Origin of the sequence: Succinivibrio dextrinosolvens (assembly GCF_900116345.1) — a bacterium.
In the GTDB taxonomy this organism is placed as follows: domain Bacteria; phylum Pseudomonadota; class Gammaproteobacteria; order Enterobacterales; family Succinivibrionaceae; genus Succinivibrio; species Succinivibrio dextrinosolvens_B.
Genome location: NZ_FPAH01000001.1, coordinates 57,203 through 114,873, shown reverse-complemented (window position 1 = coordinate 114,873; position 57,671 = coordinate 57,203). Strand labels below are relative to the sequence as shown.

General features: G+C 38.1%; 56 protein-coding genes (1 of these 56 cut by a window edge). 38 read left to right on the top strand and 18 right to left on the bottom strand.

What is annotated here, in order from left to right; translation table 11 throughout:
* Both traN and BM308_RS00600 read left to right on the top strand, forming a co-directional pair.
* On the top strand, positions 1–495 hold the 3' end of the coding sequence (traN, locus tag BM308_RS00605) for a conjugal transfer protein TraN (protein WP_074942367.1). The gene continues 2,517 nt to the left of window position 1, outside the view; only the last 495 of its 3,012 coding nucleotides appear in the window; its start codon lies off the left edge, out of view; the stop codon is at positions 493–495.
* Positions 496–634: 139 nt separating this feature from the next.
* The gene (locus BM308_RS00600) at positions 635–2,134 is read left to right on the top strand and encodes a tetratricopeptide repeat protein (RefSeq protein WP_074942366.1); all 1,500 of its coding nucleotides are present in this window, start codon (positions 635–637) and stop codon (positions 2,132–2,134) included.
* Between the two features lie 130 nt (positions 2,135–2,264).
* Here the strand turns inward: BM308_RS00600 and BM308_RS13160 are convergent, their stop codons facing one another.
* Complete coding sequence (locus BM308_RS13160; protein WP_083425375.1) at positions 2,265–3,980, bottom strand: tetratricopeptide repeat protein; 1,716 nt, start codon at positions 3,978–3,980, stop codon at positions 2,265–2,267.
* Positions 3,981–4,216: 236 nt separating this feature from the next.
* On the opposite strand from BM308_RS13160, the gene BM308_RS00585 reads away from it, so the two are divergent.
* From BM308_RS00585 to BM308_RS00575, 3 genes are all read left to right on the top strand, one after another.
* Positions 4,217–5,584, top strand: a complete 1,368-nt coding sequence (locus tag BM308_RS00585) for a hypothetical protein (RefSeq protein ID WP_074942365.1) — start codon at positions 4,217–4,219, stop codon at positions 5,582–5,584.
* 74 nt (positions 5,585–5,658) lie between these two features.
* The gene (locus tag BM308_RS00580) at positions 5,659–6,948 is read left to right on the top strand and encodes an FAD-dependent oxidoreductase (protein ID WP_074942364.1); all 1,290 of its coding nucleotides are present in this window, start codon (positions 5,659–5,661) and stop codon (positions 6,946–6,948) included.
* Positions 6,948–8,942 carry a hypothetical protein gene (locus BM308_RS00575; RefSeq protein ID WP_074942363.1) on the top strand — a complete coding sequence of 665 codons (1,995 nt, stop codon included), beginning with the start codon at positions 6,948–6,950 and terminating at the stop codon, positions 8,940–8,942. Before BM308_RS00580 ends, BM308_RS00575 begins: the two co-directional genes overlap by 1 nt.
* Positions 8,943–8,972: 30 nt before the next feature.
* Here BM308_RS00575 and BM308_RS00570 read toward each other — a convergent pair whose 3' ends face one another.
* On the bottom strand, positions 8,973–9,845 hold the full coding sequence (locus BM308_RS00570; protein ID WP_074942362.1) for a UbiA family prenyltransferase: 873 nt from the start codon (positions 9,843–9,845) through the stop codon (positions 8,973–8,975).
* A 150-nt stretch (positions 9,846–9,995) separates the two neighbouring features.
* On the opposite strand from BM308_RS00570, the gene BM308_RS00565 reads away from it, so the two are divergent.
* The 4 genes from BM308_RS00565 to BM308_RS00550 all read left to right on the top strand — a co-directional run bounded on the left by BM308_RS00565 (position 9,996) and on the right by BM308_RS00550 (position 14,112).
* Positions 9,996–10,340, top strand: a complete 345-nt coding sequence (locus BM308_RS00565; RefSeq protein WP_074942361.1) for an H-NS family histone-like protein — start codon at positions 9,996–9,998, stop codon at positions 10,338–10,340.
* Between the two features lie 381 nt (positions 10,341–10,721).
* A complete protein-coding gene (locus BM308_RS00560; protein WP_074942360.1) occupies positions 10,722–12,173 on the top strand; it encodes a hypothetical protein in 1,452 nt (483 codons plus the stop codon).
* 189 nt (positions 12,174–12,362) lie between these two features.
* On the top strand, positions 12,363–13,184 hold the full coding sequence (locus BM308_RS00555; RefSeq protein WP_074942359.1) for a hypothetical protein: 822 nt from the start codon (positions 12,363–12,365) through the stop codon (positions 13,182–13,184).
* A gap of 184 nt (positions 13,185–13,368) precedes the next feature.
* Positions 13,369–14,112 carry an SHOCT domain-containing protein gene (locus BM308_RS00550; RefSeq protein WP_074942358.1) on the top strand — a complete coding sequence of 248 codons (744 nt, stop codon included), beginning with the start codon at positions 13,369–13,371 and terminating at the stop codon, positions 14,110–14,112.
* Positions 14,113–14,271: 159 nt separating this feature from the next.
* Here the strand turns inward: BM308_RS00550 and BM308_RS13280 are convergent, their stop codons facing one another.
* Entirely contained in the window at positions 14,272–14,427 is a 156-nt protein-coding gene (locus BM308_RS13280) for a hypothetical protein (protein ID WP_177214390.1), read from the bottom strand.
* A gap of 671 nt (positions 14,428–15,098) precedes the next feature.
* Here BM308_RS13280 and BM308_RS00545 point away from each other — a divergent pair.
* The 8 genes from BM308_RS00545 (at position 15,099) to BM308_RS00510 (ending at position 24,135) form a co-directional block, all read left to right on the top strand.
* On the top strand, positions 15,099–15,374 hold the full coding sequence (locus BM308_RS00545; RefSeq protein WP_074942357.1) for a hypothetical protein: 276 nt from the start codon (positions 15,099–15,101) through the stop codon (positions 15,372–15,374).
* Between the two features lie 308 nt (positions 15,375–15,682).
* Positions 15,683–16,888, top strand: a complete 1,206-nt coding sequence (locus tag BM308_RS00540) for an AAA family ATPase (RefSeq protein ID WP_074942356.1) — start codon at positions 15,683–15,685, stop codon at positions 16,886–16,888.
* Positions 16,869–17,147 carry a hypothetical protein gene (locus BM308_RS00535; RefSeq protein ID WP_074942355.1) on the top strand — a complete coding sequence of 93 codons (279 nt, stop codon included), beginning with the start codon at positions 16,869–16,871 and terminating at the stop codon, positions 17,145–17,147. The genes BM308_RS00540 and BM308_RS00535 overlap by 20 nt, the downstream gene beginning before the upstream one ends.
* A 76-nt stretch (positions 17,148–17,223) precedes the next feature.
* Positions 17,224–18,717: a DUF3150 domain-containing protein gene (locus BM308_RS00530; protein WP_074942354.1), complete on the top strand. Its 1,494-nt coding sequence runs from the start codon at positions 17,224–17,226 to the stop codon at positions 18,715–18,717.
* A 426-nt stretch (positions 18,718–19,143) separates the two neighbouring features.
* On the top strand, positions 19,144–21,162 hold the full coding sequence (locus tag BM308_RS00525) for a vWA domain-containing protein (RefSeq protein ID WP_074942353.1): 2,019 nt from the start codon (positions 19,144–19,146) through the stop codon (positions 21,160–21,162).
* Positions 21,163–21,223: 61 nt separating this feature from the next.
* Positions 21,224–22,420 (top strand): toprim domain-containing protein, encoded by a 1,197-nt coding sequence (locus tag BM308_RS00520; protein WP_074942352.1) that lies wholly within the window; start codon positions 21,224–21,226, stop codon positions 22,418–22,420.
* A gap of 296 nt (positions 22,421–22,716) precedes the next feature.
* Entirely contained in the window at positions 22,717–23,583 is an 867-nt protein-coding gene (locus BM308_RS00515; protein ID WP_074942351.1) for a hypothetical protein, read from the top strand.
* Between the two features lie 9 nt (positions 23,584–23,592).
* Positions 23,593–24,135, top strand: coding sequence for a hypothetical protein (locus BM308_RS00510; RefSeq protein ID WP_074942350.1), 543 nt, complete (start codon positions 23,593–23,595; stop codon positions 24,133–24,135).
* Between the two features lie 54 nt (positions 24,136–24,189).
* Here BM308_RS00510 and BM308_RS00505 read toward each other — a convergent pair whose 3' ends face one another.
* Genes BM308_RS00505 through traF form a run of 3 tightly spaced genes read right to left on the bottom strand, consistent with a single transcriptional unit; the run spans position 24,190 to position 30,022 of the window.
* The gene (locus BM308_RS00505) at positions 24,190–27,348 is read right to left on the bottom strand and encodes a conjugal transfer protein TraG N-terminal domain-containing protein (protein ID WP_074942349.1); all 3,159 of its coding nucleotides are present in this window, start codon (positions 27,346–27,348) and stop codon (positions 24,190–24,192) included.
* A 13-nt stretch (positions 27,349–27,361) separates the two neighbouring features.
* Entirely contained in the window at positions 27,362–28,930 is a 1,569-nt protein-coding gene (locus tag BM308_RS00500) for a conjugal transfer protein TraH (protein WP_074942348.1), read from the bottom strand.
* Between the two features lie 12 nt (positions 28,931–28,942).
* Positions 28,943–30,022: a conjugal transfer protein TraF gene (gene traF, locus BM308_RS00495; RefSeq protein ID WP_074942347.1), complete on the bottom strand. Its 1,080-nt coding sequence runs from the start codon at positions 30,020–30,022 to the stop codon at positions 28,943–28,945.
* Positions 30,023–30,323: 301 nt separating this feature from the next.
* Between traF and BM308_RS00490 the strand changes: the two genes are divergently transcribed.
* The 9 genes from BM308_RS00490 to BM308_RS00450 all read left to right on the top strand — a co-directional run bounded on the left by BM308_RS00490 (position 30,324) and on the right by BM308_RS00450 (position 37,555).
* Positions 30,324–30,887: a lytic transglycosylase domain-containing protein gene (locus BM308_RS00490; protein WP_083425373.1), complete on the top strand. Its 564-nt coding sequence runs from the start codon at positions 30,324–30,326 to the stop codon at positions 30,885–30,887.
* Between the two features lie 17 nt (positions 30,888–30,904).
* Positions 30,905–31,648, top strand: a complete 744-nt coding sequence (locus BM308_RS00485; RefSeq protein WP_074942346.1) for a hypothetical protein — start codon at positions 30,905–30,907, stop codon at positions 31,646–31,648.
* Positions 31,649–31,688: 40 nt separating this feature from the next.
* Positions 31,689–32,324 carry a hypothetical protein gene (locus tag BM308_RS00480; RefSeq protein WP_074942345.1) on the top strand — a complete coding sequence of 212 codons (636 nt, stop codon included), beginning with the start codon at positions 31,689–31,691 and terminating at the stop codon, positions 32,322–32,324.
* A gap of 24 nt (positions 32,325–32,348) precedes the next feature.
* Complete coding sequence (locus tag BM308_RS00475) at positions 32,349–32,609, top strand: hypothetical protein (protein WP_074942344.1); 261 nt, start codon at positions 32,349–32,351, stop codon at positions 32,607–32,609.
* A gap of 430 nt (positions 32,610–33,039) precedes the next feature.
* Entirely contained in the window at positions 33,040–34,452 is a 1,413-nt protein-coding gene (locus BM308_RS00470) for a hypothetical protein (protein WP_074942343.1), read from the top strand.
* A 71-nt stretch (positions 34,453–34,523) separates the two neighbouring features.
* Positions 34,524–35,081, top strand: coding sequence for a hypothetical protein (locus BM308_RS00465; RefSeq protein ID WP_074942342.1), 558 nt, complete (start codon positions 34,524–34,526; stop codon positions 35,079–35,081).
* 381 nt (positions 35,082–35,462) lie between these two features.
* Positions 35,463–36,161, top strand: coding sequence for a conjugative transfer protein MobI(A/C) (gene mobI / locus BM308_RS00460; protein WP_074942341.1), 699 nt, complete (start codon positions 35,463–35,465; stop codon positions 36,159–36,161).
* Positions 36,154–37,212 carry a hypothetical protein gene (locus tag BM308_RS00455; protein ID WP_074942340.1) on the top strand — a complete coding sequence of 353 codons (1,059 nt, stop codon included), beginning with the start codon at positions 36,154–36,156 and terminating at the stop codon, positions 37,210–37,212. The genes mobI and BM308_RS00455 overlap by 8 nt, the downstream gene beginning before the upstream one ends.
* 64 nt (positions 37,213–37,276) lie before the next feature.
* Positions 37,277–37,555 (top strand): hypothetical protein, encoded by a 279-nt coding sequence (locus BM308_RS00450; protein ID WP_074942339.1) that lies wholly within the window; start codon positions 37,277–37,279, stop codon positions 37,553–37,555.
* A gap of 49 nt (positions 37,556–37,604) precedes the next feature.
* On the opposite strand, the gene BM308_RS00445 is transcribed toward BM308_RS00450, so the two are convergent.
* The 6 genes from BM308_RS00445 to BM308_RS00420 all read right to left on the bottom strand — a co-directional run bounded on the left by BM308_RS00445 (position 37,605) and on the right by BM308_RS00420 (position 41,229).
* A complete protein-coding gene (locus BM308_RS00445; RefSeq protein WP_074942338.1) occupies positions 37,605–37,883 on the bottom strand; it encodes a hypothetical protein in 279 nt (92 codons plus the stop codon).
* Complete coding sequence (locus tag BM308_RS00440) at positions 37,880–38,263, bottom strand: glycosyltransferase family protein (protein ID WP_074942337.1); 384 nt, start codon at positions 38,261–38,263, stop codon at positions 37,880–37,882. The genes BM308_RS00445 and BM308_RS00440 overlap by 4 nt, the downstream gene beginning before the upstream one ends.
* Positions 38,263–38,898 carry a DUF4417 domain-containing protein gene (locus tag BM308_RS00435; protein ID WP_074942336.1) on the bottom strand — a complete coding sequence of 212 codons (636 nt, stop codon included), beginning with the start codon at positions 38,896–38,898 and terminating at the stop codon, positions 38,263–38,265. Before BM308_RS00435 ends, BM308_RS00440 begins: the two co-directional genes overlap by 1 nt.
* Before the next feature lie 127 nt (positions 38,899–39,025).
* Entirely contained in the window at positions 39,026–40,066 is a 1,041-nt protein-coding gene (locus BM308_RS00430; RefSeq protein WP_074942335.1) for a hypothetical protein, read from the bottom strand.
* A 370-nt stretch (positions 40,067–40,436) separates the two neighbouring features.
* Entirely contained in the window at positions 40,437–40,655 is a 219-nt protein-coding gene (locus tag BM308_RS00425) for a hypothetical protein (protein ID WP_074942334.1), read from the bottom strand.
* 28 nt (positions 40,656–40,683) lie between these two features.
* On the bottom strand, positions 40,684–41,229 hold the full coding sequence (locus tag BM308_RS00420) for a hypothetical protein (RefSeq protein WP_074942333.1): 546 nt from the start codon (positions 41,227–41,229) through the stop codon (positions 40,684–40,686).
* Between the two features lie 300 nt (positions 41,230–41,529).
* On the opposite strand from BM308_RS00420, the gene BM308_RS13565 reads away from it, so the two are divergent.
* Positions 41,530–41,652, top strand: coding sequence for a hypothetical protein (locus tag BM308_RS13565; protein ID WP_306704485.1), 123 nt, complete (start codon positions 41,530–41,532; stop codon positions 41,650–41,652).
* A 159-nt stretch (positions 41,653–41,811) separates the two neighbouring features.
* The gene (locus tag BM308_RS00415) at positions 41,812–43,254 is read left to right on the top strand and encodes a BspA family leucine-rich repeat surface protein (protein ID WP_074942332.1); all 1,443 of its coding nucleotides are present in this window, start codon (positions 41,812–41,814) and stop codon (positions 43,252–43,254) included.
* A 196-nt stretch (positions 43,255–43,450) separates the two neighbouring features.
* On the opposite strand, the gene BM308_RS00410 is transcribed toward BM308_RS00415, so the two are convergent.
* From BM308_RS00410 to BM308_RS00390, 5 genes are read right to left on the bottom strand one after another with little or no spacing between them, the layout of a single operon-like run.
* Positions 43,451–45,061: a hypothetical protein gene (locus tag BM308_RS00410; RefSeq protein WP_074942331.1), complete on the bottom strand. Its 1,611-nt coding sequence runs from the start codon at positions 45,059–45,061 to the stop codon at positions 43,451–43,453.
* An 11-nt stretch (positions 45,062–45,072) separates the two neighbouring features.
* Positions 45,073–45,657: a hypothetical protein gene (locus BM308_RS00405; RefSeq protein WP_074942330.1), complete on the bottom strand. Its 585-nt coding sequence runs from the start codon at positions 45,655–45,657 to the stop codon at positions 45,073–45,075.
* Positions 45,658–45,660: 3 nt separating this feature from the next.
* A complete protein-coding gene (locus tag BM308_RS00400; RefSeq protein ID WP_074942329.1) occupies positions 45,661–45,882 on the bottom strand; it encodes a hypothetical protein in 222 nt (73 codons plus the stop codon).
* A 3-nt stretch (positions 45,883–45,885) separates the two neighbouring features.
* Positions 45,886–46,929, bottom strand: coding sequence for a hypothetical protein (locus BM308_RS00395; RefSeq protein WP_074942328.1), 1,044 nt, complete (start codon positions 46,927–46,929; stop codon positions 45,886–45,888).
* Between the two features lie 17 nt (positions 46,930–46,946).
* A complete protein-coding gene (locus BM308_RS00390; RefSeq protein WP_074942327.1) occupies positions 46,947–48,092 on the bottom strand; it encodes a DsbA family protein in 1,146 nt (381 codons plus the stop codon).
* 88 nt (positions 48,093–48,180) lie between these two features.
* Between BM308_RS00390 and BM308_RS00385 the strand changes: the two genes are divergently transcribed.
* The 6 genes from BM308_RS00385 (at position 48,181) to BM308_RS00360 (ending at position 53,445) form a co-directional block, all read left to right on the top strand.
* On the top strand, positions 48,181–48,948 hold the full coding sequence (locus BM308_RS00385; RefSeq protein WP_306704478.1) for an endonuclease: 768 nt from the start codon (positions 48,181–48,183) through the stop codon (positions 48,946–48,948).
* A 443-nt stretch (positions 48,949–49,391) separates the two neighbouring features.
* A complete protein-coding gene (locus tag BM308_RS00380) occupies positions 49,392–49,661 on the top strand; it encodes a hypothetical protein (protein WP_074942325.1) in 270 nt (89 codons plus the stop codon).
* Positions 49,662–49,813: 152 nt separating this feature from the next.
* Positions 49,814–50,905, top strand: a complete 1,092-nt coding sequence (locus tag BM308_RS00375) for a recombinase RecT (protein ID WP_074942324.1) — start codon at positions 49,814–49,816, stop codon at positions 50,903–50,905.
* 312 nt (positions 50,906–51,217) lie between these two features.
* Entirely contained in the window at positions 51,218–51,817 is a 600-nt protein-coding gene (locus tag BM308_RS00370) for a hypothetical protein (protein ID WP_074942323.1), read from the top strand.
* A 37-nt stretch (positions 51,818–51,854) separates the two neighbouring features.
* Positions 51,855–52,829 carry a ParB/RepB/Spo0J family partition protein gene (locus BM308_RS00365; RefSeq protein ID WP_074942322.1) on the top strand — a complete coding sequence of 325 codons (975 nt, stop codon included), beginning with the start codon at positions 51,855–51,857 and terminating at the stop codon, positions 52,827–52,829.
* 40 nt (positions 52,830–52,869) lie between these two features.
* Positions 52,870–53,445 carry a hypothetical protein gene (locus tag BM308_RS00360; protein ID WP_074942321.1) on the top strand — a complete coding sequence of 192 codons (576 nt, stop codon included), beginning with the start codon at positions 52,870–52,872 and terminating at the stop codon, positions 53,443–53,445.
* 115 nt (positions 53,446–53,560) lie between these two features.
* Here BM308_RS00360 and BM308_RS00355 read toward each other — a convergent pair whose 3' ends face one another.
* Entirely contained in the window at positions 53,561–54,613 is a 1,053-nt protein-coding gene (locus BM308_RS00355) for a hypothetical protein (protein WP_074942320.1), read from the bottom strand.
* 337 nt (positions 54,614–54,950) lie between these two features.
* Here BM308_RS00355 and BM308_RS00350 point away from each other — a divergent pair, with 337 nt between their 5' ends.
* The 4 genes from BM308_RS00350 to BM308_RS00335 all read left to right on the top strand — a co-directional run bounded on the left by BM308_RS00350 (position 54,951) and on the right by BM308_RS00335 (position 57,605).
* Positions 54,951–55,535, top strand: coding sequence for a single-stranded DNA-binding protein (locus BM308_RS00350; RefSeq protein ID WP_074942319.1), 585 nt, complete (start codon positions 54,951–54,953; stop codon positions 55,533–55,535).
* Positions 55,536–55,618: 83 nt separating this feature from the next.
* Positions 55,619–56,971: an ATP-dependent DNA helicase gene (locus tag BM308_RS00345; RefSeq protein ID WP_074942318.1), complete on the top strand. Its 1,353-nt coding sequence runs from the start codon at positions 55,619–55,621 to the stop codon at positions 56,969–56,971.
* 13 nt (positions 56,972–56,984) lie between these two features.
* Positions 56,985–57,311 (top strand): hypothetical protein, encoded by a 327-nt coding sequence (locus BM308_RS00340; RefSeq protein WP_074942317.1) that lies wholly within the window; start codon positions 56,985–56,987, stop codon positions 57,309–57,311.
* Positions 57,312–57,605, top strand: a complete 294-nt coding sequence (locus BM308_RS00335) for a hypothetical protein (RefSeq protein WP_074942316.1) — start codon at positions 57,312–57,314, stop codon at positions 57,603–57,605.
* Positions 57,606–57,671: the final 66 nt, after the last annotated feature.

Sequence of the window (57,671 nt, the reverse complement as noted above, 5' to 3'; positions counted from 1 at the left end):
TATGCGGTTTACTGTATTGCTAAACTCGTCATTACAATCATGATTCAGTGTGATGAGGACGAGTATACGGTGGCATCCAACATTCAGCAGAAACTCTGTGATCCGGTAGGTGGCTACTGTGCCCACAAGTTCTTAGGCTCATGCAAGGAATATAGAAATGTCTACTGCTGTTTCAAATCACAGCTTTCACGTATCCTCAACAAGCAGATAAGGTATTCTCTCAACGGTTTACACATGATTTATCCTAACGATGCACCGGCTCTGGCTTGGGGCGGTGGCAAGTATGCAGTTTGTAACGGACTTACTCTATCAGAGATGCAGAATGCAAATTGGAAACTTGTTGATCTGACTGAGTGGCTGACTTTGCTCAAGGCATCCGGCAAGCTGTCCTCGGATAATATTAACCTTGATTCGTTAAGAGATAATTATCTTCCTACAGGAAAGTACAACTCTGCGGGTGGTATCAATTCAAGCAATATCCAGCCGGTGAAGTAACAGAGTAGGGCAAATCAATAAAGAGAGTCACAATAAACAAAATGGAGAGAGGAAATATCTCGAAAGAATGAAAGCTATAATTTCGTAAATTATAATTGAGTATATATAACTTTTTTTACACATTGTCTTGAGAGGCTTTATGAGAGTATTTTCTTTATTTTTTTCTTTCATCTTTATTCTGACTCCTTTTCAAGGCAATGCCAGTATTCTTGACAGTTTTAGAGGTTTATTTTTATCTAATTATTCAGAAGAAGAACTTAGCAAATTACCTTTAGAAAAATTAGATTCAATGTGCATAAAAGATAACATTGCTGAAGCTTGTAATTTTTCTGGTTCAAAACGTGCTGTGGTTAGTTCTAGCGATAAAAATTGGGATAAAGCAGAGCAATTATTTAGTAAAGGGTGTGAATTAAACAACCCAACGAGTTGTTATAAATTAGCAAGACTATACAAGCTAGGAGTAATAAAGGATAGGGATGAAAAAGATTCGACTTCATATTATGAAAAAGCCTGTGAATTGAAAGATCTCAGGTCTTGTCTAGACATAGCTAGATATTATTCTCGTGAAAAGAATAGCACCTTAGCGGAAAAATATATTGATATAGGAAAGAGTCTTTCATCAGAGGATTGTAAAAAAAACAATAGGACAGCATGTACTCTTTACGCCTTATTCCTTATAGAAGATAAATCGGATTTAAACGATACGGATCTAACTGACAAAATGTTAGAGACTGAGTGTTTAAATAATGATGCCACAGCTTGTTTTGAAAGAAGTATGTCTCTTAGTTGCAAAAATAATATGAGGAATTGTTCTAAATTTGGTGAAAAAGCTTGTGAATTAAACAGTCCAGAGGGGTGTTATTTTGAGGCTGTAGTTGGTTATGTGGCTTTGGAAATGGGATATAAAAATGACATTAGTCAAGAGACGCTAGATAAATATACAAGAGAAAGTAAAATTGCATGTGAAAGTAATCTGCCTCAAGGCTGTGATCTTTTGGGAGGAATATATTCGCATGAAGAAAACAAAAACAAAAGTTCTTCACTTGCAAGCAAATATTATTCATATGGTTGTGAGTTGAAAGTCGATAATTCTTGTTTAAGATTAGGTCATTTCTATTATCAAGGAATAGGTGTTGATAAAAACATTCCTCTTGGACTTGATTTTCTGGAAAAATCCCTTGAATTAGGTAATGCAAAGGCTGGTTTCTATTTGGGAGAACATTATCGTAAAGTAGAAGGAAACACATACAAATCTATTGATTATTTTAAGACTTCTTGTGATAAGAAATTTTCTCCATCATGCGACACTCTTGGAAATATTTATTTATTTTCTGATGGTAATCAAAAAAACATTCAGTTGGGGCGGAGTTTTATGGAGAAATCCTGTGAGTTGAAGAACGGAAGATCATGTGGAGTTCTTGGTCTAATGTACTATCTAGGAGATAGCTTTCGTCAAGATTATTCTAAGTCCTTAAATTTTGCTGATAAAGCTTGTGAATTAAATGACGAAGTTGGTTGCTTTATAATGGGAAATTTGGCTCTTAAAGCAAACAAAAATGTTAAAGCAAAAGATTATTATGGAAAAGCTTGTGATTTAGGTTTAGAAGAAAGTTGCAAAATGTATAAAGACATGAAATAGCAGAGGGATCGTTAAATACCATCAAATTGGAGAGTTAAGGAAAAATGCGGCTGATACTTTTTAGTCAGCCTCCAATCTCTCTAAATCAAAAAAAAGAAAGCTAATTAGCTCCGAGATAGAGAATTGGAGATCATTTACCTACTTTAGAAATACTATAACAACTTGTCTTATCTCCGAGCTTACATCCCTTTTCGTAATATTCTTTTGCCAATGCTAGATTTATAGGGACTCTTTTTCCGACTTCGTACATTACCCCTAGGCGATAGCAACCAACACTAACTTTTAAGTCACACCCTTTTTCGTAGTAACTTTTCGCATATTTACTATCGTTAGCTACGATTGTTCCTGAATGATATTGATTAGCTGCTTCGACACATCCTTCACCGATATTAAGGTCACACGCTTTTTCAAATAAATGGAGTGCTTTTAGTTTTTCTTTTAAATCTGGTTTGTTATAAAAATGTCTTCCTGCTCCATAACAACCAATACCATCGTTTAAATTGCAAGCCTTCTCATAGTAATTTATAGCAAGATCTAGATTTGTCTGAACTCCCTTTCCGGTTTCGTAAAGAATTCCTAGATATACGCAGCTATAACTGTTCTTTAATTCGCAAGATTGCTCATAGAATGACTTTTCATCGGTAATTTTCTGATTGGATAGATACTCTCTATCAATAATAGATTCATCCTGTTTGATGATTTTTATCTCATCTTCAATGAAGGACATTGTCTTGTTTAATGCTATTTGCTCCATGTTTGATTTTACAAACATAAGTCTTTTTTCTTTTATGTCTCTTTTGCTGTTGAATGTGTATTTATCAAAAAACACGCTGCTAAATTTGCATAGTGATTGTGCATCAGCTTGATTTCCTTTGTTTGCCATTTCTACGAACGAAGCGGCTTCTAGCTTTGATAAAGTGTGCAAGTAGTCCTTAATACTTTTTTCGACTAATTTTCTATAAAGAACATCTGATTCTGGTTTTTCTAAATAGGCGTATTTATTTTTTAGGTTATATAATTCATTTTCATTTTTATAGAGAACTGACTTTATTAGATTTGACTCTGCTCGGAGTTTCTTTTTCAATAATTCAGTAGAGGCTTCTTTAACTATTTCAATAGATTCCTCTTGTGTTACATAGCCTCCGAATATGATTTTTTTACACGTGTTGTATTGTTTATTCTTGTATAGAGCATTAAAAACTTGTTTGTTGTATGAAATGAAAGCCTCTAATTCGTCATCGCTTAGTACATAGTGGTATTTAGCTAATAGGTATTCTGCAATTTGATTTGCTCTTTGTGCGAAGATTAACCAGAACTCTTCAAGAGATGTTCCGGCTTTTATAATATTGTTCTTTTTGAGATCTTGATAAACAACCCAGGCAAAACGTTTATCAGCAAATAACAGAGAAGCTGCAGTACTCATTAAATCAATTTTTTCTTTTGGAATATTTGAGTATTTTTGAGTAAAGATTTCTCTGAACTTGTCAGAATTGATGTTACTAATTTCTGTCCTAGCGTATTCAAAATACTGTGGGTTTAATAAATTAGATTCTGTTGGGGGATCAATAGGTGACTCCTTATTCAGCAAAGGAGTCATGTAAGTTAATGCAGAACAACTGATTAGATGATCTAAAGAACAGGCTTTCTCAAAATACTCATTGGCTTTTTTGTAATCTTGCTTAGTTCCGTCTCCCCAGAAATAGGCGTCCCCGACAATGTAGCAAGCTTCATTATTTTTGTTATTGCATAATTCGATATTCTTTTTTATTAAAGAATCATCTGCAGCTACGCTCTGTACCAACATAGCCACAATAAAAGCACTTATATGTATTTTCAGTTTACTCATATATTTCAAAGAAATTGGAGAATATAGAAAAAGAGTTGTTCAATTTATCTTCACGAAATCCATATTTGAGTTATAGGAAGAATTTGTCCTTTTTACTGTGACGAAATGAGAAAAGCTGAATTTTGCATTTTATATATAGAGCGATAATCGATTTTAATTCCCCTTAAGCAGTCCTATCAGAGCCTTTATTTATGCAAGAATGAGTTGCAACTAACTATAGATACAAGGTTCTGTAAATGAGGAAAATCACACAAGTCGTAATTTCAATCTGCCTTCTTACAATATTGATGATAGAACAGACAGCAAATGCTGTTGAGGTTCTTACTGATACCGGTCAACGCCAGACCGTTGTTGAACGTACAAAGCAGTATGCAGGATCAGTCGATGCAATCCGTGTTCGTAATGAAATGTCTGCTGTTTTCAAGAAAGATTTAAAGAAAGGCAATGGTTCTTCTTTCACCGGAGCAAATGCAAAATGTGGCGGTTTTACTACTTCTGTTTGTGGCGTTCCTTGTTGCGGAAAGACCGAGTGTGAGTCTGTCTGCCGTGCTAATACCACTCTTGCCCATGGCAATACCTGTACCTCGCCTTACAGGACTTCAAGATGCGGAATGTCATGCTGTGGAAAGCAGGATTGCGATACTGTCTGTGACAACTACAGAACAAGCACAGTATCCAAAAAGAACTGCGGTGGGTACGTTAAGACTGCAACCGGTCAGGACTGCTGTGGTTTTGATGACTGTCGTAATCGTAGTTGTGGCGGACAGACTTCTGTTATCAGTGCAGACTTTGGAAAGGAGCTTGAATGCTGCGGTGCTGAGAATTGCAAGGATGTTAAATGCGATTATCAGCACTCAACAGAAGTGGTTTCTGGCGGCACTGTTAAATGCTGTGGTACGAAAGACTGTTACAGTAAATACTGCGAAGGTCAGACTTCTGTCGACAGCAAGGTTGATCCCAACAAGAAGAATCTGCAGTGCTGCGGTAAGGTCAACTGTCACAATGTTGAATGCAATGGCTATGTAACCACCAAAACACCTCACGGACAGGAGGAATGCTGTGGTTATGACGATTGCAGAAACAAAGAGTGTGAGTATGAATTAAGCACTGTGAACTATGAGGGCAAGACCGTTGCCTGCTGTGGTAAGCAGGACTGTAAGACAAAAGCTCTGCCTAAAAAATATGAGCAGCCGGTACAGGCCTGTAAAACTATCAAACAGACTTGTTCACACACTACTACAAGACGTGAGTTCAGTGGTTGTGGTACCGCTGGCTGCCTTGTTTCACACACTGAATATTACGACTGCAGTTATAGCTCTTGCTGTAATACAACTCAGGAAACCTATTTTAGTTATTATGTCGGTGGCAGCCCATATCCGCCTTCGTCCAATTGCTCTGTAGAAGGTTTTTGTTCTACTTCATCAAGTACGTACCACTGTACTTTAAGATGTAAAGGCGCGATAAGATCTTGTCCTACTAAAACTAAAACCTGTCTGGAAAGGTCTTATTCTTATTCCAACGGAAGTTATCCGGTTCAAACTACATACTGTACCCGCTGGAGCGATGGTTCTTCCGGAGGAATTATTGGAGTTGGCTATCGCTAAAATAAGCCCCTTCCAATAGCCTTTTTCATGTTCAGTTCTGAATAATGATCCCATAAAAACGACAAGGACTGAACATGAAGAAAATCTGCATAATTGGCGGTGGAATTATGGGTATGACCACCGCATTAAAACTCTCCTTAAACAAAGACGTTAAAGTAACCCTTATAGAAAAGGAAAACGAGCTTGGCGGCATGGCAAGATCATTCCGACTCAAGAATGGTCAGACTGCAGATTGTTTTTATCATTATTTCTGTCAGAGCGATAAGCGACTGTATAAGCTTATTGATGAGCTCGGTTTAAGGGGTGATCTATCCTTTACTAAGCTTAAAACTGGGCTACTCTCCCAAAGAGAAGGCAATCTTGAAATCCAACCCATGGATTCCTGTATTAATCTTCTAACCCTAAAACATATTCCGCTTATCGACAGACTGCGTTTTATGCTCCATGTCTTTTACATCTCCCGCTTATCCTCAGACCATGTCGATGATCTTGTGACCGCTGAAAGTCATTATCTGAAATGGGAAGGGGAGAGAGCTTATAAATTCTTCTGGAAGTATCTTCTGGATAAGAAATTCCATAAATACGCTGCTGAAATCTCCTATGCCTGGCTCAATAACAGAATCATGCGTGCCTTAACCAACAAAACTTTTATGGGAAACACCTATTACGGACGACTCAACGGCGGTATACATACTCTAATCAGTAAACTTGAGAAAAGACTGATTGACCATGGGGTAGAGATCATTAAGGGAAATCCTGTTTCAGTAATCAGTTTTTTAGAAAAATCTTTTACCGTGACGGTAAATAATTTTTCAGCAACTTTTGATAAAGTTGTGACCACTATACCCCTTCCTTATCTTAGAAATATCATCCCCGATATTCGTGTTCAGAGCGCTGAACAGTACCGAATAAACAACATTGGCTGTGTCTGTCTTTGCTTTGTCCTGAACAAACCGCTTACAGAATATTTCTGGCTTAACACTGACGTTAACGCATGGGCTATTCCTGGGATAGTAGATTTCTCTAATTTTAAGAACACTGACAGCAACCTTATCTATATGCCTTTATATCTTCCTCATGACCATGGATTATGGCAAAAGCCCGATAGCGAGCTTATAGCCATGGGGCGGGAATATATCGCTAAGATAAGCGACTGCGTGATTACTGAAAGCTACGCTCACCGTTACGAATACGCACAGCCTATCTTTACCACCAAAACCTTTTCAAAGATTAAATCTGTCAGATCACCTGTTCCGGGGCTGTACTGTGCCGACACTACCTTTTCCTATCCAAATGACAGGTGTCTTGATGAGAGCATAAAGATTGCCGAACGTATCTTAAGAGAGCTTGAAGGAGAAATCTAATGAACAGAATTCAACGTCTTACCATATACATTTGCGGTGCGCTGTTAATCTTCTTCGCCTTTCCGTATGTAAGCTACATCATGTCCTCCGGACAGGAGGAATCCTGGCAATTTATGATGAATTTTGCTGCAGAGCGGGGATGGAAGTTCGGACGTGATCTGTTCTTTCCTTACGGTAATCTTAACTATCTGATTTTCCCTTATCACATCGGTCATCAGCTTGAATACTCTATAGCCATATTCACAGCGTTATACGCCGTATACATCACCCTTATAGTTGCCTTGATCAGACAGACCATAAAGAACACCGTTAACGCTTTTCTATTTGCCATAGCCTGTGTCGTCATTGAGCCTTTCTACATTACGACAGAAATCTTCATGGTGCAGATCATGATGCTGCTGATGTATTTCGTTACGACACGAAAGAGTGTGTTAAGCGCAGTCGTTTATGTGGTGCTTTATGTAATGCTGTTGCAGACAAAGTATCTGGAGTTCTTCGCTGCGACAGGTATGCTGCTTGTGTATTATGTGGTAACGCTATGGCATAAACGCTTTGGTTTAGAAACTCTGATTATGTCTTTAGCTATAGCCATGGCTTTAGTCGGGTATCTTATCTACAATCCAAGCCTTTACGATATGGTTGAGTTCTTTAAGGGAATGTATTTCATCTCAAAGGGACAGACTATTGATCATAACTTTTCTTATGAAAGTGCTCGTGAATGGACGGTCTGTTTTGTTCCTTTATTTATCCTCTGCTGGGGCTTGTTCGCATACTTTATTTTAAAGCATAGACGTGATTATCTTGGCTATTACCTTATTATCTCTGCGGTAATATATTTCTACTTTAAAGAAGGCTTTGTCCGCCATGGAGGGTATCAGTGCTTTATGGGCTTTGGTCTTCTGATATCTTCAGTATGCCTTACCATAAATCTTGAGGAGTATAACTTTAAACGCTGTGTTAGAAGTACAAGATTATGTATGAGCGTAGGCTTATTTGGAATGACGCTAATCACTTCTGGTTACAGTTATCTAACCCAGGGCATTAAGAATTTTTACGACCCACATTCTAACTTTATTAACCTTGAGTTAATGAGTCAGTTAAAAAGACTAACTCCGGATAATGAAGTCCATAATTATCTGGTAGATAAGGTAATGAGCTCTCTAGAGGATAAGAACTTACGACAGCCCAACCGAGTTGTTAAACTTCTCTCAACTATTGATGAGTACAAGAAAGCGTTTAATGACCATGGCGAACAGTGCTCACGTCTATCTCCAGAAACAGCAAAGATTATCGGAGATAAGCGTTTTACTTCTTTCCCTTCAGAGCTGACTTACGCTTATCATTATCCAAACTATAAAGTAATGCCGGGACTGCAGGGGCATAATTCCTATCATCCTTTCTTAGAGCAGAAGAATGTTGAGTTCCTACAGGGAAGTGCTGCGCCTGAGTACATTATCTATCAGATCGGCTATCTGACTGATCACCGTTATCCATTGATTGAAAATCCTGGAACTCTTGAGGCGATTCATCGCAACTACATCAAAATCGGACAGTCTAAGACCATTGAATACGGTGGAATTACAAACTATCAGACGCTGCTTAAACGCAGAGTTATTCCTCTCTCTGAGCCAAAGTTTCTGTTAATGGCGGTTACAGAGGTTGAGGGAAATGAAGGAATTGCTATCCCAAAAGATGCAACTTACATGGAGTTTGAATATGAGCTTGGAGTATTAGGTCATCTTGCAACACTATTCTGGAAAGTACCGGAGATAACTCTTTCTTCCTATAAAGGGGAGAACATGATTTATAAGGGCGATATTGTCATCGACAATCTGACACAGAAGACTCCGCTGCGTTTCTTTATGGAATATCCTTTAAGTGATCCTTTTGACAGTTACAGTTCGCAGCAAAGTGAAATTGATACCTTTAACCTTACAGGAAAAGGTCTTAAGTACATCAAGAGCATTAAAATAAAGTGGTACAGAGCCGTTTAATGCGGAAATTCCACATTGTGGAATTGTTAATCAGAAATACAGTGCATATGTTACTATTCCTGTCCATACAAGAGAAAGAGGCATCAGAGCCCAATCCTTCAGAAACAGATTTGTAATGTTGTAACAAAGCCTTTCCTGCTTTGCCAAGGATACAAAGCGAAGACTTGCAAGCATTACAATTCCACAGGATAGGTACATATACCCATGGTGACGTACATGAGGTATAGACTCTCCATAAAAACAGTAAAGTACATAAATAATATTAGATGTTACCGCCATGGTTATGATGTTTCTAAGGCATAAATCCTTGGTGTAGCGTTTAACTGTTGGTCTTGCGGAATCTTTAATTGTTAGGTTTTCATATAGTCGTTTAGCCATAACCAGCATTGAACAGACAACAAAAATCTCCAGAGTTAAGAAAGCAGTCATCTCGTGTCCGATAGCTGCACATCCCGCCATTACCCTCAACTCAAATCCCGCCACGATGACAAGAAGATCAACCATGAAAAACTTCTTTAAGAGCAGTGTATAAAGTACGTTCAGTAGGGTATAGGCAAGAATAATCCTGAATGCCTCAATGTTTACGTTGAGTCCTGCTATGAGGTAGGCAAGTGAGATTGTAACCTTAAACCAATAGTCAGCCTGTTGATCGCTTACTAGCCCAGACTGTATCGGTCTTGAATTTACTAGAGGATTATTTCTTTCTGTTGATGGATCAGAGTAAAGATCGTTGGCTATATATACAGCGGATGAAGCCAGACAGAACGCTAAAAAGACATTAAACAGTTTGTCTAACAATTCAAAATCTGTCAGCTCCAGACCAAAGAATGCTGGTGCGAGTACAAACAGATTCTTGGTGTACTGATGTACTCTGAATAATCTTAATAGCGTCCTTATTTTCATTGGCTTGTCCTTTATTTACTGTTTGGGCTAAATCTAGCAGACGCACCTTATATCGCAGTGAATACAAAGGGTGAAGATCGTCCCTGGGAGGGAATAGAAGCTCAAAACTGCTTTGTTACAATCAGTTCAGTTTTTAAAAGGAGACTTTATATGGAAATGACAGAGAACGACAAGTTATTTGATTTGGTTTTAAAGCTAGATAAAAGGCCTGCATTTAACGAGTTCTTTTCTGAGCTTGATTATGATCTTGCTGCTCTTAGGAAAATAGAAACAAACATCAAAGCCTTCATCAGCAGGGAAGAGGACAAAATCAAAAAGGAACAGGAAAAACAAGTTGAGAAACAAAAGAAAATGCAGGCACTTTTGAAAAGCCTTAAAGCTCAAGGACTGACCTTAGATGATCTGAATAAGTATTCGGATAAGAAGGCAAAACAGGTTAAGAATACCGGTAATTCAGAAATGATAGAGAATTCTTTGTTACACAAGGTTATATAGTCATTTTATATTCGATATGTAAAAAATACATAAAACATAAATAAATATATAAGAAATACCAAAGATATTCTAAATATAAAAACATTAAAAAAAATATCTTAGATATTATAAATATATAAAATACATATAAATATATTAAATGTATTTTATATATAAAGAATGCAATTTAAGTATCTAATTCAACATTTATTAGTTGATGTCAGAAATAAATACCGTATTTCTCACTAATAGTTTAGAAGTTGAAATCGCACATGAAATAATTTAGAGCGGACATAGTGCGTTATATTTCCTTTATTTCTATGTTGTTATATGATGTTACGATTTTTCGCTACGTATTGATTATTCACGATTTAATTCATTTACATATAGGTACATAAATATATGAAGCATTTTTCAAAAAAAGCCTTTCTAATAGGATTAGTCCTAACCTTTCTTAATGCATGTGATTCGGATTCTGTTAAGTTGGTGAAGAATTCTCCTGTATTTGGAAATAATGGAATATCTATCGATAAGCTATTTAGTACCTATTCATTTTGTAAGAATGGAGAATGGGAAGAATTCGTCTCCGACAGAGGTGTAAACTACGTAACATTTAAATGTGACTATACAGGTAATCAGCCATATAAGTTTATAAATGACGATGGAAGTGATAACTTATTAAAATACCTTGAAGACTTATATAACAAAAATCCACAGAAGCTTTATCTTATTTCTCAATTCATAATCAGCACAGATAAAAAATCATTCGATAATAACTATGTAAATCTAGATACATCTTATAAAGCAAAGCAAATCTACCCTGAGAATACAACGTATAGAGGTAGAGCGACAGCAATGATTATTAACTCTTTACTGAACAATGAATCCATTGGTTTTGGTATTTATCCAGAAGAATGTTTTAAAGATGTATATCGTAATATGAATGATTATTATCAAACAATTTGTTTAAATAATCTTCAAGATTTCAGTATTACTCATCAGGAAAGCGCCGGCATTCAATCAATTAAGAAAGAAATAACAGATTTTTATCAAAACAATGTTCAACCACAGAAGTCAATTAATCTAAACAACTTTAAATATGATTCATCAACAAATGAAATTTCTTGTCATTATGAATTAAAGTTTGTTGATGGTGATACTGAGATTGTTTCTCGTGAAGGATCATTAAAAGGAAAACTAGCAAAACCAGAAGATGCTATAACTTATGAAACTCTAAAACTTTCTGATAATGATGTTGAGGTTGAATTAAAGCCATCTGTAAAGGATAAAACCCCTTTTGTAATTAATAATCACTCTATTATCATAAAAGATGACAAAATATTAAGTTCTTTATCGGACTATGTCGAACAAAAGTATAAGAGCGATGTAAAGTCTCTTTTAGCAAAACTGTCTCCTGGAAAATACATTTATAACGCAGACAAATCTAATTACGTTTCAAGAACAGGAGCTAAATTAAATGAAGGTTCTTCTGGATTTATTGAGATAAAAAAATTTAATGAAGATAATTTAACTTCAAATATTTATCTTGAAATGACAACAAAATTCACAAATGAGGACTTTTTCACTCATAAGTTAAAAACTTATTCTTTTACCAATAATGGAAAAATGAATTGTAAGATTGCTAATTATTCGAATGAAGATGAAGGAATTAATCTTAAATGCGAATATAGAAGCACTTATGAAATATTAACTCTTAATATTAAAGCATATAAAGATCATCTTGAAATCTTAGAAAGGAAATATCCTTTTATTTCAACCGGTACAGAAGAAAAACTGTCCAATGTGCTTAAAGCTCTGGAGAATGGGTATTTGGAGTTAAATACAGGCAAATAATTTCAGTATCAGCTTGAGTTTAAAAAAGGGGGAGCAATGCCCCCTTATCATCATAGATGCTAGTGTTACACAGAGTTTTGTCCTTTTAGTCTGAGCGTTTTATCCTCTAAAATCCCCCCTTTATCAAATCTTGCCATAGATTCTGAACTGCTAATATCCAACTATTCGATGAATTAAAGGAGAAACACTATGGCAAACGAGTTACAGACAACTCATCAAAAGGTTCAGAATATAATCGAGAAAGACAGAGAACGAGCTGAAAGACGCAAAGAAGCAGCGATTAGACGTGAGGAGAGAATTTCCCGTGAGTATGAGTCTATCCCTACACAGGTGAATGCTCGTAACTCAACATTAATCTCTAAAAAGATTAAGTTCCTTCCACAGGATATGATCATAAAAATTCCGTTAGACAATCCACGTATCAAGATTGTTGCCTTTGATAACTGCGAACACGTGGGCAATGCTACATTTGCTATTACTGCAGTTCTTCCTATTACTTCAAAGAAACAGGAGATTGTTGAGTACCAGCGAGCATTAGCGGTTGAGTTTAAGAAAGATGTTATTGACGTTGTGCAGAAAATGAATTCCTATGCTCAGAAGATTCTGAAAAGTACTCCTTCTATTGATCTTGATAACGTCATCGTCAGAACAAACGAGCCTATTAAATACGTTTTCCGCTCAAGAACCCCAACCTGTTCTCAGTTCTTGAATTGGTGTGGTCAAGCTGACGTTGTGGGTATTATCCTTCTTAAACTTGCTCACATGGGCTTTATTTCTGAGACTGAATACATGAACAGGATCTTGGAGATGGCAAATGGACTGCAGAAGTTCTGTAACTTCGTCTATGACGCACGTAAAAAGGCATTTGAGAAGATGGCTAAGATTACATCTGCAAACGACGATGCAAAGCAGGAACTTGCTCAGATAAAAGAAGATTTAAAGACAAACAGCAATCTTGAGTTGAAGGATAACGGAGAGATAACCGAGAAAGCAGATGATAAGACCGCTTAACGGGAGAAACTATCTTGTGTTTAAGATCTGTTTGAAAACGCAGATCTTAAACTATTTTGGAAAGAACAAAACTCTTTGATCTTTTTCATAATTTCTTCAGCAAATTCAGAATAATTGAATAGTGTTATCTACCATCTTGTATTATCCTAATCCAAAGTAATCTCAATAAAAGCAGAATAATAAGATGAACGATAGCTCTAACAACCTCGAAAAAGACATTGATAAACTAATTGCAACTCTAAAAGACCACAGTTCTCAAGCTCCTTCTGAGCCAAATCAAGTTGAATATACACCGCCACAAAAAGTAGTTATTCCTCAAGGTTTCCATGAGGTAACCTCTTTTGCTTCTAATAAGATTTCGACTGCTCCTAAAAAACAATCTAACAGCAGTAGTTCTTCATATTCTAATGATGCATTAAGTCGACCAAAGAATCTCGAGGGGGATATTGATGGGTTAATTTCATCATTAAAAGGTCACGTTGAAAGGTCATCTGTGGTGACTTATTCTGACTCAGATAGAGAAGAAGATCGAATTCGAAATAATTATTCATATTCTTCAAATCTTGAAAGTAATAAGAATGCGAAACCAAACGAGATTGTTGTAAAACCAAAGGTTAAAGAATATAAAGAATCAACTGCAATTAAGATTATTGGCAAATCCATTGATATGGTTTCATCTGTAAAGGAGTCTGTAAACAATATTGTTGATAGAGCCAAAACTAAAAGCCTTGTACGGGATTTAGAAACTGCTGCGAGGGCAAAGATTGCAATTGAGGAACTGACGGATTCCAGAAAACCATTAAAAATTGAGTCTAATTCTACACTTTCTCTAGCTGATGAAATAAGGAAACTTGCTTCTCTGAGAGATGAAGGAATAATTTCTGAGCGGGAATTCCAAGACTTAAAAGATAAGCTAATTAACCGGTAACTTGATTGCCTAATGATCTGCCAGAGAGGAGCAGATCTTAATGAAAGGGTGAGGATGTTGTTTCAGAAACTATGGTGAGGAAGGTGAATTGAAATTGCCTAAAGGAGTAAAACTATGAAATTAGTACACCATGGCCGGAAACAACACCTCGGAAAACGATTAGATTTTAACGATATTGCCGTTCTTGTGAACGACTACATATGACTGCAGTAGCTCTCTGTTCTTCTTAAGGAATGTCTTAACATCATCAATTGAGCCAAACTCGTAGCTAACTTCTGCTGGATTGGTTAATGTGGTGAATTCAACTAAGTACATATTTATGTCCTCCATAATGTCATCAAAAACGTTTGATTGATATTACGGTTTGAATTGTGACACAAAACACAAAAAATAAAATCCTTGATATAAATCCACAATATTCAACCAAAATGAATAATAAATTATGCGGATTGCTGTGATCATGAGGAACTGTGTTCACATAATTACAGACAAATATTTTTTGTTAAGAAAAAACATTTTTCTAAAAACTGTCTGCTTACCCCCTCATAGGACTAATCCTCAATAAACCTTGCTATAATGGACTCAATCTTTTTTAGTTCCCTCTGGGAATAAGTTCACCACAACGTTATGTGGATTTACTAACCGAACAGCATCTGCTGTTTGTGAAGAAGTCCTTTCGGACAGGTAAGCCTGAATTGGCTTATCTCAATTCAGCATTCATTGAATAGCTGTCACGCCATGCAGGGCGAGAAATTTGCCCCCATCGGTACTTTGAAATCATCATAAGGTTTTCAGAGCTTGCTTATTGTCTGCAGTAAGCAATGTCTGACAACCTCTGTTTTTTGTCACGGATTTCCTAATATCTTTTTTAGGATGAGGTAAACAAGGCGACCTTTAACTGTCTATAACGAATGTTTTTTACAATGCACCTAAGGGTCGTTATTTCGCCCTTAGGTGAAGTGACTCCTTAGGATAAGGAGTCAAAAATGGTTTTCATTGTTATTTGTTTAATCGTTGCTTTATTCAACGTTGCTAAACTTGCTGCTAAAGCAATGGCAAAGAAACAGGAAACAGTTGTCCTCTCTTCAAAGGGGACTATTCATGTCATTGACGGTAAACCTTACCGTTTAAGATATGTTGGTAAACATCTAAAGACTGAATCTGAGGAAAAGCCTCAGCCTAAGACTTCAGATGTTACCGCCCACACACTAGATTTGCGTTCACCTTTTGAACGCTGGGAGCAGGATCATCAGATCTTCTAATCCCAATCTAGGTTCTGAATAGAGAGTTTTATTACTCTCTATTCTCCCTTTCTGTATTTCATATCAGCTTTCCACATTGTGGAAGTTAGGTTTTCAGACATTGCTTATTCAAGCAGTAATCAATTTCTGACAACTTTCTTTTAGTGTCATAAAGGTTTCCTAATTCTTTTTTAGGAAAAGAGCATACCGGAGCTTAATCCGGATAATTCATTCTTAATTTTTCCCCGTGAGGAGAAGTCGAAATAACTCTCCTCACGGAGAGTTGTTCGTCTCAACCTTGCAGGGCTTACATGCCTTAGGAGGCTTTTATGAACAACTTAGAGAAAAAAATCCTTTCATCAGTTAACGGTTGGGTAACTTCAGCAGAAATGCCGGAGAATCCAAAAGAGAACGATGGTTGGATTGTGATTTCACCTTTGAATGGAGAGGTGGAATGTTCAAGAATCTATTTACCGCTTAAAAAGATTATATCTTTGCGTGGATATTCTGTAAGAAAGATAGATTTTGTTCCGGAGAAGTGTATGTGGTACACCATCGGTTTTACTGATAAGACCGATTACCGTGAATACATACCGGCTCTGGATATGGAGTTCATACCGAAAGGTATGCATCTTAATGCTCTGATTGACGTTCTTAATCGCAGAACATTACCTGGCTATGGTAAAGGGTATTACGGTTTCGGTGAAGCTGGTGTAGGTAAAACCTCCACTGCTCATTGGCTGTTTGCCTTAACTCAGACTGCAGTGGTTCACTTCAACTGTAAGCCAAACATGGAAGTTGAGGAAATGTTCGTTTCCCATACTGCTGTGAATGGTGTCTGGGGAACTGTAGACGGAGCAATTATTACTGCGCTAAAGCGTAATTATCCGCTCATCATTGATGAGATGGATCTTGCGCCTGCAGAGTTCGTCCCTGCACTGAACAACCTCATCGAGGGTAGAAAGTTCACTGTTCCTTATCATCAGGGAGCATTGCAGGCGGGAACGCAGTTTAAGGTGATTGGCTTTGGTAACACCGGACCATGTGGCGAGGAGATTGGAAACTATAACGGTAGAAATGCCATTGATGCTTCCTCTTTAGACCGCATGATCAAGGATTACTATGAGCCACTGACAACGGGCGAGTTCCTAAAGGTTCTAAACCGTTATTCAGGTGATCCGATTGAAGGGATGAAGAAGGGATTGGCTAAATTCTGCTGTGAGGTTAATTCTTCATGCAGAAACGGCGAGTTTCCGGAAATGATCTCTCCAAGAGGACTTCTAGCAGTCTGCGAGAACATCATCAGTAACTGCTGGATGCAGTCACCGATTCTCTATAGCCTTGGTTTAACTCTGAGCTCTGCTCTTGAGTCAAATGCGGCCAGAGAAAAACTGCTGCAGTTAGTATCTGCCTATATCTGTGAAGATTCTGCAAAGGTCAACGATTTAACCAAACTCTGGGATACTCGTTATAAGCCTATGAAGAAATCTGCGGATACAGACAAGGAGGCTGAAAATGAGACAGTTTCAGCTTAATAAGAATCAGCGACATGATGTTTTAGTAACTCTCTCAAGATTACTAGGCTCAAGTCATCTGAATGTTTCTGATCTTAAGATTACCTGTACCGTCAAAGGTACAGGTCATGATTATGATCGGGTAATCAGAAATATCTACCATTCTCTTGAGGATTACGGTGATCGCAGGATCACTCAGTTAAACCGTCTGGAGAAAGGCGTTAGTACGTTCTTTACAACCAATAACAATATCTCGTTAGAAGTTTTAAAGAGCATTTAATCAACAGCATCCCATGTGGGAAGGACATCACTTCCCGCATGGGGGGAGTGGTGTCCATTTTTTTGGAGACAATAAAATGGAAAACACAACTGTAAATACCTCTGTTAACAACGATGTTAATGCTACTGTTAGGGAGGCTTTTAATGAACTTCAGGCTCGTTCACAGAGTCAGGAAATCGTGATCTTCGAGATGCCGATTATGGAATCTCAGACCATCTTGCCTAGCTCTGATATGAAAGGCTATCTATCCGAGGACTTCCTAAATGAAAAGGAAATTGAAACCAGATTCTCTGGCGAGATTTTCAATTCACAGGAGCTCAAGGATCTGAGCAGGATACAACGTCAAAGCGTTGATACCTTGCGTCGCTATGGAGTTCTCATCGGTAAATCCGGTGTCTATCAGACCGCTACAAAAGATCATGATGCAATTGCAGATTATCTTAACGGCCAGATCACTATCTACAACGATCGTGTCGCTAAGATGCTGCAGAACTATGACAAGCTTGTAGCCGAGCAGCAGAAAAAAATCAATGAGGAGGTAATTTCCGATGCCGCTAAGAAAACGTTACTTTCACGTATTCCTAGCAGACAGGAAATTCTAAGTAAACATCAGGCTAATTTCCGTTTCTTTAAGGCATCCGCCCCAAAGGAAGAGGATATTGCCAGATGTTCCTCAGAAATACTTGCTGCAGCCAAACAGGAAGAGCTGAAAGATCAGAGGGCGATTAGAAAGATAGCAGACTTATTCAAGGATTTTCTGAACATCAATGTTCATGAGCCTATGAAGAAGACTCACTGCACTTTCTTTTCTCAGTGTGCAAAAGCTTTTGCTTTTGAGCTGTCCAACCTAATGATCCTTGCCGGATCTAAGTATGAGTCCATTGTAAAAACTCAGTATGAGATTCTGCATGATGCTGAAAAGGTGATAGCTCCACTGCTGAAAGACAGACGACTAAGAGAAAACAACCAGGTTAAATTTCTCAAGAAGTTTAAACAGATTGCTTATGTTATCTGTTCTTTCTCGCAGATTGAGGCGTATCAGCAAGGTCAGATAGATTTATTTGAAGGCTTTGCACAGTCACTTGATCAGCTAGTGGCTGCTCCTGCAACAGCAGTAAATCCTGAAAATGCTGCAGTAACAGATGCGGCACCAGCAGCAGTTACTGAAACTGAAACATTAAACGAAGTTCCACAGACAGAGATTAAGGCTGAGAGTTTAGATACTTTCAATCTTGATGAGCTCATCGGTGGAGAGGATGAATCTAAGAGCGCAACCACAGAGGTTTCTACAGAGACTAATGAGGATACTCAAGAGTCTGAGAGCTCACAGGAGGCTGCATCTGCAGAGATTATCCATGAAGTTAATGAGTCAGTTGTCCCTGAAACAGCAAATGACGTGGTTCAGGAGTCTGTTAAGGAAGATGTAAGTGAAGTTGAGGGTGAAACTGCTGCTTCTGTGAAGACTGATGGCAAGTCATTAGATGAAGTCCTGAAGGAAATCACAGACAGCACACCTCCACAGGTTAAGGGAGATTCCTTCTCCATTGGTGGGTTGGAGTTTTCATTCTAAATAATAAGTTCATGCCACAGGGCGTTATCTGCGCCTTGTGGCCGGATGACTCTGTGGCTGATAAGGAGTTATCTATGGGCTATTACTTTGTTCACATTGTGTTCGTGCTGGGGCTTGCCGCAGTACTTTACTTCAATGTATTTCAATACCTGTGGTAATAACCACAGTTCTCGATTTGCCATAAGTTCGCTTATGGCAAATCCTCTACGAGATTTCACAGACTGTTCGCTTTATTTAAGGCTAATACTCTGTGACATTTTGATTGTCGAAAGATTTCCTAAATCCTTTTTTTTAGGAAAAAGCAGACCGGAGCTTTGTCCGGATAATTTTTTAATTTTTCCCCGTGAGGAGAAGTCGAAACAGCTCTCCTCTGGGGGAGTTGTTCGTCTGTTCTTCATTGGGCTTTTTATGCCTGGGAGGGCTTATATGAACAACATAACTAAAACAGTAATTAAAGACCGTTTACAGGGACTAATTACATTAGCCGGCTCAATTAAGGATTTCTGTTATAGAAGGAATACACCTAGGATTGTGTTATCACAGTCTGAGGCCTGCACTGATGGAAAATCAATATGGCTGCCGGTTCAGATAGTAGCTCAGGACTACTACAACAGAGCAAAGATTAACGCTCTTTTACTTCATGAAAGAGGTCATAACCTTTATACACCTGACTATAACTCCTTGCAGGAGCGTGAACAGCACGAGCTTGCGAATGTAGTAGAGGATATAAAAGTGGACTTTCTGACAAGAAGTTTAATCCGCTCTGGAAACTCCCTCTGGGTTAATCTCGTTATGGAATATACCGAGCTATATCTTAAGCGTGGAGTTATGGACTTTAGCTTAACCAACACTTTCAATCTGCTGATCCTCACCGAAGGTTATCGTCGTATTGCGATACATTCGGGAAATGAAAGGCTGGTTGAGATGATAACCAGGTTAAGAGATCAGCTTGATGCTCATCTTGCCACAAAGACTACTGTGTCCTCACAGATCTATATGGGTAAGGTTAAAGCACAGGTTGATGAGATCTTCATAATGCTTAGCCACTCTATGCCTAATCTTTCTTTGGTTCAGGTTATAGATGCGTTATGGAAACTTTATAAAGATCTTCTGAAAAACCAAACACCAATACCTAGCGGTGATGGCTTAGTCGGAAATAAAGTTCTTAAGTCAAATTCATCACGTGTTAGACGTTCTGATGATCCTCAGAAAACCACTGAGAATGCCGAGGAGGAAACTCAGCAGTCTGATGAGTCATCAACTGATGCTTGTGATGAGGATACTTCATTGTCTGAAACTGCTGATAAAGATAATGAGCCTGATGTGTCTGAAAAGGACGATACAAGCTCTTTATCTAAAGAATCTAATGCTGAAAGTCAGACTGACTCTTCTTTGGATTCTGCAGATGATAGTGAAACTGATGAAGGCTTATTTTTCTTTGATGATTTCAAAGATGATTTAAAGACACAGCCAGTTTCTAAAAACATTGATGATGATGCAAAGGACTTTCTTGAACAATCTCATACCTATGAAATTCGTGAGTATGAGAGCGGTCAGTATGACGGAGTGGATTTCTGTAAAAGAATTCCATGTCTACCTTCAAAGTCTGAAATGGAAAGCTTTTTGGGACAGATTAAATATCTCTCACCAATAAGCGCTCCTACTAAAAGAACTTTGGCTAGGACATACAAAAAAGATGGCTGGAACTATCTGCTCAAAGTAACTGATGTAAGAAAGGAAACGTTAAAACTTAAGAATGCGCTTAAAGCGTATAAGCCTAAGTTTCATACATTGCCTAACGCTTCGGGGTCAGTTCTTCGACAGAATGCTCTGCATCGCCTGGCAACAGGTAAGTATGAGCCTAAACCTTTTGTAAAAAAGGGAAAGGGTAGGGATTTATCAACAGAAGTCTGTTTCCTGCTTGATGTATCTGGCTCAATGAATGGCTCTAGCATTATCTCATTGGTGAAAACCATGAGTTATCTGCAGCACGCCATAAGTGAGATCAAGACCAACAGTCTGTCCACAAGCATTTACGCTTTTGAGGATTACTGTTATCTGGTCAAGAAACCAGGTACACCATTTAAACAGGAAGACTTAACGAATATTCCAAAACCACATAATTCCACCTTCGGATACACAGCTATGAAACAGGTTACTCGTGAGCTGATGAAACGAAAAGCTAATCGAAAGATTATCATCTGTCTTACTGATGGAGATTGGACCGATAGTAATGCTCGTTTTAATCTGGATGTATATCAGAGTTTAGGAATTGAGGTTTATGGAGTCTATTTAAGTAACAATACTTCTCGTGACGTGAACTCATTAAGAGATTTTAGTGGTTCTTATCCTAATTTCCCTTATTGGTTTGTGGTTGATATTTATAACATCAGAAATTTTTACATCACCTTATTGGAGGAACTGTTGAGAGTAAGCAAAGACTGATGTTTTCAAAGGTGCCCCTGCCTTACAGGGGTAACGATTTAATCATTAAGGAGACTGAAAAATGCAGTCATTTACAAAAGAGGTTGTGATGGCTGCTGCAAGCGGTCACTACAATGAGATTGCAATGAGGTTTACACCTCAGTTGCATAAGGCAATTGCCAAACCCGGACGTCATGTGCCTGATCCCTTCAGAGCGGGCTCAAAAGACGGATTCAGAGTATTTCGTGACTTCAATGAAAAAGGTCGCATGATCTTTAACAACAACTTTGGAGAAACGAATAAGACTCTGGATTTATTTGAACTTATGCGACTTCTAGGCGTTGCTAAGTCATTTCCAGAGGTTCTGGAATTGGTTGGTGATTTCTTAGGTTGTCCGAGGACAGGCTACCACATTAAGGGTACTTCCTTTGACAAGCTGAGTAATCAAGAGAAAACTGCACAGCAGAAGCTGATTGAAGAAGCCCGCAAGGCTGCTTTGATCGCAGAAGAAAAAGCTAAGAAAGAAGAACAGGAACGCTACAAAAAAGGCGATCTTGCGATTCAGAAACAGCTTAAAAACTGTATTCCGCTGTCGTTTGAAGATAAAAGATGCAAACCGGTATGGGACTATTTCGAGAATCGTGGGCTGGGGATGCTGAAATATGCACCCGCAGACACTTTCAGAGATATGTTCTATGCTCCTCATGTACCTTATTACGAGGATGGAAAGATCCATGGGTATTACGATACTCTTGTTTCAATCATACGCAGTAATTCAAAGGTATGGAGTCTGCACCGTATCTTTTTATTACATGGTGCTAAAGCTCCTGTAAGTAACGCTAAAAAAGTAATGTGTCCTAATTCCTCTGGAGTTGATACTAGCAAGTTTATTAGGCTTGGTAATGTTCCGGAGCATGGAATTATCGGTATCGCAGAAGGTATAGAAACAGCATTGGCTTGTTTCTGCGGCATTCGTATTCCTACATGGAGTGCAATCTCAGCGGCATTTTTAGAGGAGTTTACCCCTCCAAAGAATGTCAAAGCCGTGATTATCTTTGCTGATAAGGATAAGTCTGAAGTAGGACTTCGTTCAGCCAGAGTTCTTAAAGAGCGATTGCTTGCTTTAGGAATTAAGGCTTTTATCTGTTTACCTAAATCTGAAATTCCAACAGGTTCAAAGGGCATTGATTGGCTTGATGAACTGCAGCGAAAAGGAGTCTTTGGATTTCCTGATCCTGTAAAAGTTCTGGAGTTTATTCAGGAACAGTTAAGCAGTTAGATTTAGCGGTTGTGAGCTTAAAACTCACATTGATTTCAAAACCACAATGGGGATTATATCCTCATTGTGGTTGTTTTCTCTGGAAACTATATTTTCCACATTGTGGAACTCTCATCTACATTAACTCTTTCTTGTAACAATCCTTTTCCTGTTTAGCATTCCTTATCTCATTATGGGAAGAATAAAGTTGTATTTTTAAAATATTGAATGTAATATGTAATTACAAATTACATAATAAGCATGAGGCGGTAATATTAAGATACAGTCATAAAACTGTTTTTTTACCGGTAGAAATTATGAGTTGCAGTGTTATTGAAAGCTTTCTAAATGGACAGGACGTTAATCTTGATAACTATTTCACCAGCATTAGAAACTGTTGGTTTCTTAACTCAAATCCAAGTGAGCTCTACAACATAAAATGTCTGCAGCAGAAGTTCTATCAGCATTATTTCGTGTGTGTATGTGACGAGCAGGAGCGTCTTGTTCCTGCGTACAATATCAGCAGTGAGACTTCTCTGTTTGGAACATGGTCAGCTCTGCTAATTAAGATCTTCGATGTTCGTTACGTGGTTAAACGTACCGATAATGGATTTCTCATCATGTTTGGCAATGAAGATCAGTCCAACATCTTCATCAATGTTAAGCACATCAGCTCTGTCCATGCAGATTATGAAAGTCTAAGACTTAAAGACTATGCTGTTATTTCAAGAACTGCAGCGAATAGGCTGACCATAGGTTCTTATTCAAAAATCGGTGAGGTTGTTGCCGGTAGGGTGATCATGACTCTGCTGCTTGCTTATTCCTTTTCAGATAAGTTTAATGGTGACTACAAGATCATTTCTTCTTTAAAAAAAGATGAATCTAAGTTAAATTTATTCTTTAAAAACAATAAGATTAAGAAGACAATTTCTCAAAGCCAAAACTTTAAGAATGACATGATTTCTTACTCACCTTTTAAAGAAAACCAGGTGCATGATTTAGAGCAGATCTGGCTATATCTGAATCATATCTACCACCTTAATCAGAAAACTAACGTAGCATACGATAGAATTCAATCTCTCTGTGTGGGACAGGACAGAATGTATGACCGTAGGGGCGTGTTCTATGCAGTTCTTGCAGTGATTATTGGATTTGCGGGATTGGTACAGAATTATTTTAGTTAGGGACGTTATATGAAGAAAACTTTATTAGCTATTACTATTGGTCTATTTTCCTTGAATGGATGTGTTTCTAATACTGAAAATGTAAATAAGTCGTTTCAAAAGATTTCTTCATATAACTATCCTAAATCCGAATTCTATTATGATGACGAACTGTATCAGCAATTACTTTCTTCTGAGGCAAAAAGTAATAGAGAGTTTGCAAAGTCAAAGTGTAACTCTGATATAGTCGAATGTTTCAATGATGATAGTTCACGTTTAAACAATGATAGTCCAGCTCATTTTATTCTTGAATGGGAGCCAGATTATCAAGAATGGGCAAGATACTTCAGAAAGTTTAATGATGAATGCAATAAAGGTAGCATAAATTCATGTTTAATCTTGAAGGATTATGTATGGTTCTATAATCAGCATGGTTCTTGGACTAAAGATTTTCTAAATTATTTCTTTAATGAAGACCTATCTGATGAAAAAAATAGAAGCTCAAGAGTGGAGACTTATGTAACTAAAGCTTGTTCTCTTGATCCTAATGTCATAGCGAGATGTAAAAATTAACGAAAACAAATAAGTAGCCTCCGAGAGAGAGAGGAGGCTATATTCATATACGATCTAATCAGATAATTTCTTCACTTCATTTATTATCTTAATAACACCTTGCTCATTTCCATGTTTCATGTCATTCCTTAGATTTGCGACAAGGGCTGTAGCTTTTTCTTTAGCTTCAGTTGAAGATAAGTCAGATTTTGCTTCGATATGCTGAGATAAGTACTCAGTAAGATTAGCAGCGGCTGTGTTAAGTTGCGTTTTTGCAGCATTTCTAGCGTCACCAGAAAATCCTGTTTCAGATCTAAATGCAGAATCCCCTCCGATTAAGTCTGCTAGACTTTGCTGTGTTTTGGAATTATTTAAATCATAATCTGAGGAAATTTTCTTTGAAGCGTATTCTGATGCGCCTTTGAAGTCTCCTGTTTTAAGGGCATTTTTAACAGCACCACTTGTCGAATCAAGAAACTTCTTTGAAAGATTATATGCTTCACGTGTAACAAGACCATCTCTTTCGTAATCAAATTTATTTTTTCTGAATAAACTTGAGTTATTCAAATGATCAGTCATCTCTTTTCTTTCTTCTTTATTGTATCTTTGTTCCTTATCTCCAACGGCGTTAATAGCAGCAGTAAGGTTTTCTCCTTTCTGTTCATCTTGTCTGGAGTTCATATTTGGAATGTTAGCCTGTGAAGATTTTTCTTCAACACTTTCTTTTGTATTATCCCATTTATCCTTTTCGTATCCTACGCTCTGGGCTCCAACTTCATTTTCGTTAACAATGCCGCTATATCTGTTTTCTTTCCCCGCCATTGCATTAACGTCTTGTAGTCCGTCATAACCACCATATTTGAGGAGCTCTAGGTACATTTTTCCTGCTAATTCTTTGTTATTCTGTGCTACAGCCTCGAATTTGGCTAAAGATTCACCTTCGACTCCGTGACTACCAAAAGCTATATTTTTTTGTCTTGCCTCCTCATGTAAATTTCCTTGATTTATAAGGCTATCTAACAATTTTAATGTTTTATCACGGTTAAGTCTTATAGCATTTCCAATAAGGTCAGTATTTTTAACTGTAAAACCATTTCCAAATGATTTTGTTGCACTATCAACCTCACTGAATTGTTTAGAAAGATTTTTTAGATCAGTTCCTTTTTGTAGCATGGAAGAGGTCAATGATGCGGATTTTTCGCTTGAGTCCATATTCGTTAGGGCATTACTTAAAATCGCAGACTTCGCATCTGAAAAGGCTGCTTTATCTTCTTTACTGAAAGAGAAACCTTTCTCTCGAAGTTTATCAAGTGCTTCCTGTGCTTTAGCACTGAGACCTCCTTTAAAACCAGAATTAGCGCTAACGCCATTTCCGAATAATTCAAGCGATGCTCCTGTTGCAAAATCTGTATAATCCTCTTTTCCCCAACCTTCTGTAAGGTTATTACTTTCTGCTATTCGTTTTGCTCTACTCTGAATGTCTGTACCACCCATTGATTTCATAAAACTGTTAGCTGATGATTTTATCTGATTGGTGGCATTTGTCTGTCCATGCTTGTATAACTCGTTATATGCCTGTCCCCAATCGTGTTCTAGGCTGCTAGAATACGATTGCATCTGTGAATCTAGTGAAGATCTTACTGAGTTCAATCCCTCACTTACGTTAATTTGACGTGATATTCCGTCCCTCCATGCTCCTGTAGTTGGATTACCGTTAAATGTCGATTTCATTCCCATTGCTGCCGCCGGAGAAGCAATATCCGGACTAACCATTTTCTCATTCACAAAATCTCCACCAGACATACGACCGGTTAATGAGGTCATCGCATAGGCTGAGCCGGAAATGATTATGAAGGTTAAGAGCGGAGTCGCGGCCATGAACATTGCTCCAGATGCTATGTATTCGCTTACCCCGTCTATGGCTGTTTCGTAAACGTATAGTGAAACCGTTGATGACGAGCCGTCTTTTGGAATAGGGAGATTACTTAAGAATGCATTTGCTCTTACAGAGATGAACATATTGGCAATAGACATTACCGGTAGCCATAACTGTACCCATACCAGCAGAATTAAGTATTTGAAGAAAATATTTAAACCCAGCAATCCCAACATGAGGATGATGGATGCAAAGGGAGCAATAGCGTAGAAGAAACCTTCAACGAAACTCATCATTGGACGCATCGATTTTAGGAACATATTCTGTTCTGCAGCCCATTGTGTCTGTCTCTGGTTAATTGCCTGCAGCATCATGGCTGCTGAATTGGCATTACCCATAAAGGTAAAACCGTCAGCAAGACCTGTCTTTATCAGATTATCCGCATACCCGGCTAAAACAAAGTCCTGAGCTTTTGTCTGAGCATTAAACAATGTTTTTAAGGCATCAGAATCTGTTTTTATAAGGAAATCTGATTGGTTTGAACACTCTCCTTTTGAATTACATTGACCTAACCTCATTGCTATATTTTTTACTTCGTCACTTGCTTTACCTGACTGCAGTTCAACTATGGCGTTATCCCATTGTTTTTTCAGTTTCCCATGTGCGTCAGTGCAGTTAAGAACTTCTGAAACACCATGGTTTCTGAACTCAGTGGTGTACCAATCAGAGTCAAAGAAAATAGCATCCCAAACACCTTTGGTTTGGAGAATCTGCCAATCCATTCCTCCTCTTGATGAGCCGTAATACATTCCCTTCAATGTACATTCTGAGGTATAGCGAAGGAAATTAGACTGAAAATCCGGATCAACGGCATTGATAGCACGGGCAATTGTTCCGTCTTCAGCAATTCGTCCCAGGTTCTCTATAAGGTAAAGTGCATTAAGATAACCACCGGCGCCTTGATTGGTCATCTTCTGGTTGTCATCAATGTCCTGGAAAGCTTGCTCCATTTTTCTTGTCAGCTTATATCCTAGCTGTGATACCACGTATCCCATGACCGCCGGACCATAGGGCACGTTATCTTTCTGAATTACCTGCTTGTCTGAGTAGGCGCTTTCTATGGCAACGCTTGTGGTAAAACCAAAACACATCATGTAGATGATGTAACACACTACCATGTGCTGAATGTTGATTCCTTGGTTTCTGATTACAGACTGAAAACAGATTATGATTACACCGAGCAAGGCGGCCACAGCACTAGCTTGTTTTAAGCCTCCGTCTGAACCTGTAACCATCGCAATTGCATCTAGGACTTTGCCCAGATACCAGACATCTCCTACTGAATATATAGTCATCATAACGGTCGAGCTCCTACTTCTCCATTAGTCCAGATGCAGAATTGGTTGGGGTATAAACTCCGGCTGCGGTTGGGATCTTTTCATAGAATTCCATGTGCTCTTTTACTGCACGTACAAGATCACCGTAAGGCGGGATTTTGGTTTTGGTTAGACTCTGAATTGATCTATGCATGTCCTCTTCTGCTCTATCTATCTTCTTTTCGAGAGCTTCACGAACAGTCGCATTCTTCATGGAGGAAACCTGTATTCTGATTTCCTTTAGGATTTCTGTCATCATGGAGTGAGCACTGTGCAGAGCAATAGTGCCGATATATTTCTGAACAAGGTTTGCACCCAGGGACTGAGCATAATCCGACTGTGATGCGCCTGCAGATAAGCTCTGCAGTTTGGCAAGTGATTGGGCGATATGCGGATCAATAAACAGTACTGCAGCCTTCTGAGCATTAGTTCCTTTCTCGTTCTGTACCATTTTCTCAAGAGCACTTCCCGGCAAACAAGGAGAGTCTATATCTGTTGTTCCGCAGAGCTGATTGTAGAGTACACGTGCAAAGCCTTTTTTGGAGGTATCTTCATCTGTGTGGGGATAACCGTCCTTCTTGCATTCGTTATCACCGGAGCAGTTATATAGTTTGAAAGAGTTACCTAGAACAAAAGTCTCAAAATCTAGTATCGAAGGAATATCATCGATTGTGTTACCCGCCTCCATGTTATTTGCTGCAGTCGCATCTGCCTTGGATTCAGATACCTTTATCGATCCCACCATGGAAAGTACGATTTCCTCTAGTCCTTCTTTATAACCGATGTTTTTCAAACGGGCGTTAAACGGTCTTTCTATACCTCTGTCATAGTTAGCTTTCATGGCGTTCCAGAGCATATTGCCGTTAACATTCATTTTTTTTGCTGCTACCGGATCAGTCTTTTCTGCTGTGGTTTTAGGATCTTCAAAGGATAAGGCTGCTTTTGCCTGGTTAAAACCGGACTCGAAGTTATCTCCCACGTTCTTGACGCTGTTGATAAGTCCTGTGGTTGCCTGCCCGATATTCTGAATTGAATCTTTTACATTCCTGATGGTTGTGCCCATATCGGCATTACAAGTATCAGATACAAGCTTGTTAATCTCTCTTACAATGTCTGAGAACTTCTGCATAATCTCGGAAATAGCAGGGGAGACAACCATTAGCGCAACCTTGAAAAGAAAGCCCAGAGCGTTGGATGCGATTGAACGGAATAGCATGATAAGCTCGTCTGCATTGATGAATGAGAATGAGCCCATGAACATATCAATGCCACGACAGGATGCTTTAAAGCTTGGAGGTGAAAAGCTGACAAGATTTCCATTAAAGACACGGTTCTTTACTGTAAAGCTGCCGCCGGAAAAAACACTTCTGGTATTGGTCTGAAATGCCTTGGCACTTGTTGAATTGCTCATCGAGCCTAAATACTCATCCATGGCTGCTGCAATAAAGTTCTTGGCATAAACCGGCTGTGATACCGCAAGCATTGCTGTCATACAGGTAATAACTACAGAAATCTTTGAGACTTTCAGCACTTTTCTCTTGATATATAAGCAATTTTTTGACATGACTTTTGACTCCTAATAGCCACGTGGGATATAATCTTCGGTGAAATATTGATCTTTTGCTTTGGTGATCTCTTTGACTAGCAGAGCGGGATTGATATAGTTGGTATCCTCGCCATAAGGGTTTTTATCTGTCTTAAGCCCCTCTAACCTGCGTGAAAGAGCAGAGTCATGTGTAAGGACAGAGGCCAAAGAGGTTGAATCATCTATCGGTTTGATAGCGTTGAAATCGTCACGATCAAGCCAATTGTTTCTCTGAGCACTAACCAGAACTCTCCGGTTCAGATCAGTTAAAGTCACCATACCCTGTACTAAAGGGGTTATCTCTTTATTTTCTGCGTTATAGAAAAAGGTTGCGGGCAAAGCTCTTACTTTGTTCTCGTAAGCTACTTTTGGATTAACAGAATAGTCAGGATAAATCTTAATTACTTCATTATCCTTGTCGGGCTCGTCTACGGACACAGCCTTAACGGTTACACCGTATAATCTTTGTGCCACTTCAAGAACTCTGGCCTGGGCTATACACAGCTCGCAGTCGTTCTTAAAGACAAAGAACACGCCAACTTTCTCTTTGAAAAGTTTGTTAATGACACGTGATTGTTCTCGATTAACAATCTGAGTCTGATCTCGTGTTACTCCTCTAGGTGAACGTGCCACCTCATCAAGGTACGGATCACCCATAACAGCCATCTGACCGGCATAGGCAAACTGCTCTGAACGGTCAATTGCAAAACGCTGCAGATACATATAGGCACGTAAATTCTCTACAGTGGGATTGTCCCAGGCAACCTTACGGTATACATCAAGGTTCTGCTTTACCCAATCAGCTGAAAAGACCGATGGTGCTGTGGATTTTGTCTCTGACGTATCTTCTTTTGCTGTCTGTGTTTTCTGAATGTTTATAGCTATTTCTGGCTTTTTATCTTTCTTTTTTGAAGGATATTTTTGTGGATCTTTCTGATACCACCAATAACCTACTGCAGGCTCAGACCAATACGCTGTTGAAATTTTCTCTGTTTCTGCATGGACGGGTATCTGAAAGCACAGCAAAGAAACAGTAAGTGCTCCAACTGTCTTCTTTAGCGTTTTTCTCATTTGTTACCTCATTGATCAATGACTTTCACGGATTGTAAAGAATGTGAACTAGATAGATTTAGCCGTGTAGGGGAGATCTTGGGGAGAGGTCTTTTGCGTTTTTAGGCAAGAATTAAGAGATTTAGTTAATAGTAATAATTATCGTTATAAATCAATAAACTAAAAAATTATTTCATTGTATTTCAGTAAGATAATAAATTTTGCTAAGTTTTAGCTAAGTTTTTTTATATTTAGTGTCGTTAATAACGCAATTATTTATGTATAATCTATTCGTTAATTCTTGTGATAAAGGTCTTAATAATTGGATATAGTAAAAGTATTTACTAGGAAAATCAATCTACTAACAGCTTTGCTTATTCTTAGCAATCCTGTAAAAGTACACGCTCATAGTGTAACAGAATTTTTAAATAATACTGTTTATGGTGAGGTGGGAATGGTAGAAAGTATTGATCCTGCTTTACTGTATTCAATATCTCTTGTGGAGTCAGCGAAGAACGCTGGTAACAGAAATATAGCACCTCACAAATACGCTATTCGTACTCCGAAGGGAGCATTTTTTCCGAAGAGTTACGATGACGCGGTTAGCACACTGAATTATCAGTTGAAAATCTATAATCCAAAAATGATTGATGTTGGCTTAATGCAGATAAATGGTCAGCACTTTGGTAGGGTGAATAAACCCGAGGAGCTGCTTGATCCTCGTATCAACATTACAGTAGCCAGCAGGATTTTGAAACACGCAATGGATTCTACCTCTAACAAACTTATTGGCATTGGTAGATACCATTCATTTACCGAGTGGAGAGCTAGAGCTTATGGGGCAAGGGTTCTGGCTGTTTATAACAATTTAACAAGGATAAGATAGAAAGGAGTTTTACGTAAATGGCGAAAACCGTTATTTCCCCACGTGAAGCACGAGATAATGCATCATTACGTCTAGATATTCAGGCTAAGTTTAAACAGTATCCTGAATTAAGACAGAATTTACTATTCGATGCGACTGGTGAATTACGTTTACAGGTTTTACAGAAGAAAAAGACTATATACTCATTGGAAAGTCAGTTATGGGATTTACTAAAAGAATACTCACAGCACCCAGACGAGCTTTCCGGCAACATCCACAGACTATTCAACCTATCTGACGAGATTCTGGAGATCACAAGAGCGGTTAAGGACACATCATTATTTGACCGTCTCAAAGATCGCTTCTTTTTAAGTTTTTCGATCTGCAACGAAGAGCAGATTGTTCAGGACTATCTTAGTGGCTACAGAAGAAATGGCGATTTTGCCAACAATCTGCAGCTTAAATTCTGGTCTGATTTTATGATGGCTCTGATTTCAACCAAACGTAAAATCGGCTCATATCAGCTTGGTATCTCTGAAACTCTTGAAAACTTAATCAGAGAAGACAACTCAAGTCTTCTTTCACATCTTATGTACTATCCAATCCGCTTTACCCCCCGTTTTACAGAAAAGCTTCTGTCGAATATTTTCTTAAATTCGATAACGGGCCCAAAGAGTAAAGAGGGGAGTTACATCGAGATGAAATATCTGCAGATAGCTAGTCTGGCTTCATCGAATATAAATACAAAAATGAAGATGATGAAGCAGTACAAGATGTTTTAATTCGGGCTTAAATGAAGAATGATGGGGGGATGTTCCAGACATGGACTCAGAGATTAACATTGCAATCGCAAACATACATCAGACAAAGATCAACGCTGCGGTAATCAAGGCACAGGTGCTGCTGCAGTATGATTTCAGTCTGTCCAACATAACTCTTTTAACCAGCATTAACGACAAGAAGATCAAAGAGATTAAAAACTCGATGATCGAAAGTAACTGTCTGGATGAAGAAGAACTAATAAAAAAGAAAAACGATATATTCAAAGAAAGAAACCTTATTACACGTAAAGGTTTGAACCACTATTTTATTAACGAACTGCTAATACACTACGCACATTTCCATGCCGGTGATCCTAATCAGCTTTTTGATATAGAGTCGCTGCTTATCGCATGGAATCTGATGATTATCCATAATCCGGAAGTCAGACATTCCGACATTAACGAAGCCATGAAGCTGTGCAGACTTATGAATGCTGAATGTCTCCTGTCTGACCCACAGGACGAAGATCCTGAAACCGCAGGAATATGGATGAGTAAAACCAAGGATTCAGAGAGCTTTTTCAGCTATTCAAACTGCAGCAATTACGATTTAGGTGATTCGGGGTATGAACAGCTTAAGCCTATGAATGATGTGCTAACAACTGTAAGAGCCATGAAGAACAGTCATGCAGCTTAGCTTATAAGCGTTCGGAGATGAGATATGTATAATCACTACACCAAAGAGCAGATTATGAATGAAATCAGCTCTATCAGATTACTTCTATTTGTAGGTCACATGGATTTTGCCTTAAAGCAGGCAAGGATTTTAAGTGAGGAACAGGTCAGAAAAATAGGAAAGATTTTATCTGAGCTGGCACTTAACGGGATGTATAGATACCTGGGGGATAAGGACGAGACAAAGTTCTTATACAACAGTCTGTTTATCAATCCTGCCGAGTGTGCGAATGAAGACTTTTTTTAGTCATTAAACAGCCGGGTAGGCACAGTATTTTTAGGCCGGATTATAAGTTCCTAAGACAGTTCTATAAAAAAAATAGAATAAGAATTATGTACCACAGATATAGAAGTACCCTTCAAAAAATAGAGAAGTCGGCACTAAGTACGACCACTGTCTTTGTAGATATTCAGATTAGTTGTTAGAGATATTCTGAATTTATAGTCCTTAAAAAAAATAAACCCCGAAACTTTTAGCAGGAGCATCGGGGCACAAATGGATACACTCAAAAATTGTCATTAGTATCCTATGGGTTTGTATTATAGATACATCGTATTTTTTTGTAAAGTTAAGTTACATTATCTGAGCATTTAGAAGTATCAGAAGACGGTAGAGAGCTATCTGTCTTCAGCAGACCTATATAGAAAAAAAAGAGTGTATCCCCATAAGGAAAATTATGTTGGATATACCACAGGCTAAAGAGCAGGCCTGCATGATTCCGATAGAGGATCAGCGAAAAATTATTGAAGAAATGAGCTCTGACAGGACAGATCTATCTGCAGAAAAGGAGAGTGAAAAGCTATTCTCAATTGCGGATTTAACACTCAGCGTAACCGGAATTATTTACCATGGACAGCTCAGTCTTCCAATTACACCGACACAGAAAGTTTTTCTGTCGATACTTAACAATATCACGAAGAACTCAAGTGATATGAGCATTGATTTAACCAACGAGCAGATAGCTCAGAGAAGTCAAAGTCTGTTTAGTTATACTCAAGTAAGAAGACACTTAAACGAGCTTGAGGAGCACACCATTCTTTACCGTTACGAGGGTAACGGCAAGCGTCAGTTCATCATCAGAAATGAAGAGAATTACAACCGCAGAAAGTATCTTCTAATCTTCAACCTTAAAGATGAAAACGGGTACTTTATTCTTTCTGATCGTGACTCGCTGGTATTCTCATATCTTCTGAATAATTCATCTTTCTACGCACGTGCAGGCGTGGGGCTGATAACCGATGACACCAGAGCGGAAACGATAAGTTCTAAGCTTGGAATTTCAAAACAGACCTTAAAAAGAGCGTTCAATAATCTAAAAAACAAAGGTCTTTTTACCTGTGCAGTGGACAGAAAATCGAAGACAGAATCTGTTGTTCGTGCGGTTAATTTTAATGTCGAAATCGCCAACAAATATTCTGAAAAAGTTCATCTGGAGAAGTCTGATAACTGTAGAAAAACTCTTGAGAAAAGATTCAGAAATGAAAGCACAGACAATAGTAGAGAGAACGTTCCGACAGCAGAAGAATTAAGAGCTTTTGTGCAGAAAAAAATCTGTAAAAAACTGCAGAGAGTTACTTCAAAAAAATTTGGGCGCAAGACGCTTAATCAGAAAAGATCTTACCCACAGGGGAAAACTAATCAGACAGGACAGGGGAGCTTAATCAAAAACGTTACCCCTATAAATAAGGACTCTAACAGTTCTTCTAAACTGAATTTTATTAACTCACAACCAACGCCTTCGTCGTCAGTTGTGAATATAGATTTATCTGTTCCCGACATAGGAAAAGATGATCTTGGATTAAGAATTTACGTTGACCATAACCTAAGACCACTCAAGATCCTTTACCCCGATCTGAACATAAAAGACAGTGTCTGCTGCTTTGTACCGAAGTATGGTTCTGCAGCTCACTTAAAACTTAATCTGACTCCTAAGACAACTTATTTTCTGTCGAGAATTAACAGCAGAAGTGTTGATGGATTAAGTGAAAAAGAAATCCTGGAGTTATTAAAAAAACGGAGACTTTGTCTGGAAATTAAGAGAAGTCTTAATGAGAATCCGCAAAGGTTTCTTCTAACAAGAACAACATAGAAACAAACTCTTTATGAGAGAACAAGAAATGATAATTAACACCAAAAACTTCATATTAAGGGGATATCGCCATGGATAATGAACGTAAAGAGGAAATCAAACTTTTTCTTGATCGTGTCATGGATTTTATTAAATCCTCAAAGAAAGATCTGAGCTTAAATTACAGAAAATCCATGTCGAATTTATCTCTGATGGAATACTACGATACGTGTAGTGAGCTTGATAAAACCGCTCAGAAATTCTGCAGAAAGTTAAAAGCTTTTCTGATGAGTAGTGAGTTTGCAGAACTGCCTTCTCAGATGCAGAAAAAAGCTCAGAGTACCGGACAGAATTTACGGGCTCTGCGTAATGAAATCAGTAACGAAAAATTCAAATGCAGGGAGCTGATTCTCTCACTTTTATTCATGGCAATTGATGCAGAAGGCTTTGATGAAAACACAACTGATTCTGAGATTGAACAGCTAAATTCTTTCTGCAGCAGTTATGGAAATCCAAAGGGTAAACCGGTGGTTCTACCTTGCGATGTGGATTATAACGATAAAGCTAAAGCAATTAAATTTATGGACAGAAATGAGCTGATAGACTCCTCTTTAGAAGATGATAATGAGGACTTGAAAGAAGGCGCTTAATTTCTCAATGTCTGGTTATTTTTCTGATTTTAGAAAGTGGCATCCCCTATGCCACTTGATACATACAATAGGCGGTTTCTCTCTGTGTTTATAGCAGCTCTCCCAAAGTTACCCCTATCCTCAGACCTTTGTGCTTATCGAGTTTCTATAATCCCACAAACGACAATACCCGTACCCCTTAATACATACATAGTAAGGTTTTTAAAACACGTTTATTACTAAATGGCTTGCCCCATGCCCTTTAATAATACAAATATATATAACCTTTTGTATTTATTAAGAAAAAAGGTATAAAAGGATATGTTCGTATTATAGGGGACGCCCCTCGTCTCCTCTAAATGCATGTATATCAGATGACACCCATTAAGGAGCATTAGAACCTTGAACGAACACAATAACAGAGTGCAAGAAGTAAGAGAACTTGCTGAACAGCTCATAGGGAATATAGGCAAAGACAGCAGAGACTCCGATGATCTCTACACGGAAATAACAGCAAATGATCTTTCTAACATTGAAAATGTTGCAATGAATATTCTTAAAAATGATGTAACAGACAGTGCTGCCTTTCTCAAAATGATCATGTATCTGTACGCAAAAAAACTCAAATCAGATTTTTATAAAGAGTCCACTTCTGAGGCTAAATCCCGAAACGAGTTTTTTGAATTTACCGTTTATCCGAACTTTGTAAAAAACGAATTTCCTAAAAACAATCTTATAGAAAATTCCGGTCAGTGTGAAACCATTTATTGGTTCAAAAAGGGCGGGAGAAAAAAAGACGGTGAAACTAAATTCTTCTACAAGATGATTACACAAGATCCTGTTAAAGGATATACGAGAAACTGTTTCCACGGTAAGAAGTGGCAGATTGATTTAGTAATGAAATACGAGAAAGCTTTTGCAGAAATCAGAAAGATGAACAAGTATCTGACAGAGCTTAAACGCCAGAAGAATTACATGGTCGCATCCCTTGAAGTTTTTGCAAGGAAGATCAGTACACCAAACGGTTTTGATAAGAAATCTCTCAAGCCGATTATGGACAATTCTATCTTTGATTTAGACGGTGGACTTAACGATGAATAAATATCTTAAGATTGGTGGCTGCTATCTATTTTGTTTTGGTTTATGTATAGCGATTGCAGTAAATCTTCTGGCTCAGTTTCACGTTAAGGCAAATGTCTTTGAGAATCTAAAAAGAATGAATTTTGAGATTCAGAAAGACGGTTTCTTTTCAGAAAACATTAACGTGATTTCGAGGAAAGACAAAAAAAGAGTTGCGAGTATTTCAATTAAAAACTTCTTACTCTTTTCGAGTGGTTCTGTCGACATAGCCGAAGACTTTTCTATACAAAATGGTCTGACAAAGCATTTTGATTTTTACATTAACGGTTTCACCGGAGCTGACATTACTTTCAAGAAAATAAAACCAGACCCATATTATTTTTCAAGGACAGAAAAAATCACTGCAGATGTAATCGAGGGTGAAATCAAACTCACTAATTCTGATTTAAAAAATCTGAACAGAAAAAATTACAGTGACATGATTGTTGCGGAGATTAAAACTCCCAAAGCAGAGTTTCGTTCAAAGAAATTTCCTGAATATAACTCTGAACTTTATGGCGTGACCTACGTTGCTCCTATTTCCTCTTTAACTAATTCTGATAACAGATATCTTCCTATGGCACCGGAACATTCTGAGCTGAAGATTGATACTCTGAGTTTCAAAACCGCCAGGGGAGATTTTGATTTAACCGAGGTGGATATTTCTCGAGGAATCAGAGAGGACAAAAAGACACAGGAAAAGAATGTCTTCAAATTCAAAGTTGCAAATGGACTTGGTAGTTTCTCTCTGTATGGATACAACGATAAGGTAAGAAAGGACGAAACACTTGAGCATTATATGGATCGCATTAACGCTCGATATATTCTTAGCCTTGGTGGTGTTGCCTTTATGGAAAACCCAACTCCTTTCTACAGAATGATGTTTGAAAAAGGACTTCTGTCTTTATCTGATAACGGACGTAATCTGATGAGCAGAATTAACTTTGAAAAGGGGGAGCCGACCTTTAACGGAAGACCAAAAGATGATCTCTTTGAAGTGCTGGCTAAAACAGTAAACGGGTCAATACAGTAATTGGTGACGAGAGTATAACGAGAATGCTCATAGAGACGTTTCTCTAAAAAAATGGTATCAATGTATGGAAAAGATTAAGTTAAGTGAGCTATCGCAGTTTCTGATAGCTTTATGTGTAATGGTGATTGTGTACTCTGGCTATATGCTGGCTGATAGATGTTTTGTTCTGTCAGATCGCATTGTTCAGCTTGAGAAGGAAAACACTGAACTTTATACAATCATAAATGCAGATTTACTTGCTGGAGATAACGAAAAGATTAAGGCTTTTAAAGCTCATATTCTGAAGAAATATTCTGTGGTATCAAAGTCAGATTCTGTAACTCCGGAGATGAAAAGCCGATAAATTGCAGCGGGTAGCAACCATCGTGAAATTATGATTGCTACTCCCTAATCTAACAGTCAACCCATTCAATCTCATCTTGGATTTCCCAAAAGGTTTTACCGTCTATAATGGGATCTTTTTGAAACGCATCAATATCGTAATCGCCTTTTTTTGTTTTACTCCAGATATAACTGTCAGACCATGGTTCCCATTGTTCAATTACAAGTTCATAGTTTATAGCATCGTCACTAAAACCCTGTGCACAGTATTTCTTCCCTTTATATAGGAAAACAACTTCAAATCCATCGCTAAGTAAATCTAAAAATTCATGAACATCACCGTTAATCATAATTTTACTCCTCTTAGGAATGGTTTGTATTTTTCTTTTTCTTGCTGTGTAAGTAATCTTGTTGTTCTGTTTTCTTTTGAGAAATCTCCTGGTACTTTGTACTCATGGATATGTAAAACATTATTTCCGCTTTTACCTAACTTTCCTTCTGGATGATATGCTATTTCGGCAACGAGATATCTATCCTTATTATAAATTCTCATTTCATGAAATGTACCGTCGGGTTTTAGTTTTATATAAGCAGTACTGCTGTGAGCTTCTACAGGTAAACTATGATGACCACGTAATCCTTCTAATACTTGAACTCCATTGATTCTGCCAACAGTTTTATATGTGAAAGCAACATTATTCCCTGCCGCAAAAGATCCTCTTCCTCCCATTATTGTTTACCTCCAATCTTTCTTGAGTTACAGTAATCAAAGGAAAAGATATTTCCTTCCATTTCGTGAAAAGGTGTTCCTAAACAGATTATTTTGTTTGGAGACAATTCTTCTAACATACGGTCATATCCACGCAAGAATCTAAGTTTTGACTTTTTAGCCCCAATCATTCCTATTGCAACTATTCCGTATTTTTCAACACCTTTAAAGCAAAACTCATAGGATGAATATAAAGACCAACTAATTGTGGGAATAACTTGTATGCCTTTTGATTGCCAATAGGCACCGCACCATCTGTTTTTTCCTACACTTTCAATCTGTCGCCATATAGGCATATCCGCATACAAGGAGAAATCTGGTGTTAAAACAAATTTGTACTGTTTTAACAGATTTATATATTTCTCGTAATGATCAAAGTATTTAGTAAATCTATAGTCATCTACGAAAAAATGAACTCCAACATTGCCGTTATTAGACTTGTCGTTGGGTTTAATGTCCGATACAGGCTTTAGTACTATTCCTCTAAGGTCTATATCTTGTTTCCGTACTAGAGGAAAACCGAATCTGTTTTCTGAGTGAAATTGATTTCTTAAAAATGATTCATTGTTTCTTTTCTGTTCGCTCAATGATTCCATAATTATTCTCCGATTAAATTGGATTCCTTATGGAAAATGTACAGAAAAATGATGAAGGTTTTCAGATATCAAAATTTTGTTACTAGTAAAAAAAAGTTTTTACTAGTAACAGAAGAAAGTTGATAGATTAGTCTAAAAGAAAGGCCTTAAGATCCTTATTGAGGATGTTCTCATATAAAGTGTCAATAATTCTTGGTAGAGACATAATGAAATGGTCTTGTGAAATAAAATCTCCTAAAAAGATATCTTTATTATTTTTGTATAAATCTACAAGTTTTTGAGTTAATTGTTTTGCTGACCCATTTGATGTTTCTTCACCACCATATAACATCTCATTTCCAACTGTTGACCATCCTCGAAGAGTTCCTCCTATAAAACAATCAATTTTTTCTGGATAGTTTTCGTTGTCAGAAAGTTTTAACCATTCTTTTTTTTCTTCTTTGGAGGTATTCCAATAATCTAAAAGCTGTTGATATAAGGCCTTATATATTATTTCCCATTCAAGAAGTTGATTATCTTTGTATGAAAATGAATAGTTGAGTTGCTGATTGTGAGCCTGATAAATTTTAGATTTTGTCCCTTTCCTAATCTGTTTGACGTTTTCTAAATTTGCTAAGTAACGTTTTATTCTGGCAAGGATTTTTTTAATATCGTAAAAACTATCATCAATATAGTAAATGGTTACTAGCGTTGTATGGTCAACAATCAAAGAAGTAATCATGCTTTCATATTTATTAGTTTTGTCTTTTTTACGCCCCATTTTTTTTAATACTGAAAAAGTGTCCAAAACATCATAAATAGTTTCAACAACCTTATCTTCTTGCGCTTTAATGAGTCTTTTTATTCGTTTTTTGTTATTTTGTGAAGCAGTTTCAATTGGAATAATTAAGTTTTCACATATATTATCAATTTCTGGATCATCAAATTTATTCCATTTTTTATGAGCTTTAACTGTATTAGCACTAGCAACGGGAATAAAAGGTCTCCATCCAAAAAATGATGAGTTGTATTGCTTATCGTAATAATCAACAAGTGTCTTGATACTCAAACTTGTTCTGTTTTCTAGAATTTCAACAAGATCCTCAATTGTAGAACGGTAGGTTTCCAAAATATTTTTATGGAATAATTGATCAGTAAACTCTTTTGATTCTTTAGATAAAAATGCCATTTATTTCACTCCGCCGATACTTTATTCAATTAGTTAAAACTTCGGATATGATTCTGAAAATCTTACTTGTAAAGAAGTCAGTTTGATTCAAGAAATTAAATATATTTGAAATTATACGTTAGAAATTAGAATGCAAATTGAGAGTGTTTTCTTGTTTTAAGTGCAAGAAATGATTTCTAAAGAACTTCATATAATGCTAGTGGATAGAAATTCTATTAAGGCAAAATAACAATACTCAGAACTATCTGGACATAGCACTGAGTATTACTTCATTTTACCATTTGCATGGTAAATTAGAATCATCGCTTATTTGGGTAGGGGAATTAGCAGTTCTCCAACCTTTTTCTTTATAGATTTTTGCTCTAAAACTTCAGCTCTCAAGCCCTTTCAGAATTAAAGACAATATATAAGCATTTCTACTCATATATAATTTTTTAGACTCTTCATCGAGACGATCCCAAATCTCTTTTGGAAGATATAGGTTTCGTGCTATAGGTTTGTCCTCTGGAGCAATTCTAGGTTTTCCTTTTAGCTTCTCCGATTTTGTTCCTTCAAGTGATTCTGTCTCAATATTTTGGGAATATATCATTTGTTTTTCTCGATTAATAACAAGTTTACTAAAATGCTTTTGAAGAAAGTCTGTATTTGTAGCCGTTAGACAAAATGAAGGTACAACGAGAGCCATCGTAACGTATACGAACTAATTGACCTGTTAACGTATATTTCTGTCCAACTTCATAAGCAGTTGAGTTGGAAAAATCTTTATATTCAATAAAATTTTCTCCAACTAATTTTGTGTATACTCTGGTGTGATGTCTGTTTGGAGTACCATCATCTAGGTTCTGCCCAAATTCAAAAAGGTCAGGCATGTGTAGATGAATGTAAGATGCGGTAGCTGTTACCGTATAAAGATCTCCTAGCAATTTTTGTTCTTCTCTCATATTTCTTCTGTATTGTCTGCACACTTGATCAAGAGAGTTCTTAGCTGGAACAGCCGGTTTATCAATACGTTCAACAAGATCAATCTGTGATAAGTGAGAGGTTTCTGTTTGAGAACCTACTGTCTGAGGATCACTTAACTGTCGTAAAGCTTCTAAATTAACACATCCGGTAGGCACAAGAGATAGGATTGCAAGAGTTGCAGCAACACCGATTTTTTTCAAGATAAATCCTTATTATCAGACTGATAAAAAAATGCTGACGCATTAGATGGTATATACACAATGTAGAAAAACGGACGTATGTTACGTGTGTTGACTTAGAAGATACTTATGGCTTTGTATAGGTGCAAAAAGATGTCAAAGTAGACTAATTATATTGTTAGTGTAATGGGATACATTATTGTCATAGATTTTATCATGCCGTTTTTAAGTCCTTTCTACTTTTCTTGTTTAGTTGATTTCCAATATCTATACTTCAAAAGAAGATTTTATTCAACAAATCGAAAAAATGGTCATAGTTTTATGGAAAAGAAGAAAATCTCTGATTATATAAATATTCCGAAAGATTTAGCTCCATCTCCTCCAGAATCTCAAATTTTAAAACTATTTGACGAAAAAGAGCTTATTTCTAAATCAAATTTCTAACCATAAAATCAATAACCATTTCGCCTGGTCAAGCAAGAATAAAACCGAGTTTAAAATTCTTTCTTGAACAAAATAAGTTATGCGACAAGAAAGTGAAAAACAATAACAATGACTTTTTGAAATTATCAGAAATACCATACAGAGTATAAGGAAAACTCAATGAAATACTGTAGATATTGTGGACAAGCAGAAGAAGACGATAATGCAATCTATTGCGAGAAATGTGGAAAACAGTTTCGGCAACATAACACTGATGAAGCTCAATCAATAAATACAGTAAGAGTTCACACTAAAAACGAATTATTAAATCTAATCAAGGTACACAAAAAAAATAAGAAGTATAACTGTGACCTTGACCTTGACTTTATTGATGTATCTGAAATTACAGATATGAGTTGTCTTTTTAAAGATTGTTCGTTTGAAGGAACTCAACTTAATATCAGTTCATGGAACGTATCTAATGTTACTAATATGGAGGGTATGTTTCAGAATGCTGAATTTAACGGAGATATCAGTAATTGGGATGTTTCTAATGTTACAAATATGAGTCATATGTTTGACGGCTCAAGATTTTTCGGCAAGATTAATCTTGGGGGCTGGGATGTCTCTAATGTTACCAATATGGAAAGTATGTTTGAACACTCAAATTTTTTCGGCAATATTAGTGAGTGGAATGTTTCTAATGTTACCAATATGAGTCATATGTTTTCTGGTTCTGTCTTTAATGGAGATATCAGTAATTGGGATGTTTCTAATGTTACTAATATGGAGAAAATGTTTGATGGTTCAAAATTTACAGGCGATATCAGTTCTTGGAATGTCTCTAATGTTACCAATATGAGGCATATGTTTTCTCGCTCTATCTTCAATGGAGATATCAGTAACTGGGATGTCTCTAATGTTGCTAATATGGGGTGTATGTTTGAGTATAACTATAAATTTAATCAATCACTTGAAAAATGGGATGTGTCTAAAGTTACGAATATGGGAGCTATGTTCTCATATTCAAATTTTAACAACAATATTAGCAAGTGGGATGTGTCTAACGTTACGAATATGTTTGGAATGTTTGGTTGTTCAAAATTTAATAATGATATTAGTGAATGGAATGTGTCTAATGTACGTGATATGCGTTTTATGTTCCAAGAGGCAGAATTTAATGGTGACATAAGTAAGTGGGATGTTTCTAATGTTACGAACATGAGTTGTATGTTTGACAAGTCAAAATTTAACGGCAATATTAGTGAGTGGAACGTTTCTAAAGTCACGGATATGAGTTATATGTTCAATGAATCAGAATTTAATGGTGACATAAGTAAGTGGGACGTTTCTAGTGTAAATGATATGACTCGTATGTTTTATCACTCAATCTTCAATGGAGACATAAGTCATTGGGATGTCTCTAATGTTACTAATATGGAGAGAATGTTTGAAGGTTCAAAATTTAACGGTAATCTTAGTGAGTGGAATGTGTCTGAAAAAACAAATAAGTTCCAAATGTTCAGTCATTCTTTATTTAATGGAAAATTTGGAGATTGGACTGTGAGTCATGGAACTTTTTTCCGTGGTGATATAGGAGAGAAAAAGAACAGGAACGAATAGTTTGCCACATTTGCAACTAAACACATACCTTTTGTTACTATAGCAAGAAAAAAATTAGTAAAAGGGAAGAATAATTTTGCACAAGGATACAGTATAGAGTCTTTAGCAGACAAAGCATAGTTTCTTACAATTAAAAAAAATAATCCTCCCTAATCTAGTTTTAGGGAGGATCAAGAAAAGGTATAATGTTTGTTTTCTAATTATAGGTTAAACGTGATTCTTTTGCCGTTTCTTCATGATTGGCCGGATCATTTTTCCTAATCTCATAATTGATTCTGTATATCGTAAGATCGGAAACATTAAACACATGTGGTAACGGGTTCTTTCCTGCAACCAGACGTTTATGTCTTGCAGCAACCGCCTGAGCTCTCTCTGTTTCAGATACCACATCGCCATACAAATCCTTTACTTTCCCTCCAGATGAGAACTCTGTAACTTTTGGATATTTCTCTGCACACTGCAGCAGGATTCCACCGTATTCCTCAGGCATCAGATAATCTGGATATGTTGGGAACTTCTTAAAATCTTCAGAAAGCATGAATGCCATACGTGGAGCGGTACAGAAAACAAAACAGCAAACAATGAGTGTACGGATGACGTTACTGTTCAAAATCCCCAGACGATATAGTATAAAAACACCAGCCAGCAGGAATGCAAAATTGGTAAAGATAAACGTTCTTCCTAGGGAGAAGAACACAGTAGGGGAGAAACCCATGACCACTCTCATCATAAGACCTATCGAAAGCATAGATAAAACAGCTATTCTGTCTTTCCCTGAGAGGTTTATCCTCCATACTCCATAAATCACTGCCCCCATAATCCCACAGGACACCAGAAACATTAAAACAATCTTTACGGAAGTTAGATCAAGCGTGTTTCCATAGCGGTAGTACAGAAGTGTAGAGTTAAGCTCGGTATTCATCAGTGAGCCCAGGTACTGCAGCAGCATTAGAACAGCAGCACACACAAGCATCTTAACCATGGACCAGCGGGTAAGTGCATAGATTACTGTCAGTACCAGAAACAGCATAAACGAGTTTAGATTGAAACAGTAATAAAGCAGCGTGGTCATAAGTCCCACGTAACTACGGTAGAAAACGGAGGTAGACAGATACTCTGGAAAACGCTCCTCCTCATGCACACACAGTCTGTAATCAGTAGCACCTGATACATAGAACAGCACTATGGAGAATATGCACAGCACTAAACACATGGTTACGAACGAGCGATTCTGCTTTGGCACATAGAAGTACAGTACCAATAGTCCTACTGTCATTCCGAAAGCAACCGTCTCAAGTGAAGATGCGAACAGGACACAGACAAACAGCAATAGAGCCTTATAACCATTGATTTCCCGTGAAAGCAGCAGCTTTACTGTCAAAATACCTAAAACCAGAGGGAGCTGAAAATTTATGATGCTGGTGAAATAGCCTGCGCCTTCTATTTCCTGATAGGACTGAAAGCCGCAAAGCAGGATTACCATTGCAATAAACCATGGCTTAGACAAACCGAATAATGCACAGATAACGGCAATAAGCCCCAGAGTAACTAAACCGCATATCACCTTGGGCAGCACTGTACTGTTGATATGCAGTATTCCGTACACCGTGTAGTCTATGAACACTCTCTGTGACCAGTTCGTAAAGCGCAGAGCAAGCCAGCGCAGTATTGGCATGTTGTTGTTATGATAGGATAAATCATCAAGGGTAATGGTTCGGCTATAAAGCCAATACAAAAAAATAGTAGCAAAAGCTACTACACATAACATTAAAGCCGTATTCACAAGATGTCGTTGCTGTAAACGCATCGTTAAGCTCCTTATTTGCCGTATTTTCTAAGTTGTTCCTGAATATATTCACTCCCGCCTACACGTCGCCCCTTATAACGTGAGTCGGTCTTCAGGCTGTGCTGCAGCTGTCCTAATATGTACTGCATCAGAAGTCTTTTTCTGTAACTGACACGGGTCGTTAAACGATTGGTGCTGACAATTTCCTCCTCCTCTTCCTCCTCATCTGCTCCATGTATTTTTGAGAACGCATAGTCCTTGAAAATTCTTCCCTGGTTGGGATTGGTATATACATCATGGTAATCGTCCTTTAAAAGCTCGATATCCGAGTTGTCGTTGATATAAAGCCCGACTTCGTTAATCTGGGCATTTAATGCCCTGCGGTTCTCCTCATTAAGCTTGGCTCCCATAAGATTCTCCTGAAGCTCTTTTGCTGCTTCAAGACGAACTGCTTTGGGAATAGACATGAACGGCTGTGGTTTAACCGTTGTCTGCTGCTGAACAGCGGTAGTTCTGTATAGTCTTAATCCCTTGAAAATATCACTGTAGGCAAGATAGGTGGAAAGGGAGCTGATAAGAATAGCTCCCACAATAATCTTTAGATGAAGTCTTTCCATACGTTACATCTCTCCAAAGGTTTCTTTTACAATGCCCAAAGGACTCTTGCCTTTAACCGATACCGCACAGATAGGCTTTCTGTACTTATCAAGATATACAACCTTCTCATCGTCTCCAGACAGGTCGATTTCCACCTGAATCAGACCGTCATTGGTTAACTGCAGAATCTGATTGATATGCTCCTTTACTTTACGTAGGCGTAAGGCTCTCTCTGTACTGCTCATTCTTTAATAGGCCTCCATTCCATTGCTGTTGCCGTTATAGCCCCCGATATTCACCTGCTGGGCGTTCTCCGGCATAGGAATGTCTGGTGTCAGCATTGGTCTGCCGCCGGTGTAATCGTCTATAAATTCAAGCTCTACCACCTCTCCGGTTTCTAGTAGCTGCAGACCGTAGTTGAATATCATGGCGTTGAATGCCTCTCTCTCGTAAGCCTTCATCCTGGCAATACCTCCCTGATTAAAGAAAGCCCTAATGACTTTCTTCATCTGATCTTTGCGTTCAGGAGATACATAAACCGGACGGTTCGGAAGAATTACACCGTCAGCTAAGTCTCTCTGCGCCTCATTTAAGGTGCGGTAGTTGTAATCAACGGTTCTGAACATCTGCTGATACTCCGCCTCACTCATTTCAAGACGAGGGTATTCAAGATGTGGTTTATGTTCAGTTTCGGAGAGCTCATAACGCACGTACTGTATCTGTGGTTTTACATATCCCTGAAGGTTGAAGAAACCATCAGAGTCTTTCTGCTCCCCATGGGATACCCCGTTGTTCTCCAAAGATCTGTTCTTTATCTCCTCAACCGCTTTATCTAGCTTCTGCTGTCGCTCCTTGCGGTTTTTAGAGAGCTCCTTATTGGTCTGACGCATAAAGTTCTTATAGTCTCTATGCTGCTCACGCTCTTCTTTCTCGTATTTCTTAAGCAGCGCTGTGAGCTTGGCTTTTCTCTTTGCAGATATATTCGGATCTTTAAGCAGCTCTCTGAGCGTATAGACCATCTTGGTTTTGTTCTGTACCTTCTCATTCTCTACAAACTTGCCGTAGTCCTTCTTAATCAGCTTCTCTTTGATGTTCTCAAACATGGTCTGCTGTTTAAGCTTAAGGATTTCCTGCTCCTCATCGGACATGGGGAGCTGTGACTCAAAGCCGAAGGTTGATTCATTCAGATTCTCTTCCTGGGACTCAAAACCAAAGGTGCTGTCATCGGCATTAACAAGAGTGGTTAACGCACAGGCTAAAGCAACGGCAAATAAGGTCTTACGAACGTTCATTTGTGTAACCTCAGAGCCTATGATTTCTGGCTCTTCTCCTTATTCTCAACAGCCAGTTCTTCTTCGGCGTTCAGCTTCTCAATCGCCTCCATGAGTACATATGGATCTTGTGCTCCGCCTATGAACTGCTCCTTTCCGGTCTTGGTATCAATGATGAGTGAGCCTGGAGTTCCGCTGACACCCTTGGCTGCAGCATAATTCTTGTTGTCCTCGATAATCTTCTTGGTGGCATCAGAGTTCAGACAGGAAAGATATTCCGCCTCGTCTAGTTCAAATGCCTTTGGAATAGAAGCTAAAGCAGATGAGCCCTTACCGTTGCCGAAGGTGGTATCAAAGAGGTGCTGCAGTGATACCCAGAATGCCTTATTTCCTTTCTGTTGGAAGATACATTCGGTCACAATCGCCTCGTTGGTAGCAACCGGATCATGGAAGGAAAGTGGTGTATGTACCCATTCCACGGCAACCTGACCGTTGGACTGATCGGCAACTTCTTTTGGTGTTTCAAAGAAATTCTTACAGAAAGGACATTCTACGTCTGAGAACTCTTTGATTAGGAAACGAGCCTGTGGATTGCCATAGAGATGACGGTTATTAGGTACAGTGTCCTGAGCATTGGCGTATTTTGCTTCTTTATTGATAACCTCTCTGCGAATCTCCTGCGAACGGATTTCCTCAAGTGCCTCAGATACCGCCAGGGCAAACTCCTGTTTGTTCATAAAACGGATTTCGCTGTCTGTAACAGTTGGAATACTGTTCTCTGCGTCTTTTGCCATATCGGTATTTTTTGCTGTAGCATTTACACTTTCGATGACATTCTGGGTAATACGAGCCTCTAGTTCAGCAAGTGCCTTGTTATCTAAAGACGTTGCTGTAGTCTCGTCCTGTGACAGTACAGTTCTTGAGATGTTCTCATCGGATTCCAGAAAAACATTATTGTGGCTGTTACGTACTGCGGTTACTGATGCAAAAGTTGCAATGCCCACGGCAAGATATGAGGTACATAAAGCCAGAGAACTTTTATTTGAAATTATCTGACGCATCACATCTGCTAGCTTGCTGATATTTAAAGTCTTTTTCTTATCTGTTTGATTTGCCTTAGAAGATTCTGCTGCCGGATTTGAGTTTTCTGCGCTATTATCTTTTTTAAATTTCTTTAGAAACATAATTTGTTCTCCTGAATAAAAAACACCCACATCATGCACTAAAGATCTGTGGGGCATATTTACTAAGAGGGGACATTTTCGGGGATATGTGAGTTTCGGAGCTATGACTCTAAAAGCCTTTCCTACAGCATTAACTCTGTTGTTTGCCGTATGTTTTCCTGTGCATGCCGATTTCTCGTCAGCAAAGGAAGATCTGAAAATCATTGAAGCACAGCTGGATAAGCCAACTACTCTGTACTGTGGCTGCAGACTTATATTCAAATCAGAAGATCGCTATCTTCCAGAGCTGAACAGCTGTGGCTATGCAGTGCGTGAGGATAAAATCAGAGCAAACCGTATTGAGGCAGAACATATTGTTCCAGCGTATGTCTTTGGTCATACTCTTTCCTGCTGGGTAAATGCTCCTAAAGGTCAGGGTAGGGCGCAGTGTGAACTTATAAGTCCTCTTTTTGACCGTATGGAGTCGGATTTACATAATCTTTATCCCGCCATAGGAGAGGTTAATGGCGACAGAAGCAACTATGCTTTTACCAACCGCATTAACTCCGGTTCTGAGACATTTACTTACGGTCGCTGTGAGCTGAAGATTTCTCCAAAACTAGGCGAAGCTGTTCCTCCCGACAGAGCAAAGGGAATTATAGCCAGAGCTTATTTATACATGAGCCAGCGCTACAATCTTGCACTAACTGTTGCTGAAGAAAAGCTGTTTAATGCGTGGAATGACAGGTTTCGTCCTGATAGGAATGAATGCAGACGCAATGAGCTGATTGAACTTGTCCAGGGAAACGATAATCCATTCATTACAGAGAAGTGTAAATATCTATCATTAAGACAGAAGAAAAGCGTTGTGAACTAAACTGAATTGGTTGTGTTGACTAATTCATTTTTTTGATGTTGAGTTAAATATAATTCGGCTCTATAATGAAAACAAGGCAGGAGATTCCCCAATCTCCCGCCTTGAATTAGGAAGTTCTATCCTACCATACGGCTGAAGACCATAACAGTAGGAATAGAACAGCTATTAAAATTACTAAGGTTTTCATGATGATCCTTAGGTTAATTGTTAATATTTAGTCCTATAGCTACCGTAGAGCCATTGGCCGATGGCTCTACTAGCAGATAGAACCACCTCTGCTGAGAGCCCTCAGCATTATCTCTATTATATCATTTCTACATTCTTTATCATATTGATTTCAAAAGATATTTATCTATAGTTAGAAATTTTTTTGTCTGTATCTTCAAATCTTCCTAATGCTCTTGTTATGATTAGTAACAAGAATACTTCAAAGGTAATATCCTATGTCAAAGCTGATTTCTCTAATAACACTGATTGCTTTTCTTAATCTTCAGGCATGCTCATCTCAGCCTAAGATCCAGAGAACTCCTGAAGAAGCAGAACTGCTCAAACCGGCTGTTGTAGAAACAGATACAGAGCTTGCAGAACAGACAGAGAAGAAAGAAGAGCCTCAGAAGGAAATGACCTTTGGCGAGTACGTTTATGTAGGAGTGATGTCTACTGTTGTAGCCGGAGCTTTAATTGCCGGTGAAGTATTTAAGAATACTCACTAATTCCGTTTTACAAGGCTTCAAACCATGTTCTAAACAGTTCAGATTATGTAATTCTATAAATATATAATGTAACTTTACGTTACATATTGACAATGTAACTTCATGTGCTAATATGATTTTATAATCATACATAACATTGCGAGGATATATTTATGGAAAACACAGCAGACGCATTAGATCTTGAACAGTTAAACTCTAAAATAAGCACCATCAGAAGTAACATGGCAAAAGCCAGCAATGACACACCTTCTGAAGCTATCAAGTTCGCAGATCCCGATAAGGATGGCTGTTTACCTTTAACTCCTCGTTTCGCTCCTTATGTAGAGCAGATAAAGAAGCAGTTCAACAAGAAAATTTCCATTGATGATCTCTGGTTTGCCATGAACCAGAAGATGTTCCGCGACATTAAGCGCAATCAGATAAAAGCCATATCCCACTCAGACATTATTTCCTATCTTGAGGTGTGTCTATCCAACAACCTTGATCCTCTGTGTGGAGATACCATAGCCACATACTATGACGGTAAGAACAATGTGCTTAAGGCTCAGATCTTACTTCAGGGTTATTACGTTATTTATGCCAATAACACCAATTCTGACGGTTTTGAATTCACTATCAGTGACAGCATTGTAAAGAAAGAAGTTCAGATAAACAGATGGGAATACAATCAGCAGTTAGGTAGAAACGAAAAGAAGACTATCACTGTGACTAAAGAGGTTCCTGCACGTGTTGAATGCCGTATCTACCGTAAGGACACTTCTCATCCTGCAGTAGGGTATGCTTTCCCTTCAGATATAGGCTCAACCGGTGCCTGGACTGAACATCCTGAACAGATGATGTGCAACCGAGCTTTTACCCGTGCCATGAGAGTTGCCTACAGTATCAGAGGTGACTTCGAGGACGATGTACCGGAGATTACCGGCTCTCCTATCAATGCTGCCATGCAGATGAATATCGAACATCAGAAGATTTATGACGTACTGAATGAAGCTTTGGATAAGTGCCACTGTACCCATGATATGAAGATCTTAATTGACTCGGCAAGAACTGAGATTAACCATCTACCGGACGAATTCAGAGCACGTTTTGTAAAGAAAGCCAATGAAATGAACGAGCTGTTCAAACAACAGGCTGCAGATAATTCAGCTACTGCAGGAAATGATGCGGTACAGAATACTGTTAATGCTGCACCTGCAGAAGCAGCCAATGATTACAGTGGAGAACAGACCGTTCAAACTGCATAAACGGCTTATATAAAGGACATTTGTTGTGTATTGGCCTTAACCGTTGCCCCATATTGCGGTTAAGGTCTTTTTTTAGCATATTTCGCTGATGACTATGACTTTTTTCCACAGTGTGGAAATTTCCCCTCCAAAGGAAAACTTTCAAAAACATATTCAGTAAAATACAGATTTGTTGCGCTACTATTGCAACAATTTGCCCATTATTGCGATAATCTGCAACTTAATATATTTGTAAATCAACGAGTAAGCTTATTTGTCTGATTTTGCTATTTGAGCAATCTTTTTTATCAATTAAGCTTAAAGGAAAGGTATATGAGTAAAATCCTATCAGATTACAAGGTTCGACTGTTACCAGCAGCGGGTCTTGCTGTAGGTTCTATCCGTTCATTGGTCAGGATTATTCTTGATGATAACAACCCGATAGAGGAGCTAGACAGCTATAACACTTCCCCTGTGGAGGAATATCTCCAGACTGTCTGGGATGATGCGCTAAACCGTCTGTTTGACATTGCGGTTAAGACAGCATTCAGAGAATGGGAAGGTGAACTCCATATCGGAAATCTTGATCAATTCAGAGAAAAAGTCTTACTGAACGTTGCTAAATTCATTATCGGTAGCTGTTACGACCGTTTTAGCGGTGAAACAGAGCTTGATATAGCTGAACTCGTAAACATAAATATACAGATTGCAGAAACCCTCTATGAGTTAAATGCTTATTCGCTGATATTTAACCTGGATGGGAAAATCCATGTCAGCGGTAGTAACGAAACCGCCATGAAGGATATTCTGCAGATCATGGAAACAAGATCATCAGCCTACAGAAAGATTCGAGAAAAGCGAAACACTCTTTCTGCAGACGAGATAAGCAGATTCACGGAAGGCGCATTCACCCTGAATACCATGAAGATTTAGGTGAATGGATTAAAGATAGAACATACGGAATTTCAAAATGTCAGACTTATTAAAACAGCTTTCAAGCCTTCCAGATACTTTCGACAATTTTAACAACAGAATTGACTCGGTTAAGGAAATGTTTTCCGGTAACAGCACACAGCTTACCGGAGTACAGGAAATAGAACTCGATAAGATTGAAACCAGGGAACAGGTGAGAACAGTTTTCTCAGACAGTGCTCTGGAGAAACTTGGTAAGACCATCAAGGAGCAGGGACTTCTAAATCCGATTACCGTTTACTTTGAGAACGGCAAATACTTTGTTATCTGCGGTGAAAGACGTTACAGAGCCAGCAAGAGAATTGGTGCTAAGACCATTAAGGCGATTGTACGTGATAAGCCAAAGAACGAGTTTGAACGTATTGCAATGCAGGTCGTTGAAAACCTTCACCGTGACAATCCTCCTGCTGTGGATATTGTAAAGGCAGTAACTCAATTAGAGCAGGGTGGCGTTAAGGTTGATGAAATCTGCCAGATGCTCTCGGTAAAAAAGTCCTATTTATATGTAATGCTGAAGATCGGACGTGAACTTGATGCTCTCGAAATGCAGAGTTTTGTAGACTTAAACCTTAATTTCCTGAAAAAGTTCGCTGCAGTTAAGGAAAAGAAGCGTGAACTTGCCAAGGGCGTTGTTGAAAAGGTTAACGAAATCTTCTGTGAGATTAACCCTGAAGATGATAGGGACGAGGAAGAATTAAGACAGATTAAGCAGACTGCAGCCAATAAGGTGCTTGATGCAGCAATTAAAAAGCTTAAGAGTTCTGTTACTGCAAAAGAAGTTTCTGAGAAAACGGTTAGTGAGGAAATATTTGGAGACAAACTGTCTGTCAAATGGTCACGTTTAGACGAAATCATGCCGAATACTGCAGAATTGGTTCAGGATTATGTAACTCAGACAAACAAGGATTTAGAGGAGGTTATAGCTGAAGCTCTTGCAGAGTATGTGATGAAATACTCAACCCATAAACCTTGATAGGGTGTACCAACATTAGGAAAACACAGGAAGCTTAGATATGCCAAAACACACAACAAATGACGAGCTCTCCGACACTAACGATGATAATAATATTAACGAGAGAGCCTCCAAAGAATGGAGATCACGTCAGAATAGCGTGAATAAAGGAAATAAAGGGGCATTACAGAGTGAAGAAAACGACTCAAAGACACCTAATCTTGTCTTGAGTCTTACCATGGTTAGAAAGTACACGTTTATTTACATCTTTACCGTGTACTTTTCACGTGACAATAAAAGAGCGTGGGAGAGAAGTATTTACCGTCTTTTAGGTTGGGACGGTGATATGAATAATATCAAGAACTTCCGCTATCAGCTCTGGAGACAGATAACCAGCCTTAGAAACGATTTTGGTGTCATTGTAGAAAGAGAGAAAGCACCTAAAGCCGAACAGGAAGGAGAAGGCTCAGCTTACTACGTTATTTCTGATTTTGGTGTGTTCAATCCGTTTAAACTGACCAAAATGCTTGATGAAAACTCACATATATTTGAGAGAGCGGTGGCTACTCTAGTAACTACCTCCAAACAGGGAGAGAAACAGAGAGTTAGACCGGAATTAGGAGAGGAAGACTTGTAGTTTATATACGAAATTTTTATAGCCTGTCGCTTTTTGACAGGCTAAATTTATTGACTAAGTTAAAACTAAAAAGGGCATTATTGCCCTTTTGTGTTTGGTCTCCAAATTCTATGTCTTACTTAAGATTATTTTTAAGACCTGCTACAAACTTTAGAAGTTCATTTGTTTTTGTGTTCTTGTCTGCTGAATATATCTCTATATTGAATACCACTCCTTTCTGAAGTGAGAATGCAGATATGAACTTATATTTTTCTCCATTCAGTACAGAATTTCCGGCTATATAAATAGAATCTTCGTCTCTTCCCATATACTTTGTTGATGAAGCAGAAACCTCGGCTTGATAATCTAAATTCTCTGCTCCCTTTTTCATGTTTTCATCGACGAGTTTATTCAATGAAGCACTGTCTACGTTAAAACGTTTAGCCATTTCTTCCAAAAATGACTGCTTTGAGAAGATATATTTCTGTTTAAGATTCTTTATGGCACCGAATGTAGGGAACTGAGGTACTTCAATTCCAGACTTGACCTTGTTTAATGAATTACAGTCAACGAAGAATACCGGAATATCTGCTTTTGGAGTTGTTGATTTTGCCTGTTGTAGTAAGTTTTTTTCAATAGGATCAGTTGAATGCAGTTCACAGAGGTTGTTTGGCAGACTGTATTTGAAATGTTCTCCTAATGTAGTGAATCTTTCTGCTTGTTTTACGTTCGACATTATTTCAGCGGTTTCACATACGGCTTTAATACCTGTTTTTTGGCATTCGTTATCAACAATGTTTCTCGCTACTACAAAATCTGAGCTATATCCATTAGTGACCTTTCCTATCGCTAATTTGTAAAGCGCAAGATTTAATGCTAAGAAAGTTGTTGGGTTTTTTATTTTTTTTACACAGTCGCCATATGCGTCTATTGTCTTTCTTTGCTCTGCACTATGAGTTAAGGCAAAATCTACATCCTGATTGGTATTTATAGATTCCTTATACCTTTGAGCAAATGTTCGTATTAAATTATTAACATCATCAAATGTTTTACCTGGATTTTGGGATTGTGAAACTATCGTGGAAATATCTTCTTGATTACATCTTTCTAACAACTTCTCGACACTTTGATCTGCATAAACGTAATTGCAAAATAATAGAGAAATACACACACACTTTAATAATTTCATTTTTTTCACTTATATTTAGAGTTGAGCAAAAATATAGTTTTGAATACAACTAAATAGAATTGCTAACTTATTGTAAATCAAAAAAAAGAAGATAGTTAATTTAGTTTTTTTTGAGGTTGCCTACTATCTCAGTATGTAATGATAATTATATCTTTCTATTCGTCATCCCCAACTATTAACTTCTTTATTCTTGCGCACTGATAATATAGTACATGTTGTTCAAATATAATGTAATATAAAATTACATTATATTATTGACACGTGTAACATAGAATGATATTCTGTAAACACAATTAAACATAACGTATGAAATATAAAATAATCTGGAGTATATAAAATGCGTGGAGTAAACAAGGTAATACTAGTAGGTACGTCAGGTGACGAGCCAACTTTCCGTCAGACAAACAACGGCACAGCAGTTGCTAATGTTTCTCTGTGTACCAACGACACCTATAAAGATAATGCAGGACAGACTGTAACCAGCTCAGAATGGCACCGTCTTGTATTCTGGGGCCGATTAGCCGACATAGCACATCAGTACGTGCATAAGGGCTCTAATCTTTATGTAGAAGGCAAAATTCAGACAAGATCCTACGACGACAAAGAGGGGAACAAGAGAACAGTAACCGAGATTGTGGTCAGCGAAATGAACTTACTGCCTTCAGGCAATGGAAACAACAGTAATGGTGGTTCACAGAATAATCAGAACTACGGAAATCAGCAGAATTATGGCAATAATGGTGGTTATGGCAAGGGCAACACCAACAGCTTTAATAATGCACAGTCGGCTAATCAGATGCCACAGCGTAGTTATCAGCCACAGATGGCTCAGAATCAGCCTACCAACAACTTTAATAATCAGCAGAGCTTTTCCAACTCACCAAACTCAAATGCTCCTGTGAGCGATGATCTTCCTTTCTAAAAGCTCCAGATAGAGAAGTCTCTATATGTCTCCTTGTAGGGACTTCTCACCTTTATTAAATAACTGTTAAGGAACATAGGATTATGCGAACTCTCGACATATTCAGGGATACTCTTGGCCTTGATAATGACCTAAAACCTTTACCTGCAGAGGATGATTTGACCTTAGAACAGAAAGAAGCTCTCTCTGTTTTAAATTCCGGAGCTAATGTCTTTCTGACAGGCGGTGCCGGTACAGGAAAGAGTTTCCTTATCAATCGTTTTAAAGCTCTGAATAAGGGTAAATCTATTCTTCTGACTGCACCAACAGGTATAGCAGCACAGCAGATCGGTGGAGCTACTCTGCATCGTACCTTTAAGATCCCTTCTAATCTGTTATCACCACATGAACAGCAGAAACATGTCAAGGCAATAAGCTCACTGTTAAGAAGTACTGATATTGTCATCATTGACGAAATCTCAATGTGTCGAGAGGACGTATTCACCTATGTAGTAAGGTTCATCGCTCAGGAAAACCTTAGACGAGGAAGAACAGAGAAGAAAGCTCCTATTCAGCTTATATGTGTAGGAGACTTCTTTCAGCTCCCGCCTGTTATCACTAACAGTGAACGAGAGTGTTGGCGTGAACTTTGGGGAAATAGTGAAGGTTTCGCCTTTCAGAGCAAAGCATGGGAATATATGCAGATTAAGACTATTGCCTTAACCGAGGTGGTAAGACAGAAAGATAACGCTTTTGCTACTGCTCTTAATAACATTCGTCTAAATAATGTATCCGGTCTGGATTACCTTAACAACAACCGCAGTCCTGATGAGATTGAGGACGCAATCTTTCTGTGCTCTAAAAATCAGAAAGCTGACGACATAAATTATCTGCGTCTGCAGGAGCTGGATGGAGACGAGTACGAATTCAAAATGGAGAAGAACGATCCCAACAAGGTGATAAAACGTTCTGATCTTGTCTGTGACGAGGTTCTGTCCTTAAAAGAGGGCGCAAGAGTAATGCTTCTAGTAAATGACTATGCAGGAGCTTATCAGAACGGCTCATTCGGCACAGTTGTTAAGATCCTTAGTGATGAAATCCATGTGCTGCTAGATACAAGCCGTGTAGTAGTATCTATTCAGCCCCACAAATGGACAATCTTTGACTATGAGCTAGGGGAGAGTGAAGACGGTAGTAAGGTGGTAGTTCCTCTCGAAAAAGCCTCTTATACACAGTTTCCTTTAAAGTTGGCCTATGCGATTACAATCCATAAGAGTCAGGGACAGACCTATGACAGCGTAAATATAGATGTGCAGGACATATTCGCCAACGGGCAGCTCTATGTTGCACTCAGTCGCTGCAGGAGCATTCAGAATACGTACTTTAACATGCCTTTGACCACAAGCAAATTAAAGGTATCCAAGACTGTATTGGAACAGTACAGAATGGCTTGCTAAAGGGGAGGGTAATATGGAGCTGTTTCAGGATGATTTTGTCTTTACAGAGGATGCGCATAAGATTAAGCATAAAACGACAATTGAAGACCGTCTATTGGAGCTTAGAGAGAGTAACGAACGCATAGTGCAGAAACTTGATAAGTGCTACCGTCAGTTACGGGAAAAGGATTTTAAGGACATTGATTTAAAGTTGGATATATTCCTTGGTAAGAAGCCTGATCCTGAGCTGAAACTGAAAAACAGGATTGGTGTTTTGGAATATGCGCTTTATCTTAATGTTGAAAATCAGCATATACTGAAAAGACAGTTGAAAGATGTAAAACAGAAGGAGGCGGGGTAAATGAGAAAAGAGGATAGAGGACTTGTATCAGTATTGACCATAGGAGGTCTCTTTATTATTGGCTTGGGAGTTTTTCTCTTTGTGAATGACAACAGAATAGAGTCTAATAGCCGGATGATAGAGGTAGGACAGGAGAATAGCGGCTGCTACTGCAATATTGAGTACTACGATTTTGACAAGGTAACTCCAGAGGCGGTTGAGAAAAACAAACAGAAATGCAAAGATGCTGCAGCAAAACTCTTTGGTGCTGAAAAAGCTGAAAATGTCCTAATCAGATATCAGAAACACAGATAAAAAAATGGCAGAGCCGGATAAAAGCTCTGCCGATGAGGTATGTGATAATTAACTATCCCATTATAT

Bases quoted from the DNA above. Each gene is read 5' to 3' on its own strand.
- BM308_RS00600 (WP_074942366.1), top strand. From the start codon at position 635: ATGAGAGTATTTTCTTTATTTTTTTCTTTCATCTTTATTCTGACTCCT.
- BM308_RS13160 (WP_083425375.1), bottom strand. From the start codon at position 3,980: ATGAGTAAACTGAAAATACATATAAGTGCTTTTATTGTGGCTATGTTG.
- BM308_RS00585 (WP_074942365.1), top strand. From the start codon at position 4,217: ATGAGGAAAATCACACAAGTCGTAATTTCAATCTGCCTTCTTACAATA.
- BM308_RS00580 (WP_074942364.1), top strand. From the start codon at position 5,659: ATGAAGAAAATCTGCATAATTGGCGGTGGAATTATGGGTATGACCACC.
- BM308_RS00575 (WP_074942363.1), top strand. From the start codon at position 6,948: ATGAACAGAATTCAACGTCTTACCATATACATTTGCGGTGCGCTGTTA.
- BM308_RS00570 (WP_074942362.1), bottom strand. From the start codon at position 9,845: ATGAAAATAAGGACGCTATTAAGATTATTCAGAGTACATCAGTACACC.
- BM308_RS00565 (WP_074942361.1), top strand. From the start codon at position 9,996: ATGGAAATGACAGAGAACGACAAGTTATTTGATTTGGTTTTAAAGCTA.
- BM308_RS00560 (WP_074942360.1), top strand. From the start codon at position 10,722: ATGAAGCATTTTTCAAAAAAAGCCTTTCTAATAGGATTAGTCCTAACC.
- BM308_RS00555 (WP_074942359.1), top strand. From the start codon at position 12,363: ATGGCAAACGAGTTACAGACAACTCATCAAAAGGTTCAGAATATAATC.
- BM308_RS00550 (WP_074942358.1), top strand. From the start codon at position 13,369: ATGAACGATAGCTCTAACAACCTCGAAAAAGACATTGATAAACTAATT.
- BM308_RS13280 (WP_177214390.1), bottom strand. From the start codon at position 14,427: ATGTACTTAGTTGAATTCACCACATTAACCAATCCAGCAGAAGTTAGC.
- BM308_RS00545 (WP_074942357.1), top strand. From the start codon at position 15,099: ATGGTTTTCATTGTTATTTGTTTAATCGTTGCTTTATTCAACGTTGCT.
- BM308_RS00540 (WP_074942356.1), top strand. From the start codon at position 15,683: ATGAACAACTTAGAGAAAAAAATCCTTTCATCAGTTAACGGTTGGGTA.
- BM308_RS00535 (WP_074942355.1), top strand. From the start codon at position 16,869: ATGAGACAGTTTCAGCTTAATAAGAATCAGCGACATGATGTTTTAGTA.
- BM308_RS00530 (WP_074942354.1), top strand. From the start codon at position 17,224: ATGGAAAACACAACTGTAAATACCTCTGTTAACAACGATGTTAATGCT.
- BM308_RS00525 (WP_074942353.1), top strand. From the start codon at position 19,144: ATGAACAACATAACTAAAACAGTAATTAAAGACCGTTTACAGGGACTA.
- BM308_RS00520 (WP_074942352.1), top strand. From the start codon at position 21,224: ATGCAGTCATTTACAAAAGAGGTTGTGATGGCTGCTGCAAGCGGTCAC.
- BM308_RS00515 (WP_074942351.1), top strand. From the start codon at position 22,717: ATGAGTTGCAGTGTTATTGAAAGCTTTCTAAATGGACAGGACGTTAAT.
- BM308_RS00510 (WP_074942350.1), top strand. From the start codon at position 23,593: ATGAAGAAAACTTTATTAGCTATTACTATTGGTCTATTTTCCTTGAAT.
- BM308_RS00505 (WP_074942349.1), bottom strand. From the start codon at position 27,348: ATGATGACTATATATTCAGTAGGAGATGTCTGGTATCTGGGCAAAGTC.
- BM308_RS00500 (WP_074942348.1), bottom strand. From the start codon at position 28,930: ATGTCAAAAAATTGCTTATATATCAAGAGAAAAGTGCTGAAAGTCTCA.
- traF (WP_074942347.1), bottom strand. From the start codon at position 30,022: ATGAGAAAAACGCTAAAGAAGACAGTTGGAGCACTTACTGTTTCTTTG.
- BM308_RS00485 (WP_074942346.1), top strand. From the start codon at position 30,905: ATGGCGAAAACCGTTATTTCCCCACGTGAAGCACGAGATAATGCATCA.
- BM308_RS00480 (WP_074942345.1), top strand. From the start codon at position 31,689: ATGGACTCAGAGATTAACATTGCAATCGCAAACATACATCAGACAAAG.
- BM308_RS00475 (WP_074942344.1), top strand. From the start codon at position 32,349: ATGTATAATCACTACACCAAAGAGCAGATTATGAATGAAATCAGCTCT.
- BM308_RS00470 (WP_074942343.1), top strand. From the start codon at position 33,040: ATGTTGGATATACCACAGGCTAAAGAGCAGGCCTGCATGATTCCGATA.
- BM308_RS00465 (WP_074942342.1), top strand. From the start codon at position 34,524: ATGGATAATGAACGTAAAGAGGAAATCAAACTTTTTCTTGATCGTGTC.
- BM308_RS00455 (WP_074942340.1), top strand. From the start codon at position 36,154: ATGAATAAATATCTTAAGATTGGTGGCTGCTATCTATTTTGTTTTGGT.
- BM308_RS00450 (WP_074942339.1), top strand. From the start codon at position 37,277: ATGGAAAAGATTAAGTTAAGTGAGCTATCGCAGTTTCTGATAGCTTTA.
- BM308_RS00445 (WP_074942338.1), bottom strand. From the start codon at position 37,883: ATGATTAACGGTGATGTTCATGAATTTTTAGATTTACTTAGCGATGGA.
- BM308_RS00440 (WP_074942337.1), bottom strand. From the start codon at position 38,263: ATGGGAGGAAGAGGATCTTTTGCGGCAGGGAATAATGTTGCTTTCACA.
- BM308_RS00435 (WP_074942336.1), bottom strand. From the start codon at position 38,898: ATGGAATCATTGAGCGAACAGAAAAGAAACAATGAATCATTTTTAAGA.
- BM308_RS00430 (WP_074942335.1), bottom strand. From the start codon at position 40,066: ATGGCATTTTTATCTAAAGAATCAAAAGAGTTTACTGATCAATTATTC.
- BM308_RS00425 (WP_074942334.1), bottom strand. From the start codon at position 40,655: ATGATATATTCCCAAAATATTGAGACAGAATCACTTGAAGGAACAAAA.
- BM308_RS13565 (WP_306704485.1), top strand. From the start codon at position 41,530: ATGGAAAAGAAGAAAATCTCTGATTATATAAATATTCCGAAAGATTTA.
- BM308_RS00415 (WP_074942332.1), top strand. From the start codon at position 41,812: ATGAAATACTGTAGATATTGTGGACAAGCAGAAGAAGACGATAATGCA.
- BM308_RS00410 (WP_074942331.1), bottom strand. From the start codon at position 45,061: ATGCGTTTACAGCAACGACATCTTGTGAATACGGCTTTAATGTTATGT.
- BM308_RS00405 (WP_074942330.1), bottom strand. From the start codon at position 45,657: ATGGAAAGACTTCATCTAAAGATTATTGTGGGAGCTATTCTTATCAGC.
- BM308_RS00400 (WP_074942329.1), bottom strand. From the start codon at position 45,882: ATGAGCAGTACAGAGAGAGCCTTACGCCTACGTAAAGTAAAGGAGCAT.
- BM308_RS00395 (WP_074942328.1), bottom strand. From the start codon at position 46,929: ATGAACGTTCGTAAGACCTTATTTGCCGTTGCTTTAGCCTGTGCGTTA.
- BM308_RS00390 (WP_074942327.1), bottom strand. From the start codon at position 48,092: ATGTTTCTAAAGAAATTTAAAAAAGATAATAGCGCAGAAAACTCAAAT.
- BM308_RS00380 (WP_074942325.1), top strand. From the start codon at position 49,392: ATGTCAAAGCTGATTTCTCTAATAACACTGATTGCTTTTCTTAATCTT.
- BM308_RS00375 (WP_074942324.1), top strand. From the start codon at position 49,814: ATGGAAAACACAGCAGACGCATTAGATCTTGAACAGTTAAACTCTAAA.
- BM308_RS00370 (WP_074942323.1), top strand. From the start codon at position 51,218: ATGAGTAAAATCCTATCAGATTACAAGGTTCGACTGTTACCAGCAGCG.
- BM308_RS00365 (WP_074942322.1), top strand. From the start codon at position 51,855: ATGTCAGACTTATTAAAACAGCTTTCAAGCCTTCCAGATACTTTCGAC.
- BM308_RS00360 (WP_074942321.1), top strand. From the start codon at position 52,870: ATGCCAAAACACACAACAAATGACGAGCTCTCCGACACTAACGATGAT.
- BM308_RS00355 (WP_074942320.1), bottom strand. From the start codon at position 54,613: ATGAAATTATTAAAGTGTGTGTGTATTTCTCTATTATTTTGCAATTAC.
- BM308_RS00350 (WP_074942319.1), top strand. From the start codon at position 54,951: ATGCGTGGAGTAAACAAGGTAATACTAGTAGGTACGTCAGGTGACGAG.
- BM308_RS00345 (WP_074942318.1), top strand. From the start codon at position 55,619: ATGCGAACTCTCGACATATTCAGGGATACTCTTGGCCTTGATAATGAC.
- BM308_RS00340 (WP_074942317.1), top strand. From the start codon at position 56,985: ATGGAGCTGTTTCAGGATGATTTTGTCTTTACAGAGGATGCGCATAAG.
- BM308_RS00335 (WP_074942316.1), top strand. From the start codon at position 57,312: ATGAGAAAAGAGGATAGAGGACTTGTATCAGTATTGACCATAGGAGGT.